The sequence below is a fragment of the Gluconacetobacter aggeris genome (assembly GCF_014174395.1).
Taxonomy (GTDB): Bacteria; Pseudomonadota; Alphaproteobacteria; order Acetobacterales; family Acetobacteraceae; genus Gluconacetobacter; species Gluconacetobacter aggeris.
Window position 1 is genome coordinate 112195 of sequence record NZ_JABEQD010000005.1, and the last position, 55706, is coordinate 167900.

Sequence of the window (55706 nt, forward strand, 5' to 3'; positions counted from 1 at the left end):
CAATGCCGGATGGATTGCCACGGTCGACTGGGGCACCGCGCTGGCGCCGATCTACATGGCCCATGACGGCGGGCTGAAGGTCCATGTCTGGGTGGATGAAACCCGGCCGCGCAACCAGGGCGCCGCGCTGACGGCGTGGGAGCTGGGCAGCCATGGCGTGCCGCATACGGTGGTGGCCGACAATGCCGGCGGGCACCTGATGCAGCACGGATCGGTGGATCTGGTGATCGTGGGCACGGACCGCGTGACGCGCGGCGGGGATGTGGCCAACAAGATCGGCACTTACCTGAAGGCGCTGGCGGCGCATGACAACGGCGTGCCGTTCTGGGTTGCGCTGCCGTCGACCACCATCGACTGGCGCGTGACCGACGGGCTGACCGAAATCCCGATCGAGGAGCGCGCGGGCGCCGAGGTGACGAGCGTGACCGGCCAGACCGAGGACGGGCGGGTCGAGACCGTGCGGGTGACGCCGCCGGGCAGCCGGGCGGCCAATCCGGCGTTCGACGTGACACCCGCGCGGCTGGTGACGGGGCTGATCACCGAGCGCGGGCTGTGCGCGGCCTCGCAACTGGGGCTGGCCGGGCTGTTTCCGGAACACGCCGAGGCGTAATGGCGGGGCGGCGGCTGGCAGGCGCAGGCAACCCTTGACAGGGGCGGCCCGGCCCGGCTTCCTCCGCCTTCGACCGAACGGGGCGCGTCGCGCCCCGTCCCTTGTTTTTTGGTGACACAGGACCGGACCATGCATCCCTACCGTACCCATAGCTGTGCCGCGCTTCGGGCCAGCGACGCCGGGCAGACCGCCCGCCTCTCCGGCTGGGTGCACAGCAAGCGCGATCATGGCGGTCTGCTGTTCATCGACCTGCGCGATCATTTCGGCATCACCCAGATTGTGATTCCCGCCGGCTCGCCGGTGCTGGAGGCGGTCGAGCGCGTGCGCGTGGAAAGCGTGCTGACGGTGACGGGCGAGGTCGTGCTGCGCGACGACGCGACGCGCAACCCGAACCTGCCGACCGGCGATATCGAGCTGCGCGCGCAGGCGGTGGACGTGCAGTCGGCGGCCGAGGTGCTGCCGTTCCAGGTTGCGGGGCACGAGAACTATCCCGAGGATCTGCGCCTGACCTACCGCTATATCGACCTGCGGCGGGACAAGGTGCATCGGAACATCCTGCTGCGCTCGCAGGTGATCGCCAGCCTGCGGCGGCGCATGACGGAGCAGGGGTTCATCGAGTTCCAGACGCCGATCCTGACGGCCTCCTCGCCCGAGGGCGCGCGCGACTTCCTGGTGCCGGCGCGGATGCATCCGGGCAAGTTCTATGCCCTGCCGCAGGCCCCGCAGCAGTTCAAGCAGTTGGCGATGGTCGCCGGGTTCGACCGGTATTTCCAGATCGCGCCCTGTTTCCGCGACGAGGCGGCGCGTGCCGACCGGTCGCCGGGCGAGTTCTACCAGCTCGATTTCGAGATGGCCTTCGCCACCCAGGAAGACGTATTCGCGACCCTGGAGCCGGTGATGGAGGGCGTGTTCCGCGAGTTCGGCGGCGGGCGCACGGTCAGCGCGGCGCCGTTCGAGCGGATTCCCTATGCCACGGCGATGAAGCTGTATGGCAGCGACAAGCCCGACCTGCGCAACCCGCTGCTGATCAGCGACGTGACCGAATCGTTTGCCGATTCGGGATTCGGGCTGTTTGCCCGCATCGTCGCCGCGGGCGGCGAGGTGCGCGCGATTCCCGCGCCGGGGGCGGGCGACCGTCCGCGGGCCTTCTATGACAAGCTGAACGCCTGGGCGCGCGAAGCCGGGGCCGGCGGGCTGGGCTACATCATCTTCGACGAGGAAGGTGGCAAGGGGCCGATCGCCAAGAACCTGGAGCCCGAGCGCGTGGAGGCGATCCGCGCCACGACCGGGCTGAAGGCGGGCGATGCGGTGTTCTTCGCGGCCGGCAAGGGCGACGAGGTGGTGAAATTCTCCGGCCAGGTGCGCACGCGGGTGGCGACCGAGCTGGAGCTGATCGAGCAGAATGCCTTCCGCTTCTGCTGGATCACCGACTTCCCGATGTATGAGCGCAACGAGGAAACGGGACAGATCGATTTCTCGCACAACCCGTTCTCGATGCCGCAGGGCGGGCTGGAGGCGCTGAACAGCCAGGACCCGCTGACGATCACGGCCTATCAGTACGACATCGTCTGCAACGGTATCGAACTGTCGTCGGGTGCGATCCGCAACCATCGTCCGGATGTGATGATCCGGGCGTTCGAACTGGCCGGCTATCCGGCCAGCGAGGTCGAGGCGCGGTTCGGCGGCATGCTGAACGCCTTCCGCTATGGCGCGCCGCCGCATGGCGGCTCGGCGCCGGGCGTGGACCGCATGGTCATGCTGCTGGCCGACGAGCCGAATATCCGCGAGGTGATCCTGTTCCCGCTGAACCAGCAGGGCGAGGACCTGATGATGGGGGCCCCGGCGCCGGTGCCGCCCGAGCGGCTGAAGGAGCTGTCGCTGGCGCTCGACCTGCCGCGGCCCAAACCTTCGGCCAGCAAGGACGCCAAGCCGGCGGAATAGGCCGGAGATGGTGCCTTGCCAGCGGAGCATCATTGCGCGGAAGGGCGCGATGGGCTCTGCTGCGGTCATGAAACCAAGCATCCGATGCGCCGCCATGGCGCGGCCGGGCAGGGCGCTGCTGGCGGCGGTCCTCCTGGCTCTGCCGGGGGTGGAAAGCCCTGCCCGGGCGGAGACGCCTGTCGTACTGGCACCCCACCGCGCGGTGTATGACCTGACGCTGGTGGCCGTGACCGGGGGCGATACGATTTCCGCCAGCGGAACCATGACCTATACGGTCGGCGATGCGTGTTCGGCGTGGTCGACCCAGCAGCAACTGAAGCTGCAGACGGTGTCGCGCTCGGGCGCGGTGACCGAGATGGTGTCGGATTACGCGACGCTGGAAGCCAAGGACGGGCATAACCTGGTGTTCCAGACCGTCCAGACCGCGAATGGCCGTCCGGCCAGTCGGGTGATGGGCGAGGCGACGATGACGCCGACCGGCGGCGAGATCCGCTATACCCAGCCGACCGCGCATACGATCGGCCTTCCGGCCGGGGTGCTGTTCCCGATGGCCCATACCAGGGCGATCATCCGTGCCGGTGAACAGGGAAAGGCCTCTCTGGCGCCGGTGCTGTTCGACGGAACCGGCGAGGACGGGGCGCAGGATACGTATATCATGATCCTGGGGTGGAACCATCCGCCCTCGGCCAGCCCGTTTCCGGCGCTGGCCCGCCTGCCGTCCGGCCGGGTGCATGTGGCGTTCTATACGGCCTCGTCGCACGACATGCGTCCCGATTACGAGATCGGGATGCGGTATTTCGCCAACGGGGTATCCGACGATCTGGACATGGATTTCGGAGATTTCCGCATGCACGGCACGCTGCGCAGTTTCACCCCAGCCCCGGAAGGTCACCGATGCTGAACCCTACGCCGATCGATGACAGCCAGCCGGATGCGGCGCCCGCCAACGGGGGCGGCTTGGCCCATTCGTTGCGGACCCGCCACGTTTCGATGATTGCCATCGGCGGGATGGTCGGGGCCGGGCTGTTCGTGAACACGTCGGTCATGATCCAGGGGGCGGGGCCGCTGGTGCTGCTGTCCTATCTGATGGCCGGGATGATCGTCTTCCTGGTCATGCGGATGCTGGGGGAGATGGCGATCGAGTGCCCGGAGGCGGGGTCGTTCGTCGGGCATGTGCGGCGGGGGCTGGGGCATCGGGCCGCCTTCGTCACCGGCTGGTCGTACTGGCTGTTCTGGGTGGTGGTGGCTTCGGTCGAGGCCAAGGCGGCGGCGCTGATCGTGGCGCCGATGCTGGGCGTTGCCCAGTTGCCGGTGGCGCTGGCGCTGATCGGGCTGATGACGGCCGTGAACATGGGGTCGGTCCGGGGGTATGGCGAGTTCGAATTCTGGTTCTCGCTGATGAAGATCACGGCGATCGGCGTGTTCACGGTCATTGCCGCGCTGGCGCTGTTCGGGGTGATCGGGTCTTCGCTGCATGGCGGGATCGCGCATCTGTGGGACCAGGGCGGGTTCATGCCGCACGGGTTCGGGGCCTCGCTCTCGTTGCTGCCGGCGATCCTGTTCACGTTCGCGGGTGCCGAGATTGCGACCGTCGCGGCGGCGGAGACTGATAATCCGGGCTATAATACCATGCAGGCTATCCGTACCGTCGTGGTGCGGGTCATGCTGTTCTACATGGGCTCGCTGGGTGTGATCCTGTGCCTGATCCCGTGGAACCAGATCCGCTCCGGCCATTCGCCGTTCCTGGACGTGCTGCACCGGATCGGCATTCCGGGCGCCGAGGCCGCGATGACGGTGGTGGTGCTGGTGGCGATCGCGTCGTGCCTGAATTCCACGCTGTATGTGACCTCGCGCATCCTGTTCGAAATGGCGGCGCATGGCGATGCGCCGGCGGTGCTGGTGCGTACTGGCTCCAGCGGGGCGCCGCGCCGCGCAATCGCGATCGGCAGCCTGGTGGCCGTGGTGCTGACGGTGATTGCGGCGACCTTCCCGGGCGAGGTCTTCGGCTTCCTGCTCAACGCTTCGGGAGCGATCATCCTGTTCGATTACCTGATGGTGGTCTTCGCCCAGATCGCGCTGCGGCGGAGGATGCATGGCGAGGGGCGGCAGCCGGCCTTTCCGATGCTGCTGTTTCCGTACCTGTCCTGGCTGACGGTGGGGGCTATCCTGCTGGTGATGGTGACGATGCTGCTGACGCCCGATACGCGGGTGCAGATCGAATTGGGCAGCCTGACATTGATCCTGATCGTGGCGCTGGGCGCGGTCGCGCCGCGCCGGGGCGGCCGTGCGCCGTCGTGATGGCTGGCTGTTTCATACGGTCCTTTGGTTGTCAGTCATCGTGCGGTGCCTTCTTTCGGTTGATTACACCGTCCAGTCTTCGGTCTTCAAATGGGTGATCTTGCAAAAGCCGGCATCATTGGTGACTAGCGTGGCATTCAGGTCCAAGGCATGAGCGGCGATCAGGAGATCGAGGGCGCCGACCACCTTTCCGGATGCCTCCAGCGCGGCGCGGATTCTGCCATATGTATCGGCGGTCGATGACTCCCAGGGCTCGACAGTGACGCGTTGAAGAAACTCGCCCACAATCCGCTGGAGGCGTGTTGCCTGCGGACGCTTGGCGATGCCGAAACGCAGCTCGCCCTCCGTAATGACGGAGATGCACACGTTCGCCATCGGTGCCCGCGATAGGTTCTCCAGCGCGCGCGGGTTCCCCTTGAGAATGTGGCTCACGGTGTTGGTGTCGAGCATCCACGGCGTTGCCGGTCCGACGCTCATTTCGGTCCATCGGCGAACGGATCCCGATCGTCTTGGTCCTGGGCGCGATCAGCAGGGCCGAGGAAGTCATCCGGCACGCCGCCCGCTCTGATGGCCGCAAGCAGGCCGTCCCAGTTCTCCGGCCGGCGCGACAGGATGACATCTCCAGTCGCTTCGTCCCGACGAATGAAGACTTCCGTGCCTTCGAAGCGGAAGGCGGCCGGCAGGCGAACCGCCTGGCTACGGCCATTATTGAAGATTTTTGCGACCTGGGTCATCACGCCCTCTGCGATAGGTGACATGGTATATATCACCATGGAATACGGCATGGTATATATCAAGCGTTACGTTGGTCGGTCGTCTGCTTCTCAGGCATTCGCACTCCCGATGGCCGTCATCATCGCTTCGCAGGCGACGCGGATCTCGAGGCGGTTATTCGATGTCGAGAGAGGCGCTGATCCGGGCGGTCTGGCTTTATGGAAAACGGGAAATCGTCGCCCGATCGGGTTCGATCGTCAGCGAGGTGGAGGTGAGTAAATCGTCACGACCGACGGTTGTCGTGGTGTTACTCTTCGTGCGGTTCGGTCAAGCCATCGGTCTTATTTCGCCATTCCAGCGCCATGATGATCGGACCATACTGGGACTGACGGGACGCGAAGATCCCGTATGCAGACAGGAGTTGGTTCGCAATGAACAGGCAGATTGTCAGGGGTGCCCTTCTGGCGCTGGGCGTCGTTGCCGGGGGCGCGCTGGTGGTGGATGCCGCCCCGGCCCAGGCGCAGGCCTATCGCTATGGTCCGGTGACGCCGGGCTGGGCGCCTCCGCCCATGCCGCCGCCGCGTTTTGAAAGAATGCCCCCGCCGCGTCCCGGCTGGGTGTGGGTCGGTGGCGGCTGGGACTGGGTCAATGGCGGATATGCATGGGTTCCCGGGCGCTATGTGCGCCGTGGCCGGCATGGCGGCTGGGGACCGGGACGCTGGATGCAGCGCGGCCCGCGCTGGGTCTGGGTACGGCCCGGCTGGCGCTGACCGGACGATGCAACGGGCTCCCCGCCAGCGTGACCGCTGGCGGGGACCTCAGTTTCAGGGGCGTGCGTCTTCCAGGGTGACGACCAGCGGCACATGGTCCGAGGGTTGGTTGCGGCCGCGCTCGTCACGGTCGGGGCGGGCGTCGCGCAGGCGTTCCGCCAGGCGCGGGGACAGCAGGGCGTGGTCGATCCGCAGGCCGCAGTCGCGGGGCCAGGCGCCGGCCTGATAATCCCAGAACGTGTAGTATCTTCCGTGCGGATGCAGCGCCCGCACGGCGTCGGTCAGGCCCAGCCAGATCAGGCGGCGGAAGGCCGCGCGCGTTTCCGGGCGCACCAGCGCATCGGTGGGGGGCAGGGCGCCGGGGGCGCAATCCTCGTCGGTGGGGCAGACATTGTAATCGCCCGTCAGGACGAAATCCCGCCCCGCATCCAGCAGCGCGCGCGCATGCAGGGCCAGGGCCTCCATGAAGGCCAGCTTGGCCTCGTATCCCGCCTCGCCGCCGGAATTGCCGTTGGGCAGGTAGAGATTGCCGAAGACCAGGCCGTTCGCCTCGATTTCGAGGTAGCGTGCCTGGGGGGCGTCGTCGTTCAGGAACGGCAGGCATCGGGCCGTGACGGAGAAGGGCAGGCGCGACAGGATGGCGACGCCGTTATAGCTCTTCTGTCCGACCACGACCGATTCGTAACCGGCGGCGCGGAAGGCATCGGCGGGAAAGATGCCTTCCTCGCACTTGATTTCCTGAAGACCGACCAGGTCGGGTTTTTCGCGCTCCAGCCAGTCCAGCACATGGGTCTGGCGCTGGCGGATGGAATTGACGTTCCAGCTTGCGATTTTCATCTTGGTAGGGCGGTCTGCTCAGTCGATCGAGAAGCTGGTGCCGCACCCGCAGGACGAGGTGGCGTTGGGATTGCGCACGGTGAAGTGCGCGCCCATCAGCGAATCGTTGAAATGCAGTTCCGCGCCCGACAGCAGGTCCAGGCTCGCCGGGTCGACCAGCACGCGGGCACTGCCGGCGGGCACGACGATGTCGTCGGGGCGGGCCTCGCCATCCAGGGCGAAACTGTACTGAAAGCCGTTGCAGCCACCGGCCAGGACGCTGACGCGCAGCCCGGTGGAGGCGGTATCGACGCCGGGTTGGGCGGCGATGATCTCCTGCAGGCGGGTGGCGGCCTGGGGCGAGACGCGGAAAGCCGTTTCGGGCGAGGAGGAAGAAGGGGGCGGCATGTCCATCGGGGATCACCATCGTCGCGCGGCCCGGGTCGGCATGCTGGGCCAGCATGCTGGCCTTGCGGCGCCGGGCGGGTTATCGACAGGGGGCGGTCCGGCTCGTCTGACGCCGGGCGGCCGCCACCCATCCGGGATTGGGGTTATATATGAGCGTCGCACCCTATGCTGTCCAGACCGCCACCGCCCGGGGGCGCCTGTATGTCGAGCCGGAATCCCCCAGCCGTTCGCCGTGGCAGCGCGACCGGGACCGGGTGCTGCATTCCGCCGGTTTCCGCACGCTGCAATACAAGACGCAGGTCTTCGTCAACCATCAGGGCGATTTTTTTCGCACCCGGCTGACCCATTCGCTGGAAGTGGCGCAGATCGCGCGATCGATCGCGCGCAGCCTGTCGGTGGACGAGGACCTGACCGAGACCCTGTCGCTGGCCCACGACCTGGGCCACACGCCGTTCGGCCATGCGGGCGAGGATGCGCTGGCCGCCGCCATGAAGGATTGGGGCGGCTTCGACCACAATACCCAGACCCTGCGGCAGGTGACGAAGCTGGAGCGCCGCTATTTCGGCTTCGACGGGCTGAACCTGACCTGGGAGACGCTGGAGGGGCTGATCAAGCATAATGGCCCGGTGGACCGTCCGACCGGCTATGTCGCCCGCTATGCGGAAGGGCTGGGGCTGGATCTTGGAACCTATGCCTCGGTCGAGGCCCAGATCGCCGCCATGGCCGACGATATCGCCTATCACGCCCACGACCTGGATGACGGGATGCGCGCCGGCCTGCTGGACCTGGCGGATCTGGCGGACCTGCCGGTGGTGGGCGGAGCGCTGGCGCAGGTTCGGGACGTGGCGGGAGGGATTGCCATGTCGGGCGATGCCGCCGAGGAGGCGCATGTGCAGGACCGGATGCGCCATGAGACCATCCGCCGGGTCATCAACGCCCTGGCGGTGGACCTGACGGAGCAGACGAGACGCAACCTCGCTGACCTGGCGCCGCAATCGGCCGACGATGTGCGCCGCGCCGCCAGGCCGGTCGTGGCCTACAGCCCGGCCATGGCGCGCGATAACGGGGAGATCCGTACTTTCCTGTATGCGCGGATGTATCGGCACTGGCGGGTGAACCGCATGACGCGCAAGGCGCGGATCGCGGTCGAATCGATCTTCTCGATTCTGGCCAACGATATCTCGCTGCTGCCGGACGGCTGGCGGCAGGAGGCGCGTGCCACCGATGCGATGGGTGCGCGGCGGATCGTGGCCGATTATATAGCCGGGATGACGGATCGATTCGCGATGGAAGAACATCGACGGTTGACGGATCTGTCCGTGCCGGGCTGAAACGCCCGACCAGATCATCATTCTGACGCGCCGGGCGGGGCATCCGCCCGCGCCGGTATTTCAGTGGGAAGCCGCATCGCATGTCCGACAGCCTGTACGTCCGCTATCTCTCGCATGTGCGCGATGCCCTGCGACGGATCGTTCCGGACTTGCCGGAGGAGGTGGCGGCGCGCGTGGAACTGACCCCGACGCGCGACCCGGCCCATGGCGACATGGCCACCAACGCCGCCCTGCTGGCGGCCAAGCCGGCGCGGCGGCGCCCGGCCGAGATCGCGGCCGAGCTGGCGGCGGCGCTGGTCGAGGTGCCGGGCATTGCGAAGGCGGAGCCCGCCGGGCCCGGTTTCGTCAACCTGACACTGGACGAATCGGTGCTGCGCGGGGTGGTGGGCGATGTGCTGCGCGCCGGCGAATCCTACGGCGATGCCACTCTGGGCGCGGGCGTGCGGGTGAATGTCGAATATGTTTCGGCCAACCCGACGGGGCCGATGCATGTCGGGCATTGCCGGGGCGCGGTCGTGGGTGACGCGCTGGCCAACCTGCTGGCCAAGGCCGGCTATGCGGTCACCAAGGAATATTACATCAACGATGCCGGGGCGCAGGTCATCGCCCTGGCCTGGGCGGCCTATTGGCGGTACCTGGAGGCCATCGGCACGACGATGGACCGGGAGGCTTTCGCGGCCCTGGTGCCCGGCGGCATCCAGTATGGCGGCGACTATCTGGTCCCGGTGGGACAGGCGCTGGCCGAGCAGCATGGTACCGGGCTGGCGGAGCCGGACGGGCTGCCGGCGGCGCCCGAGCACTGGATGGGCACGGTCAAGCCCTTCGTGGTGGCGGCGATGATGGCGATGATCCGCGAGGATCTGGACGCGCTGGGCGTGCGGCATGACGTCTTTACCAGCGAGGCGCAGATCCTGGCCGATGGCGTGACCGACCAGGCCATCGCGCGGCTGGATGCGCAGGGCCTGCTGTATGAAGGCGTGCTGGAGCCGCCGAAGGGCAAGCTGCCCGACGATTGGGAGGCCCGACCCCAGACCCTGTTCCGCTCCACCGCCTTCGGCGACGACGTGGACCGGCCGCTGCGCAAGTCGGACGGGTCGAACACCTATTTCGCCAACGATATCGGGTATCATGACGACAAGGTGCGTCGCGGCGCGGACCTGCTGATCGATGTCTGGGGTGCCGACCATGGCGGCTATGTCACCCGGATGAAGGCGGCGGTGCAGGCGCTGGCCGTGGGGGGGGCGAACGTCGGCTTCGACGTGCTGCTGTGCCAGATCGTGCGGATCGTGCGCGATGGGGAGCCGGTGCGCATGTCCAAGCGCGCGGGGACCTTCGTCACGCTGCGCGACCTGATCGACGAGGTGGGGCGCGATGCGGTGCGCTTTACCATGCTGACGCGCAAGGCCGACGCGCAGATGGAATTCGACCTGGACCAGGTGGTGGCGCAGACGCGCGACAATCCGGTCTTTTACGTGCAGTACGCCCATGCGCGCTGCCGCTCCGTGCTGCGGGCGGCGCAGGAGATGCTGGGCGAGGCGGCGATCGCGCCCGTGGCGCTGGCCGAGGCCGGGCTTGACGGAATCGGGTCGGATGCCGAACTGGCGCTGCTGCGGCGGATCGCCCAGTGGCCGCGTACGGTGGAAGGTGCTGCCCAGGCGCATGAACCGCACCGGGTTGCCTTCTACCTGGGTGAACTGGCGGGGGATTTCCATACGCTGTGGAATCGCGGCCGCGATGATGCGACATTGCGGTTCCTGCAGGAAGACGACCCGGCTGCCACCCGTGCGAAGCTGGCGCTGGTCGAGGCGACGGCGACCGTCATCCGTTCCGGTCTGGCGGTGCTGGGTGTCGAGCCGGTTGAGGAAATGCGATGAGCGATACCGATCCGTCCGGCCGCGACCCGTATGAGGATCGCCTGAACCGCGTGCGCGAGCGCATGAGCGCGGATTATGGCGATGACGATCTGCCGCCGCCGCGTTCGCGCCCGGCCCGCCGGGCGGGCGGCATTCTGGACGGATTGCTGGGTGCCGACCCCACCACGCGGCGCCTGGCCTATGGCGCGGCCGGGCTGGGTGGCCTGCTGGTGATCGCCATCGGCGGCTGGGCGCTGCTGGGGCACCAGCAGGCGGGTATTCCCGTTATCGGGCCGCCGCCCGGCCCGGTGCGGGTGCGGCCGGCCGATCCGGGTGGCATGCAGGTTCTGGGGGCCGAAGCGCCGAGCGGCGATGACGGCGCGGTTGCCCGCCTGGCACCGGGGCCGGAGCAGCCGCGCCCCGATCGTCTGGCCCAGAAATATGGTCAGCCGCCGGAAGCGCCGGCCACCGACGCCCCGGCATCCGGAGCATCGGCGGTCCCTGCGGCGCCGCCGGCACCCGCCAGCCCGCCTGTGGCCAAGGCTCCGGCGCCCGCTGCCAGCCCCGTGCCGGCAGGGCCGACTGCTGCCGCACCGGCGCCGGTGGCCGGGGCACCTTCCGCGCCCGTGACAACGCTGCCTGCCGAATCGGCCACGCCTGTGCCGCCGTCCGCGAGCGCCGCGCCAGCGGCGGCGCCGGCTGCGGTGGCGGGGGGGCGCTACGGCGTGCAGCTTGCGGCGCTGGATTCGCAGCAGGCCGCCGAGAAGGAATGGGCGCGCCTGACGCAGCATTATCCGGACCTGTTCGGGAGCCACACGCCGATCATCGAGCGGACCGAGCGCAATGGGGCGGTCTTCTTCCGGCTGCGCACGCGCGGGTTTGCCAGCATCGCTCAGGCCACATCGTTCTGCGAGCATGTGCGGCTGAACGGGCTGGCCTGCACCCTGGCCGGGTTCCAGGACCGGGCCGTTGGTGACGGAGCCCGTTGATCGCATGCCGGGGGAAGGGCAGGAGGGTGGCCTGCCCGATGGGCTGACCGCACCCATGCTGCATCTGGACGGGTTCGAGGGGCCGCTGGACCTGCTGCTGGAGCTAGCCCGGGCGCAGAAGGTCGATCTGGCACGGATTTCGATCCTGCAACTGGTCGAGCAATATCTGGCGATCGTCGAATCCGCCCGCCGCATCCGCCTGGAACTGGCGGCCGACTGGCTGGTGATGGCCGCGTGGCTGGCCTGGCTGAAGTCGCGCCTGCTGCTGCCGGCCGAGGACGGCGAGGATGTGGACGCCGAGGAGGCGGCCGAACTGCTCCAGGCGCGGCTGGTCGAACTGGCGCGGATCGGGCAGGCGGCGGCGTGGCTGGGCGCACGCCCGCAACTGGGCCGCGACGTGTTCGCCCGTGGCGAGCGCGAGGACCTGACGGAAATCGATCGCTCGGGACTGGCGCTGGATCTGTCGCAATTGATGGGCGCCTATATGGCGGCCATGCGGCGGGGGGGGCGCAAGCGCGTCTACCAGCCCCGGCGGATGCATTTCTGGACGGTGCAGGATGCGCTGGCCCGCCTGCACCGGCTGCTGGGGGCGGACAGCATTCCCGGCGGAGGGGAGTGGTGCGAGCTTGGTGCCTTCCTGCCCGAGGGCGGGCCGGCCATGGAGGGCGAGGATGCGGAAGAGCGCATCCAGCAGCGCCGGGCGGCCATGGCCGGCACGCTGATCGCCGGGTTGGAGCTGGCGCGCAACGGGACGATCGAACTGCGTCAGGACGAACAATTCGGCCGGATCATGCTGCGCCCCCATGTGGGGGGCGAAGCAGCCAACGATCCGGACATGGACAGGATGGACGCGGCGGAATGACCGACGACAGCCAGCAGATTCCGGTTCCGGCCGAGCCGGGTTCCGGTGACGAATCGCATGCCGCGATTGCGGGAACGCATGAGGAGGCGGGCGCGGGGGGCGTGGAACTGGCGGTCCGGCTGGTGGAGGCGATGATCTTCGCCAGCCCCGACCCGGTATCGGAACGCGCGATCGCCGACCTGCTGGAGGCGCAGGGGCTGGTGCCGTCCGAGGCGGAGGATCTGGCCGCCTATGTGCGCGGGGTGATCGACGGGGTGGTGACGCGATATGCCGGGCGGGGGGTGGCGCCCGTCCTGGTGGCGGGCGGATGGCAGTTCAGGACGGCGGCCGATCTGGCGCCGCGCCTGACCCGGGTGTTGCAGCGGCCCCGGCGGCTGCCCCGGGCCACGCTGGAGAGCCTGGCGATCATTGCCTATCACCAGCCCTGCACCCGTGCGGAAATCGAGGAAATTCGCGGCGTGTCGCTGAGCCAGCAGGTGCTGGACAATTTGCTGGAGGCGTCGCTGATCGTGCCGCGTGGCCGCAAGGAGGTTCCGGGGCGGCCGATCCTGTGGGGCACGTCGGCCGATTTCCTGCGCCATTTCGGCCTGCGCGACCTGCGCGACCTGCCGCGCCGCGAGGAGCTGCTGGTGGATGTGCCGGACAATCCGGCGCTGCGGGCCGCCGCGCCGGATGAGGCCAAGACGGATGGGGCGAAGGCGGAAGCGGTTTCCGGCCCGCCGGGGGCGTGATAGGTGTCCATCCTTTCCACCTATGTCGGCGTGTGCCGGCGTACGGTTCGCGTCATGCCACGTCTGGGTCCGTTTAATGTCCAAGTCTGAGCCAGGAATCGGTCATGTTTGATTTCGCATGGTCCGAGATGGCGCTGATCGGTGTCGTCGCCCTGCTGCTGATCGGCCCCAAGGACATGCCGGTGGCGATCCGCACCATCACCGGCCTGATCAAGAAGGCCCGCAAGATGGCCTCGGAATTCCAGACCCATGTCGACGAGATGGTGCGCGAGGCGGACCTGACCGAGGCGCGGGACGCGCTGGGTGGCATAAGGCGCTTCAATGTCCGCAACCAGATCATGCGGGCGATCGACGATGACGGCGTGCTTCAGCGCACCTTCAACGAATCGCCGCTGGATGCGCGGCCTTCCGCGCCGCTGGTCCAGCCCCCGGCCGCGACGCCCGGTTTCGATCCGGACGGGCAGCATCGCTATGGCTACGTGCCGCCGGCGCAGCCCTATGAGGACGCCACGTTTCCGCCGGTCGCGGATGCCGGTCCGGCGCCGGCGCTGCTGCCGCCTTCCGTCGCGCGGCGGCTGGCCGCCGACCGGGCGCGGCTGCATCCGCCTGCCTTCCTGCCGCCGGTGCGGGTGATCCATGGGGCGCGACGGGTGCCCGTGGACGGGCCGGCGGTGCCGCCCGCGCCTGCGGGAGGGCCGACATAATGGACCAAGCCAAGCCGGGAGAGACGATCCTGAACGACGATCCGGGCCATGACGATCCGATCCACGACCAGCCGATGCCGCTGCTGGAGCATCTGGTCGAACTGCGCCGCCGCCTGATCTGGTCGGCGGTGGCGTTCGGCCTGTGCTTCCTGCTGTGCTACCATTTCTCGGCGCGGATCTACCTGTTTCTCGCCCAGCCGCTGGGCGACGTGATGCGCGCGCAGGGCGAGCAGCCGCACCTGATCTATACGGCGCTGTACGAGGCATTCTTCACCTACATCAAGGTGGCGATCTTCGGGGCGGCGTTCCTGTCTTTTCCGATGGTGGCCATGCAGGCCTGGATGTTCGTGGCGCCGGGCCTGTATCGCAGCGAGAAGCGGGCCTTCCTGCCGTTTCTGGTCGCGACCCCGATCATGTTCGTGATGGGGGCGGCGCTGGCCTATTATTTCGTCTTTCCCTTTGCCTGGAAGTTCTTCCTTTCGTTCCAGACCGCCGACGGGCAGGACGGGTTGCAGATCCAGCTCCAGGCCAAGGTGTCGGAATATCTGGCGCTGGTCATGAAGCTGATCATGGCCTTCGGCGTGGCGTTCGAGCTGCCGGTGGCGCTGACGCTGCTGGCGCGGGTGGGGATCGTGACCGCCGCCACGCTGAAGCGCTTCCGGCGCTATGCCTATGTCGGTGCCTTCGTGATCGCGGCGATCCTGACGCCGCCGGACATCATCACCCAGACCGGTCTGGCGGTGCCGCTGATCGGGTTGTACGAAATTTCCATCCTCTGCGCGCGTCTGGTCCAGCCCAAGCGCCCCGAGGAACTGGACCAGGAGAATATTCATGCATGATCTTCGCGCGCTTCGCGCCGATCCGGAGGCCTTCGACGTCGCCCTGACGCGCCGGGGGGATGCCCCCGTCGCCGCGCATGTCGTGCGGCTGGACGAGGATCGGCGCGCCGCCGTGACGGCGTTGCAGGACCGTCAGGCCCGGCGCAAGAGCCTGTCGAAGGAGATCGGGACCCTGCGCCGCACGGGTGCCAATAGCGCGGCGCTGGAGGAAGAGGCTGTCGCGCTGCGCGCGGAGATCGAGCAGCTTGAGGCGGTGGTCCGGGACCGGGATGCGGAAATCCGCGACCTGCTGGTGACGCTGCCCAACCGGCTGGATGAGGCCGTGCCCGACGGTGCGGACGAGGCCGCGAACGTGGTGGTGCATCAGGTGGGCGAGCGGCCGAATTTCGCCTTTGCCCCGCGCGAGCATTTCGCGCTGGGCGAGGCGCTGGGCCAGATGGATTTCGAGACCGCGTCCAAGCTGTCGGGCGCGCGCTTCGTGGTGCTGCGCGGGGCGCTGGCGCGGATGGAGCGGGCGCTGGGGCAGTTCATGCTCGACCTGCATGCGCAGGAGCATGGCTATACCGAGACGGCGGTCCCGGTGCTGGTCAATGAGGCCGCGATGTTCGGCACCGACAAGCTGCCGAAATTCGCCGACCAGTCCTTTCGCACCGAGGATGGGCGCTGGCTGGTGCCGACGGCCGAAGTGCCGCTGACCGCCAGCGTGGCGGGGGATATTCTGCCGGCTTCCGCGTTGCCGCGCCGGATGGTGGCGCTGTCTTCCTGTTTTCGCAGCGAGGCCGGGGCTTCGGGGCGCGATACGCGGGGCATGCTGCGCCAGCATCAGTTCCAGAAGGTCGAGATGGTGTCGGTCACGCGGCCGGAAGACAGCGATGCGGAACTGGAGCGCATGACGCGCTGCGCCGAGACGGTGCTGGAGCGGCTGGGCATTCCCTATCGCCGCATGCTGCTGTGCGCCGGGGATACCGGCTTTGGGGCGGCGAAGACGTTCGACCTGGAAGCGTGGCTGCCCGGGCAGGATGCATGGCGGGAGATTTCCTCCTGCTCCACCACGCGCGATTTCCAGGCGCGGCGGATGAATGCGCGCTTCCGCCCCGCCGAGGGCGAGGCACCGGAATTCGTCCACACGCTCAACGGGTCGGGCCTTGCGGTCGGGCGGACGCTGATCGCGGTGATGGAGAATTACCAGAACGAGGACGGCAGCATCACGGTGCCGGAGGTGCTGCGTCCCTATATGGGCGGGCTGGCGGTCATCACCGCCGCGTAACCCGTTTGCCCCCGGACGCGTGCGTCCGGGGGGGGTCAGGCGCGGGCAGCCGATCGGGGCCTGCGCCCATTGCCGCCTGGGCCCTTGCCCGGCTTGTAGGGGCCGGAGCGCTTGTGTGCCGGCTGTTCGGCATTGTCCGCGCGGGCGCGGCTGCTCTGCTGGCGCAGCACGTCTTCGATCCAGTCGTTCAGGCGGGCGGTGGCGTCCTCGGCGTCCTCGCTCGCGCGGTAGGCGTCGGGGAAGCGGAGGGCCAGCCAGCGCCAGGCGACCAGACGCTTGTGGCGTTTTTCCGCGCGTTCCAGTTCGATGCGGTCGGCGCGCTCGGCAGGGGGCAGGCGGCCGGTGCCGGGGGGGATGACCGGACGGCCGGCGGCGTGGTCGGCGGCCCACTGGACCAGGCGCTGGATGCCGTTGTCGCGGTCGTCCACCGGGCACATCGCATAGACCCAGCGCTGGGCCAGCGTGAGGCCGGTGACGCCTTCCAGCGCGGTGGCGATGGCGAAGGCCTGTTCCATGTTGGCCAGGCGGTAGTTCGGGTCGTCATGGCGCAGCACGGCGCGGCGGATGCGCGACAGCACGCCGAACAGGCTTTCCGACCCGATTTCGGCCGCCACCGCCTGGATGATGTCGGCGTCGGGCTGGACCTGCGGGCGCAGGTCGGTGGGGTCGGCGGGCGGGGCGGCCAGCATGGCGCGCACGAAGCTGACGCTGCCCGCGCCGGCCAGGACCGCCACCACGCCCTGTTCGTGCTTGCCGTAGCGGCCGGCGCGGCCGCCGATCTGCTTGACCTCCTGCGCGTTCAGGTCGCGGGTCTGGGTACCGTCGAACTTGCGTAGCGCGGTGAAGATCACGCGCCGGATCGTCAGGTTCAGGCCCATGCCGATGGCGTCGGTCGCGATCAGGATATCGGCCGCGCCGTCGTTGAAGCGCTGGGCTTCGGCGCGGCGGACTTCGGGGCTGAGGGCGCCGTAGACCACGGCGACCTTGCGGCCGCGTGCCAGCAGCAACGCACGCAGGTCCAGCACCTCGCGCCGGGAGAAGGCGATCAAGGCGTCGTGGGGTTTCAGGTCCTTGATCTGGACGGCTTCGCTGGCGGTGACCAGCGGACCCTTGCGTTCCAGTCGTACCTCGTCCAGCGGGTCGCCGCACAGTTCGGCGATGCGGCGGACCATCGGCACGCAGTCCGGGGCGCCCAGCACATAGAGATGTCGCGCCGGGGCGCCCATGATCGCCGCCGTCCAGGCCGCGCCGCGATCGGGGTCGGACAGCATCTGGGCCTCGTCGATGATCGCGACATCGACGGGGTTGTGCAGCGGGCACATCTCGACCGTGGCGGCCAGGTGGCGGCTGCCCGGGACGTCGATCCGCTCTTCGCCCGTGGCCAGGGATGTGGGCACGCCGCGCGCCGTCAGGGCTTCGCGGAATTCGTGGGCCAGCAGGCGCAGCGGTGCCAGGGCCATGCCGCTTTCGGCGCGGGCCAGGGCTTCCAGCGCGGTGTGGGACTTGCCGCTGTTGGTGGGGCCGGTGACCAGCGTGATGCGGCGTTTCAAGGCCCGTGCGGTCTTGAAATGCGCGGCATAGCGATCAAGTGCCGCGACGCGGGCGATGACGGCGTTGCCGACCTTGCGGGTGCCGGCGTCCGGGACCAGGGCAGGGCCGGCGGGGGCGCCGCCGCGCCATTCCGGCAGGTGCTTGCGCAGGGCCACCAGTTCCCTGGGGTCGAATTCCCAGTGTTCGGTGCCATCCGGCTGCGGCACGCGGCGGGCGACGGGCAGGCGGTTCTCGGCGATCCAGCGCAGGGCTTCCTTGCCCGAGCAACGCAGCAGGCGCGGAACCTCGGAGAAGCCGACCAGGCTGGTTTCCCACTCCTGCAGCCGGCGTTCTTCCTCGGTGCGGCGGGTACGGGCGGCCTGTTCGATCGCCTCCTGTTCCTGCCGCCTGATGTCGGCGTCGCGCCGCATGCCTTCGACGAAGCCCGATCGCGGGTCCAGGGCGAAGGCTTCGGCCACCGCGCGCGACAGGGTTTCGGTCTCGGCGGGGGTCAGGACGCGGCCGGTGCCGTCGAACAGGTCGGCGCGGACGGTTTCCACCGCCGCCTCGGGCGTGGGGGCGCTGGCGCGCAGGCGCGCGCGGACGACGACGCCGAGCGCGTCGAGCAACTGGGCGTCGGTGGGTTCGGGCTCGTCGATGGTCGCGGCGGCGGCCTCGGTATCCGCACGGGTCACCCAGACCTGACCCGCGCGGCGGGTGAGGTCCATCAGGCGCGAGCCCCATGGCTTGCGGCGGACGGTGCAGAGGGCCGCGCGGAAGGTGGCGTCGTCGACGCGGTCCTGGCCCGGGACGAGGGCGCGGGCGACCGTGCGTTCCAGCTTGGGCAGTTCGCGGGTTTCGACCGTCAGGCCGGTTTCGGCGATGGCGGCGGCGACGGCGGTGGCGGCGGGAGAGTTGGATGTCATACCCGGTTTGTGCGCCATCGCGCGTCAAGTCTCAACGGTCGTGCGTGGGCAGGCCTGCCGCTGCCTCAACCCTCCGATCGCGGTTTTGTGCTGGCATCGGGGGCGTTGGGTGCTTAAACATCACTCCCTTCTGCACGAACGGGCCCCTGCCGCGGTTCGTGGCGTAGTGAATCCCTGTGATGACGGAGAGTTCTGATCTCATGTCCGAGACGTTGACCATGCCTGTTGGGACCATGCCTGCCGGGACCGTGCCGAGCGGTCTGGAACCCGTTCCGGGTGAGGCGGGCGTGTATCATCTGGCCGAGCCGACCAAGACCTATGGCCACCTGAACGCCGAGACGGTGCTGACCGTTCATCACTGGACCGACCGCCTGTTCAGCTTCACCACCACCCGCGATGCGGCGCTGCGGTTCGAGAACGGACAGTTCGCGATGATCGGCATCGAGGTCGAGGGCAAGCCGCTGCTGCGTGCCTATTCGATCGCCAGCGCAAATTACGAGGAACAGCTCGAATTCCTGTCCATCGCCGTGCCGGACGGGCCGCTGACCTCGCGCCTGCGGCACGTCAAGCCGGGTGACAAGGTGCTGATCGGCCGCAAGCCCACGGGCACGCTGCTGCTGGACAATCTGCGCCCCGGCCGCAACCTGTATTTCCTGTCCACCGGTACCGGGCTGGCGCCGTTCATGAGCCTGATCAAGGACCCGGCGGTCTATGAGCGGTTCGACAAGGTGATCCTGAGCCATACGGTGCGGATCTCGGGCGAGCTGGCCTATGCCAACCATATCCGCCACGAGCTGCCGCAGCATGAATTCCTGGGCGAGGACGTGTCGGGCAAGCTGCTGTACTATCCGGCGGTGACGCGCGAGGCGTTCGCCGTGACCGACCGCATCACCAAGCTGATCGAGTCCGGCAAGATCTTTACCGATCTGAACATTCCGGAGCTGGACCCGGAACATGACCGCGTGATGATCTGCGGTTCGCCCGAGATGCTGGCCGATACCGAGGCGCTGCTGGAAGCCCGTGGCTTCGACGAGGGCAACAATTCCAATCCCGGCGCCTATGTGGTCGAAAAGGCGTTCGCCGAACGCTGAGCGGAAACCGACATGACGTATGATTTCGACCTGTTCGTCATCGGTGCGGGGTCGGGTGGTGTGCGCTGTGCGCGCATTGCCGCCTCGCACGGTGCCCGCGTTGCCGTCGCCGAGAACCGGCATTGGGGCGGCACCTGCGTCAATCTGGGATGTGTGCCCAAGAAGCTGATGGTCCAGGCCGCCGAATATGGCGACCTGGCCCGTGACAGCCACGGGTTCGGCTGGGATTTCGCCCCCGGTCATCATGACTGGGCGGCCCTGATCGCCGCCAAGGACCATGAGATCGCGCGCCTGAACGGCATCTATGTCTCGATGCTGGAAAAGTCCGGGGTGACGCTGTTGACCGGCACTGCCCGGTTCGAGGATGCGCATACGATCGTGATCGGTCCGGGCGAGCTGGCGCCGGAGGCACCGGTGCGACGCGTGACGGCGGCGCGGATCGTGATCGCGACCGGAACGCGGCCCGATCTGCCCGATATTCCGGGGATCGCGCATGCGATCTCCTCGGACCAGGCGTTTCATCTCGAGACGCGGCCGAAGCGGGTCTGCATGATCGGCGGCGGTTATATCGGGGTGGAGTTCGCCGGCATCTTCCAGGGGCTGGGGTCGGAGGTCGATCTGGTCTATCGGCAGCATCTGCCGTTGCGCGGGTTCGACCATGATCTGCGCACGTCCCTGCATGAGGCCATTGCGGGCAGGGGCATCCGGCAGCATGCGGGGCGGTCGCCGGTTTCGATCCGGGCCCGTGGCGACGGCTATATGGTCGTGCTCGATGATGGTGCGGAGATCGAGACCGATTGCGTGTTCTTCGCCACCGGGCGCAACCCGAATGTGGGCGCGCTGGGCCTGAACCATGCGGGCGTGTCGGTGACGGCAGGGGGGCGGATTGTCGTCGATGCCGTGGGCGAGACGAATGTGCCCGGCATCTTCGCCATTGGTGACGTGACGAACCGGCTGAACCTGACGCCGGTGGCCATCGCCGAGGGCCACAGCCTGGCCGACCGTCTGTTTGGCCACGGGCATCCGCGCGAATGGTCGCTGGAGACGACGCCCAAGGCGGTGTTCTTCTCGCCCCCGCTGGCGAGTGTGGGCCTGACCGAGGATGAGGCGGCGCGGGACGGCACGGTCGATATCTATCTGGCGCGCTTCACGCCGATGCGCCACACGCTCAGCGGCCGGACGCGCAAAACGGTGATGAAGCTGGTGGTCGATCAGGCGAGCCAGAAAATCGTCGGTGCGCATATGCTGGGCGACGACGCACCGGAGATGATGCAGGGGCTCGCCATCGCCGTGACGGCGGGACTGACCAAGCAGGATTTCGACCGCACAGTCGGCATCCATCCGACCTCGGCCGAAGAATTCGTGACCATGCGGGCCCGTACCCGCGTGACGGTACGCACCGCGGACTGACGCCACGTGCTGCCCTGGCAGGCATCCGGTTTTTCGCCAGCCAGGGCGGCAATCAATGTTGCCGCACGCGAACGCTTGCGAAGCGTTCCGGCGTCAGCGTGAATGTTACGACCTTTCCCGAAGATCCCCCCGTGCTCCGCAGTCATGCGCGTGAGCGGCGCCGATGCCGGCTGCCTATGGCAAAGCAATGCGCATTCGAATTTCCCATAGGAAAAACCTAATCAGAAGAAAATATTATTATTATTTCTGATGTTGAATATTTTTATTATGAAATGGAAGAGGACATCACGGTGTCATAACAAAATCCGTAAAATCCGACAGCGAGGTACACTATGACGGTTGAGAAGGTCGATACGCTTGTCATCGGGGGCGGGCAGGCCGGCCTGGCCATGAGCGAGCATCTGGGCCGCCGGGGCATGTCGCACCTCGTCGTCGAACGGAGCCGGATTGCGGAACGCTGGCGTTCGGAGCGCTGGGATTCCCTCGTTGCCAACGGCCCCGCGTGGCACGACAGATTTCCCAACATGACGTTTCCCCATACCGATGGGGACGGTTTTGCGCCGCGCGACCAGATCGTCGAATATTTCGAAGCCTATGCCGGACAGATCAAGGCGCCGATCCGCTGCGGGGTCGAGGTGCTTGCGCTGCGCAAGGCGGATGACGGGCAGGGGTTCCGGGCCGAAACGTCGCGGGGCGTGATCGACGCGACCAATGTCGTCGTGGCGACCGGTCCGTTCCAGAAACCTGCCGTTCCGCCCATCATCCCGGAAGATGCCGGAGTGATGCAGATCCATTCGAAGGATTATAGGAATCCCTCCCAATTGCCCGAGGGTGGCGTGCTGGTGATCGGTGCGGGATCTTCCGGCGCGCAGATCGCCGACGAATTGCGGCGCGCCGGCCGTCCGGTCTGGCTGTCGGTCGGCCCGCACGATCGGCCGCCGCGCCGTTATCGCGGCCGCGACTTCGTGTGGTGGCTGGGCGTGCTGGGCATGTGGAACACCGAAGTGCGTGATCCGGCGACGGCGCATGTCACGATCGCGGTCAGTGGTGCGCGTGGCGGGCATACCGTCGATTTTCGCGACCTTGCGGCGTCCGGGATTACCCTGCTGGGCATGTGTGCGTCGTTCCGCAACGGCGTCATGGACATCATGCCCGATCTGGCCAGGAACATCGCCGAGGGCGATGCGAATTACCTGTCGATGCTGGATGCGGCGGATGCCTATTGCCTGAGCGAGGGATTGGATCTGCCGGAGGAGCCGGAAGCGCGCAGGATCGGCCCCGATCCCGCCTGCGTCACCGACCCGGTCCCGCAACTCGACCTGACCGCTTCCGGCATCACCTCGGTCGTCTGGGCAACCGGCTACGCGCTCGATTTCGGGTGGATCAAGTCGGACATTTTCGATGAGCGCGGGGCTCCGCGCCACCGGCGCGGCGTTTCGGAAGAGGAGGGGCTCTATTTCCTCGGCCTTGCGTGGCTGTCGCGCAGGGCGTCTCCCTTCATCTGGGGCGTGTGGCACGATGCGGACTATCTGGCCGGGCAGATAGAGGCCCGGAACGGAGGCTGACTGTCGCTGGGGTATCCAAGCGGGCTTTCCGCTTGATCATTGCCTGGCGATATGATGCACATGGCGGATGCGGGACGGAATGTGGGGCGCGACGCGCTATACGCTGCGGCAATTGGAATATTTCATCGCCGCGGGTGATCTGGGGTCGATCACCCGCGCGTCGGAACGGCTTTCCATCTCGCAGCCATCGATTTCGACCGCGATCAGCCATCTGGAACAGGAGTTGGGCGTTCAGCTCTTCGTTCGCCACCATGCCCAGGGATTGTCGCTGACGCCGGCCGGGCACAGGATTCTGGCCGAAGCCCGGCATGTCATCGAACAGGCCGAAGGGCTGTATGCCGCGGCCTCGGAAGTGTCGGAACAGGTGAGGGGGCAGATTTCCGTCGGGTCGATGGTCACCCTTGCCCCGATGATCATGCCGGAACTGGCGCATCAGTTCACCTCGGCCCATCCGGCGACCGAGATCCGCCAGTTCACGGCGGATCAGGGACAATTGCTGGAAAGGCTGAGGCGGGCGGAAATCGATGTCGCCATCACCTACGACCTGCAGATTCCCGAGGGTATCCTTTTCTCGCCGCTGGCGCGGCTACCGCCCCATGTGCTGGTCAGCGAGACGCATCCGTTCGCGGGGCGGGCATCGGTCAGCCTGGCGGAGCTTGTTGCCGAACCGCTGATCCTGCTCGATCTGCCGCTCAGTTCGGAATATTTTCTGGGCCTGTTCTTCGTCGAGTGCCTGCAACCCAAGATCCATTTGCGCTCGGCGCATCAGGATGTGGTGCGGACCATGGTCGCGAACGGGTATGGCTACACGCTTGCCAATGTGCGGCCGCGTTCGGATCTCGCCCTGGATGGCCGGCGGGTCGTTCGCGTTCCCGTCTCCGGGCAGCATCGGCCGATGGTGATCGGAACTGCGACGCTGGCCAATATTCGTCAGTCCCGGTTGCTGGAGACGTTCGAGGCCCATTGCCGGGCCTGCATCTCGGACGATTACATCCCCGGCATGGACCCGCCGGCGGCCGAATAGCCCGGCCGACACAGCCCGTTCACCAGTTCGGCCAGGAAGCGGTCGCCTTCGGCAAGTTCGGCGCGGGTGACGTATTCGTCCGCCTTATGGGCCCTGCCGATGTCGCCGGGGCCGCAAATGATGCAGGGCAGGCCGAGTTCGTTCCGGAACAGCCCGGCTTCCGTGCCGAAATCGATCACACGCGTGGTGTTGCTGCGCGCGTGACGCAGGCCGAGAGACAGGAATTCGCTTCCGGGGTCATCGGCAAGGCCCGGATAGGCGTTCGTGATGTCGATCTCGATCCGCCCGTGCGATCCGTCACGGGTGAGCCGCTGGCCTGCCTCGTGCAGCCAGGCGATATAGGGCTGGGGCGAAATGCCGGGTAGCAAGCGGATTTCGGCCATGATTTCGCATCGGTCTGGCACGATGTTCAGCGCGGTGCCGCCAGAAATCAAGCCGGTCTGGACCGTCGAGAAGGGGACATCGAAGCGCGGATCATGGGGTTCTGTCGACGCGATGTGCTTCTGGAGGGCCTGCAGCGCGTCGACCATTCCCGCCGCCAGGACGATGGCATTGATCCCGCGCAGCGGATTGGCCGAATGGGCCGCCCGTCCATGGCAGGTGAGGCGCAGTGCCACCTTGCCCTTATGTGCGACGGCGACTTCCATGCCGGTTGGCTCGCCCACCACGCAGCCTTGGGCGCCCATGCCTTCGTGACGCAGGAAATCCAGCAGCGAGCGCACGCCGACGCATCCCAGTTCCTCGTCATGGGAAATGGCCAGATGCAGTGGCCGGGTCAGCGGCTGCGTCGCTGCGCGGGCGGCGGCGGTCAGCATGCAGGCGATGAAGCCCTTCATGTCGCTCGAACCCCGGCCGTATAACCGGCCGTCGCGTTCGGTCAGGGTGAATGGATCGGATGTCCAGGGCTGGCCGGCCACGGGCACCACGTCGGCATGAGCCGACAGCACGATTCCGCCTTCGATGTCCGGCCCCACGGAGGCGAACAGGCTGGAGCGCCCTTCGTCGTAACCCGGCACCCGGTGGATGTGGGCGCCCAGCGCCGCAAGACGCTGCTCGATCCAGTCCATGATCGGCGCGTTCGGGGTTCCGCAGATGCTGGGAAAGGCCACGAGCGACGCCAGAGTGGAAACCGTATCATTCATCGGGCGTGCCCCCGCCGTGCCAGCAGCCAGTAGAGCGGTGCCGTGACCAGCAGGCCGACGATCCACGAGATGTCGGCCCCGTGCAGAATGCGCGCGATGGGGCCGGTGTAGAGATTGCCCGACAGGAAGGGGAACTGCACGAGCAGGCTGAGAAAGAAGCAGCCCATGGCGGCCTTGTTCACCAGGCCGTAGCGGCCCCCGTCGGGGCGGAAAAAGGCGTCGACGTCGTACACGCCGTGGTGGATGAGGTAATAATCGACGAGATTGATCGCCGTCCATGGCACCATGATTGCCATCAGCAGGTCCATGAATTCGAGATAGCTCTGCAGAAAGCCGTCGGCCATGAACAGGGCGGCCCAGACCGCCAGGCCGTACAGCGTCAGCGTGACCGCGATCCGCCATGATGCGCCGAAATGGCGCCGGGGGACGATGGTTTGCAGCACCGACAGCAGAGAGAGCGTGCCGCAATAGACATTCATGGCGACGGGGCCGGCGATGCCCAGGGTGAAGGCGCCGAAAACGGGCCATTTCAGCCAGTCCAGACGCAGGGCCAGCGCCGCGACCGGCGAACTGCCGGCCGTCATTTCCAGCCCGATGCCGAGTCCGACGAGCATCGGCAGCGCGGCGCCGAGGCAGGAACCAGCATAGGTGGCCAGGAAGGCGCTGCGGGCGCCGTGCGCGGTATCGGGCAGATAGCGCGAATAGTCCGAAACATAGGGTGCGAATGCGATCTGCCAGAGTGCGACGATCGAAAACGCGCCCAGAAAGCTGACGAAACCGCCGGAGGGAGCGGGGGGCACCGCCGGAGGACCCGATGGGATGAGCAGAAACGAAAGGCCGCAGAGAGCGAGGGCCACCGCGCCCAGCACGGTGCCGACCTTGCCGGCGAGATGCAGCATGCGATAGCCGGCGATCGCGGGAACGAGGCAGAACAGGGCGATGAGAACCACGGCCACCGCACGCGCCCAGGAGGGGAAGAGCAGGTTCAGTGTCGAACCGCCGAGGACGAGGTTCGAGGCGGTGAAGCCGACATACATCAGGACGACGAGGACGGTGATGAACGCCGCACCCCAGAGGCCGAACTGGCCGCGGGCCTGAACCATCTGCGGTACGCCCAGCACCGGCCCCTGTGCCGCATGCAGCGCCATCAGCAGGCCGCCCGCGATATTGCCCGTCACAACAGCGAGAAGGGCGATCGCGGCGGACAGGTGGAAGACGGTGGACGTCAGCGCGCCGGTCATCACCGTCAGGATCATCAGGTTGCCGCCGAACCAGATGGTGAACAGGTCGCGCGCCGAGCCGTGGCGCCGGTTCCGCGCGATGGGGTAGATAGTTCCCGTTTCGATAAGTTCAGCGGGCATGCCGCGATCATTCCCTCTGGCCGGTGTGTCGTGATGCTGGCGGGGCGATTCAGTCGAGCTGCGCGATGATATCGACTTCGACCAGCCACTCCGGCCGTGCGAGGGCCACGACAACGAGGCCGGTAAAGACCGGGAAAACGCCACGCAGATGCCGGCCGAGCACGCGATAGACGGATTCGCGATGGCGGATATCCGTCAGATAGACGGTCACCTTGCAGATATGGCGCGGTTCGGCCCCGGCTTCGGCCAGCAGAAGCAGGATGTTCCGCGCCACTTGCTCGGCCTGTCCCTCCGGGTCGCCGACGGCGATGTTCTCGCGGGTGTCGAGGTCCTGGGGGACCTGCCCCCGGAGATAGACCATCTTGCCTGCCACGACTGCCTGGCACAGATCGTTGTCGAGATTCTGCTCGGGGTAGGTGTCCTTCGTGTTGAAGGGCCGTATCCGGCGGTGCGTCATGTTCATGGGAAGATCAGCCATATCCAGTTTCATGTCCGAAGCACGATCGTCCGGCCAGCCGGATGCCAGCCTCGGTGGGTTATCCGGAACGATCCTTTTTCGGAATGAAGACAGATACCATCGCGCGTGCCGGGCAAAGAATTAAAAACCGAAGGGGAGCTTCGCGGATTCGGATGCAGCGCGGACGGTGCCGCGCATTGGATCGAAAATTCCGTATCAGTTCCTCCAAATCCAATTATTGCGTGCCGGGTATGATCCGATACGATAACGACATCAGTATCAATATTTCCAGGCTGGCTGGATTAGTATTCAGTTTCCTGTAGATGTATTTTGACATTGTCGCAGAAAATAATTCGCCGGAGTGTAATATCCGTGTCCAGGTCTTCTGATTTTTGTGGCGCAGACATGAAGTGTCGGATCGGTGTTCGCAAGACGATCCGTAGCCGGCGACGGGGTGATCGTCGTGGTCATATCGGTGCCGTCGCTGCGGCCCTGCTCCTGACGTCGGCGCTGACCGGAGTGGCAGCCGCCGCGCCCGTTCCGACCGAACGACCTGCGGCAAAAACGCAGGAAAGGCCGCATGCTGCCGAACGGGTCGCGGCAAGGCATGCCCGGCCGCTTCCGTCCGTCGTAGCGCCGGAGGTGGAGAACATGACCGTTTCCGCCCGCCGTCGCGCCCATGGCACCATGATCACCTTGGGCAGCGCGGACATCCAGCGCGCCGTTGCCGGCACCAATCCGCTGAAGGTACTCGGTGCCCAGCCCGGCATCATGTTCCAGTCCGCCGATCCGCAGGGTGTGGATACGTGGTCGAGCCAGATCTACATGCATGGGTTCATGCAGAACCAGATCAGTACCACGTTGGACGACGTGCCGCTCGGTGAACTCGTCTATCGCAATTACAACGGCCTTAACCCGATCGAGGCGATTTCGTCGGAGAATGTCGGTCGTCTCGACGTCTCGACGGGGGCCGGTGCGGAATCTGTTGCCAGTACCAATAACCTGGGCGGCTCGATCGAATATGTCTCGTCCGATCCGAAGACGAAGGCCGGCGGCCAGGTCAACCAGACCTTCGGCAGCAACAGCATGTTCCATACCTTCGCCCGCGTGGACAGCGGCGCGCTGAACGATACCGGCACGCGTTTCTACGTGTCCTATTCGCGCAATGACATGCATAAATGGAAGGGGGGCGGAAACGACTTCACCCAGCAGGTCAACGCGAAGCTCGTCCAGCCCGTGGGGGCAGACAGCAGCGTGAGCGCGTATTTCGACTGGAGCGACCTGCACGAATATCTCTATCAGGACTATTCGCTGGATATCCTGCATAATGGCGGGTATTTCGTCGATAATTATTACAATGGCCGGTATTCGGGGTATGCGAATGCCTATAACGCGGCGCTTGGAAACTATCCTTCTTCCCTCGACAGGATATCGGACAAGGCCGATGCGGCCTATTATGACGGTGCGTCGAACATCAACGACTATTTCGGCTATCTGAAGGGCGATTTCGCGCTGACCGATCGCCTGCGCTGGAAGACGACAGCCTATGGCCACGGCCAGGACAGCATCCTGACATGGAGCAATCCGTTCTACCCGTCGCCGAATGGTGCGCCGATGTTCGAGCAGGTCAAGCAGCCGAGCATCCAGCGGTTCGGCATTCTGTCGGCGCTGCATTACGACATCGCCCGCAATCATATCGAAACGGGTGTCTGGTACGAAAATAACCGTTTTGTATCGAGCATGTTCGGCTACGAGCAGCCTCTGCCCGGCCAGGGAAGCCCGATCAACTCGGTGGGCGGTTTTGCGAACCTGACGCCGTTCATGCAGCTTTACGGGCAGACGATCAATACCAATACCTTTACCACCTATGCCCAGGATACCTGGAACGTCCTGCCGAACCTGGCCCTGCATTTCGGTTTCAAGTCGCTTCTCAACGTCTCGCGCGCCGGGAATGCCTATTACAACACCGGTTATTATGGAAACGATGCGTCGGTCGGCGGTGTCGGGCTGACGACGTTCCGTGCTTTCCTGCCGCATATCAGCGGGGATTGGCATTTTCTCAAACATCATGAGCTTTATTTCGATATCGCGGAGAACGTGCATGCCTATCCGCAGGCGCAGTTCAAGACGGCAGCGTCGCCTTTCGCCGTGACCCAGTCCGCCTATGACATGGCACGGCCGGGGCTGAAGCCCGAGAGCGACTGGGCCTATGCGGTGGGCTATCGGTACAGCGACAGGCTGATGGATGCGACGATCCATGCCTATCGGGTAAATTTCTTCAACCGGCTACAGATGATTTCGTCGGGTGCGATCATCAACCCGCAGACGATCATCGCCAATGTGGGCGGGATCACGATGAATGGCGTGGATGCCGGCCTGACGCTGCGGCCGCTTCGCGGCCTCTCTTTTACGAACAGCGTCAGCTATAATCACGCGACCTATGACCAGAACATGGAAAGCGGGGGGGTGGTGTACCATACGCGCGGCGTGCAGGTGGTGGCCTATCCGCGTGTGATGTACAAGACGGCGCTGAGCTATCGCTGGCGTGACCTGGAGGCGCATGTCGATGCGGCCTACACCACGCGGCGCAACCTCAGCTATGTCGGTGATGCCAAGGTGCCGGCCTACTGGATCGCGAATTTCGGCATGAATTACCGCCTGACGAATCTGGTGGCCTCGACCGCCGGAGGGCGGTTCCTGAAGGGGCTCGAACTGGGGTTCAACATCTATAACCTGTCCAACGCGCGCTATGTCTCGACGATGGGCGAGAACGGGTTCTCGCTGTCCGGTGATTACCAATCGTTCCTGGTCGGGGCGCCGCGACAGTATTTCGGCTCGATCAAGGCCGAGTTCTGAGGCAGGTCCACCGGACAGGAATTGTACGCATGACGTTTTCCATCGTTGCCCGCTGCGCGCGGACCGGTCAGTTCGGTCTGGCTGTCGCATCGTCATCCCCCGCCGTCGCCAGCCGGTGCGCCTTTGCCCGGGCGGGGGTCGGCGCCGTCGCCACGCAGAACATCACCGACCCCACGCTGGGGCCGCGTGGCCTGGATCTTCTGGAGCGTGGCGCGTCGGCCGGGGAATGTGTGGCGATTCTCACCCGGAGCCGCCTTGCCGCATACCGTCAGCTTTCGGTCATCGACGTGACGGGCGATACGGACGTGTGGTCCGGCGCGCAGACCCTGGGCATCCACGGATCGGCGAAAGGGCACAATGTCGCGTGCGCGGGCAATCTGCTGGCGGTAGCGGATGTACCCGTGGCGATGCGTGAGGCCTTTGCCGGCGGTGACGCCGGGCAGGAACTGGGGCAGCGCCTGCTGGAAGCGATGCAGGCCGGGCTGGCGGCTGGCGGGGAGGCAGGACCGATCCGGTCCGCGGGTCTGCTGGTCGTGGATGCCCATGCCTGGCCGCTGACGGACCTGCGGGTGGATTGGGACGAGCGGCCGATCGACCGCCTACAGGCGCTCTGGTCGCTTTGGGTGCCTCAGGCACGCGATTATACGTTGCGGGCGATCGATCCTGCCACCTCGCCATCCTATGGCGTGCCAGGTGATGAATAGCCTGTAGCGGCAGCAGGTCGCGGGTGAGGGCAAGCCCTCACCCGCCGGAAGAATCCGCGTGTAACCGGGCAGCTCAGCGCGGCGTGACCCAGCCGTTGCCGGTGGCGTCGCCAAGCTGGCCCTGGCCGTAGGGGCTGCTGCTCTGATAGGCGCTGCCGAAGCGCGAGAGGTCGGTGCCGGTGACGGAGTCGCGATGGACGTTGGCCTCGTGGTCCGGGTCGGGCCCGTGGGTCATGTCCATCGACGGGGCGTCCTGATATCCGGGCGGCAGGCTGCGGCGGCCCTGGACGGTCATATCTTCGCCATGCTGGGCTTCGACACCCTCTTCCTGCGCGGGCTGGCGCTTGTTCGGGGCGTCTCCGGGGGCGGCGAGTGCGGGGGCGGCAAGCAGGCAGAAGCCGGCCAGGAGCGGAAGCAGGCGGGTGCGGAACGTGGCCGGCATGGGAAATCCTTCCATCTATATGGAACGCAACATGTCATGTGTGCCGTGGCCCGTTAAGGCCCCCGTACCGCTATCGTGTCGAAGCGTCCCTGTGTCGGCCGGGTCTAGCCGATTGCGATGTATCGTTGCACGCCTGAAAAACATGGCAGGCAGGCATGAAAAGCGATGCCTGCGTGGGATCTGGCGCACGAATATGTCGCGCGACGCCCATGGCAAGACGATCCTCTTTGCGTTGGGGGAGGATTTTCGACATAAAGGCTGCCCCTTGCAAGGCCGGCCATCGGGGCGCGGGCTGGGGAAGATGGCGGCGCGCATCGCTGGGATGTCGCGACCGGACGATCAGAGGAATTTTAGGAAGCGACCATGAGTGCGACGCACAGCCACGACAAATCTTCCCGGCAGGCCTGGACGCCGGAAAGCTGGCGGTCGTTTCCCATCCGTCAGGTTCCGTCCTATCCCGACGCGGCCGCCCTTGGGGCGGTCGAAGAACGGTTGCGCCGATATCCGCCGCTGGTCTTTGCGGGCGAGGCGAGGCGGCTGAAGGCCAGCCTGGCCGCCGCGTCGCAGGGCAAGGCCTTCGTGCTGCAGGGCGGCGCGTGTGCCGAGAGTTTCAGCGAATTCACCGCCGACATCGTCCGCGACACGTTCCGCGTGCTGTTGCAGATGTCGGTGGTGCTGACCTTCGGCGCCAAGGTGCCGGTGGTGAAGATCGGCCGCATGGCCGGCCAGTACGCCAAGCCCCGTTCGTCGGACAGCGAGACGATCGGTGGCGTCAGCCTGCCGTCCTATCGCGGCGACATCATCAACGGTGCGGCGTTCACGCCCGAGGCGCGCATTCCCGACCCGGTGCGCATGGAAACCGGCTATTTCCAGTCGGCCGGCGTGATGAACCTGCTGCGGGCCTTCGCCGGCGGCGGCTATGCCAACCTGCATCAGGTGCATCGCTGGAACCTGGGCTTTGTCGAGCGTTCGCCCCTGGCCCAGCGCTATGGCGTGCTGGCCGAGCGGATCGACGAGACGCTGGCCTTCATGGCGGCGTGCGGCGTGAATGGTGCGACCACCCGCCAACTGGACGAGACCGAGTTCTATACCTCGCACGAGGCGCTGCTGCTGCCCTATGAGCAGGCACTGACGCGCGTCGATTCCACGACGGGCGAGTGGTACGACTGCTCGGCACATTTCGTCTGGATCGGTGATCGCACCCGCCAGCCGGATGGCGCGCATGTCGAGTTCCTGCGCGGGGTGCGCAACCCGATCGGCATCAAGGTGGGGCCGACGACGACGATCGAGGATCTGGAGCGGCTGCTGGAGATCCTGAACCCAACGGACGAGCCGGGCCGGATCTCGCTGATCTCGCGCATGGGGGCCGAGGGCGTGGGGCGGCACCTGCCGGCGCTGCTGCGCAAGGTCGTGGCCTCGGGGCGGACGGTCACGTGGTTGTGTGATCCGATGCATGGCAACACGATCTCGACCGTCAACAAGATCAAGACCCGTTCGTTCGAAGCGATTTTGACTGAGATTCGCGGCTTTTTTGACGTGTTCCAGGCCGAAAATGCCCACCCTGGCGGGGTGCATGTCGAGATGACCGGGCAGAATGTGACGGAGTGCGTCGGTGGTGCCCACCGCTTGACGGAGGCCGATCTTGGTGAACGGTATGAGACCTTCTGCGACCCGAGGCTGAATGCCGAGCAGTCGCTGGAGATGGCATTCCTGCTGGCCGAGGAACTGACGGCACGCCTGCGCGGCGGGTCCGGGACGAAAGGCACGGAGGCCGCGTAACGGAAAGATCCTCGGAGGAACGATGTCGGCAGCCCAGTCCCCTACGGCATTCGGTCCGCACCAGGCGCTGGATGACGCGAGCATCCGCGCCCGGACCGATGCCTATTTCAACCGGACGCGCGACATCGTCACCCGCTTCGGCGACCAGCAGGTGACATATGCCCTGTTCGTCCGCCGCCCGGTCCTGTCCGCGACGCGGCTGATGACCGAGTGGCTGGACAATGTGGCGCGCGCGCGCGGGATAACGCTGACGCACGAGGTGATGTTTCCCGAGGGGGCCTGGGTCGGGGCGGGGGAGCCGCTGGTCTATATCACCGGCTCGTTCGCCGCGCTGGCCGACCTGGAGACGCTGCTGCTGCAGAAGCTGGGGCCGCCCTGCGTGGCGGCGCTGAATGCCTACCAGATGGCGATGGCGTTGCCGAAGGCACGTTTTCTGGCCATGGAGGCCCGGCACTGCGCGGGCTTCGAGATGCAGGAACAGATGGCCTATGCCGCCTCGATCGGCAGCCTGGCGGCCCGGAACGAGGGAGCCCTGGGGTTTGTCGGCGGGGCCAACGATGCCACGGCGGGCTTTTTCGGCCAGTCGGCCGGACTGGGCACCATGCCCCATGCCCTGATCGGCTATGCGGGATCGACCCTGCGTGCGGCCGAGATGTTCCACGAGGCATTTCCCGAATCCGACCTTGTGGTCCTGACGGACTATTTCGGGCGGGAGATCACGGATGGGTTGGCGGTGTGCCGCGCCTTTCCGGAACTGGCGGCGGCGGGACGGCTGGCGGTGCGGCTGGATACCCATGGCGGGCGGTTTCTGGAGGGGCTGGACCCGCAATTGTCCTACGCCGCGCTGGAGCGCAACACGCCCGGCACCATCCGGCGCTACCGGTCCGAGACCGAATTGCGCAATCTGGTGGGCACCGGCGTTTCGGCCGCCGCGATCTGGCGCATGCGCGAGGCGTTGGACGAGGCCGGCTTTCCCCGGGTGCGGATCATCGTCTCGTCGGGCTTCAATGTCGAGAAATGCCTGGCGATGGCCGATGCGCATGCGCCGATCGACGTTGTGGGTACCGGTTCCTTCATTCCCGATCGCTGGTCGGAAACCTATGCCACCGCCGACATCGTGTCGTATGACGGCGAACCGCGCGTGAAGATCGGCCGTGAGTTCCTGCTGCGCCGCGCGGGTGCCCGGGCTGCCGCCGGCACTTGATCCCACTCTCCCGCCGGGCCATGCCCGTGCGGGCATCATCACAGGGAATTCCGCATTTGACTGATACTCCCCCCATTTCCGATTCCACGGCGGACGAGTCGGGCTGGCGCGTCCGGATTCTGGATCTGTCGGGCGGCGCCGAGGATGGAATCGTCGAGGATGTCGGCGGCTTCGTCGATCTGTCCCATGCCAATGCCTTCGCGCGGGCCTATGTCCGCGACAGTATCGAGCGTTGCCGCGTGCCCGGTGCCTCGCCGCGCGAGGTGCTGCAATCCTGGCTGTCGTTCGGCGAGGATGCCGAGATCCTGGACGTGGGCGACGAAGGCTGGCGTTCGGCGAACGAACTGGACGATTTTACCGCCAATCCGGCCACGCCGATGGAGCGGGACTGGCGGGCGCTCGATCCGCGCCGGCTGGTCGAGGATGATGAAGACGTCGACGACGAATAAGGGATAGGGGGCGGCGGCGTTCCGGCTGGTCTTTCCGGCGCGCCCGACGCATATAGGCGGCATGAAACTCCGCTTCGCGCCCAGCCCGACGGGCCTGATCCATGTCGGCAACGCCCGTCAGGCGATTGCCAACGCCCTGTATGCGCGCCGCCATGGCGCCACGTTCCAGTTGCGCATCGACGATACCGACCGCGAGCGTTCGCGCGAGGAGTATGCCGATGCGCTGCGCACCGACCTGGCATGGTTGGGCATCAACTGGGATGAGACGTTTCGCCAGTCGGACCGGCTGGACCGCTATGCGGCGGCGATCGAGACGCTGAAGGATAGCGGCCGCCTGTATCCGTGCTTCGAGAGCGAGCAGGAGCTGGCCGCCAAGCGCGAGGCACGCATTCGCATGCGCAAGCCGCCGGTCTATGACCGTGCGATGCTGCGCATGACGGCCGAGCAGCGTGCCCAGGCCGAGGCGAACGGCAAGGTGCCGTACTGGCGTTTCCGCCTGTCCGACGGGATGGTGGCGTGGGACGATCTGGTCATGGGCCGGTCGCAGGTCAAGCTGCCATCCATTTCCGACCCGGTGCTGGTCCGGGCCGATGGCACGGTGCTGTATACGCTGGCATCGGTGGTGGACGATCTGGAAACCGGCGTGACGCATATCCTGCGCGGCGAGGACCATCTGACCAATACCGGCGTGCAGATCGACATTGCCGAGGCGCTGGGCGCGCGGCCGGGCCGCTTTACGTTCGCCCATCTGCCGCTGCTGCTGGACGAGGCGGGGGGGAAGCTGTCCAAGCGCTTCGACGGGCTGTCGCTGCGTGCCCTGCGGCAGGATGGGATCGATCCCGGCGCCGTCGTGTCCTATCTGGCGCGGCTGGGCAGTTCGGACGATCCGGCGCCGCTGTCCTTCGAGGAACTCGCGGCCAGCTATGACGTGCGGCGCGTCTCGCGCTCGGCCGCGCGGTTCGACATGCGGCAGTTGCTGGCGCTGAACCGCAAGGTCATGCATCAGAAGCCGTTTGCCGACATGCGCGACCTGCTGCCCGAGGGGGCCACCGAGGCCTTCTGGCTGGCCGTGCGTGGCAATGTCGATCTGCTGTCGGAACTGCGCCACTGGTGGGATGTGGTCGCCGGGACGATCGTCCCGCCGGTGCAGGATGGGGAGGGCGACTATCTGCTTCAGGCCCTGTCGCTGCTGCCCGGCGACCCGTGGGATTCCGAGACCTGGAAGACATGGACAGGTGCGATCCGGGCTGCGAGCGGCCGTAGCGGCAAGGCGCTGTTCCATCCGCTGCGTATTGCCCTGACCGGTGAAGAGAAGGGGCCGGAGATGCGCGACCTGTTGCCGCTGATGGGGCATGAACGTGTGGCGGAGCGGCTGCGGATCGCGGCGCGGTAATGGCACTCGGGGGACTGGCGCCGATCCGTTCAATTACGGAATTCTCGGCGCCCCTCGGGGCCGGAACGCGCGACGCAGCGACAGCAGGCTTATCAATGCCTGGATAATGATCGAGACGTTCGAGAGCCGCCACAGGTCGTGGAGCGTTGCCTGCGGCCAACGAGCGAACAGGAGAGTGGGCAGGACGAAGGTGGCGAGGCGACTGGCGCTGGCGGCGAATGCTGGGCCGGTGTTGCCGAAACCCTGAAATATCGCCGAGCAGCTATAGACCAGCCCCATTGCGACGAAATTCCAGGACACGATACGAAGATATTCTGAAGCCACGGCGACGACGGCCGATTTGCGCGTGAAGACCAGAACCGGCAACTCCGGATTGAGCTGGCATAACAGCGTCAGCGCCAGCATGATCCCGCTGCTGATCAGCACAGCGGTGTGGAATGTTGCGCGAACGCGATCCGCTCGGCCCGCACCGTGATTTTGTCCGGCGATCGGAGCTGCGGCGAAAGCCACGGCCATCGCCGGCAGGAAGATCGACTGCATTATGCGCGAACCGATGCCGAATCCCGCTTGCGCGTCGGGTCCGAAGCGACGTAGCGCCCAATAGATCACGCCCGAGATCACGAACATCAGCAGGAACTCACCGGATGAGGGCAGGCCGATCGCCGCAATCCGCCACCATGCCGCGAACCGAGGCGCCGCCACTTTCATCCGAAGCGTCATCTCAAGCCTGCCGAAAAGGACGATCAGGATTATCGTGCCGATGATCGTTGCAATTGAAGTCGCCAAGCCAGCGCCCGCGGTGCCGAGCGGATGATTCGTGCCCCATCCCGCGATCAGGACGGGAGCGAGTGCGATGTTGAGGAATACGGTTGCGGACTGAAGCAGCATCGGTGCCGCGACGATGCCGCTCGCCCTCAACACCGAGCCGAGTGCGGCAGTGGGGAACATCAACGCCAACGAGGGTAGGGAAGCGAGCAGATACGCGTGTGCCGCCATTCTAGTGGCATCGTCGGCCGACAGCACGGCCATGAACCGACCACCCGCAAGATAGCCGATCAGAAGCGTTGCGACGGCGGCGGTAAGCGCCATGCTCATGGCCTGCTCGAACACGGTCTGAGCCTCGGCTGCGTCCTTGCCGCCGATCGCGCGCGAGATCAGAGACAGTGCGCCCACCGACACGGCCTGGCTCAGGGCCATGACGAAGAGCAGCACGCTCCCACCCGTCGCCACTCCCGCAACTGCCTGCCCTCCGAGTTGTGCCACGAAGTAGAGATCCACAACCAGATACATGGTCTGGACGACCAGACCGAAACCGATGAAGCCCGCCATGCCGGCAAGAAGCCGAGGAATGGAGCCTTGTGTCAGATCGCGCATGTCGACAAACCTGCGTCCTGCAAGGCCCATCCCCGTGCCGACAGCCAATTGTCAGCCTGGGGATGAAAGAGGGGGGCGAGACGCATCGGATGAACGTCCATCGGGAAAGGTTCGCTGCGCAGATTGCCGTTTGATCTGCCAAACTCATATGCGCATAGCCTGGAGCTGGTCCCGCCATCGTTCTTGACGTTTCTTGAGCGCGACATTTCGGACATAGCCGGGATCGTCATCCTCAAGTCGTTCGACGATCTCGAAGGTAAAGGCGTCACCGCCGTGGATGGTCCACGCCTCCTGAAGCGTTCGATGCGTGTTGCACCCCTGCCTGAGAGTGAACCAGAGCCGGTTCTGAATAGTGGAAAGATCGGGCGCGCTGCCCACCCACACCTGATCGGTCACAGTGCAGCGGACGGCGTAGATGCCAGCCTCGACCTTTCGTTCCTTGTACGCGGCTATTGCCGCCTTTCGCTCTTTTCCCTTCATCCGCGCCAACCTCGCTTTCAAAGAGCTGTTAGCGCGGCGTGAAGATGGAAACAATATCACCCGGGCATATTGACTTATTTTTACCCATTATTAAAAAGCAGGATATGTCTGAATATCTCTCAATCCCCTGTACCGCCTTCGATGGTACCCGGCAGCTCGCCAGTGGAGCGCTGATCGACGTGGCACTTGCGGTCAGGGTCGCCGCTATGGCCGGGACGCATGGTCCCATCCTGACGTTTGACGATGCATCGGGAGCGGTCATCGATTTTGATCTTCGGGGGAGCACTGCGGAGATTGTCGCACGGCTGACCCGCCGGGGCGGAGGTGGATCGCCTGAATCCGGAACGCACGATCTGCCTGACGGCGCGACGTCCACGAGGTCGCGCGGGCGCCCGAAATTGGGCGTGGTCGCCCGCGAGGTGACGCTTCTTCCGCGCCATTGGGAATGGCTTGGAACACAGGCCGGAGGGGCCTCTCAGGCGCTGCGCCGTCTCATCGATGATGCGCGCCGCGCCGATGGCGGACGAAGCCGGGCTAGGCTTGCCCGCGAACGGGCGTATCGTTTCTTGTCGGCGTTGGCCGGCGACCTTCCCGGATTCGAAGACGTGATACGCGCCTTGTTTTCAGGAGACGGCGATATCTTCGCCGACCGTATGGGCGCATGGCCAGCCGACGTGAGGGCTTATGCCTTGAAGCTCGCGCAGGCGAGCCTCGGCGGAACCGATCTTCCGGAAGAGGACAAAACATAAGCAGGGAGGCAGGAGGCGTCGAAGCCGGCCCTTGTCCCGCCCCATCCTGTCCTATCCCCCGCCGGCCGTCCGGGCCCGGCGGCCCCGGGACAATTCCGTCACCACGCCGTGCAGGGTGCGGAGTTCCTGCTCCGTGACTTCGCCGCGGGTGAAGAAATGGCGCAGGTTGCGGACCATGCCGGGGCGTTTCTGCTCGTTGCGCAGGAAGCCGCATTCGTCCAGTTGGCCGACCAGGTTGCGCATGAAATTGTCCAGTTCGCCCTTGGTGGCGACGTGGGTTTCATTGGTCATCAGCGTGCGCGGCGGGGTGGCGTCTTCGGCCATCCACCATTCATAGGCCATGATCATGACCGCCTGCGCCAGGTTCAGCGACATGAAGGCGGGGTTCAGCGGGTAGCGGATCAGGGCGTCGGCGCGGGCCATGTCCTCGTTGTCCAGCCCCGCGCGTTCGGGGCCGAACATCAGGCCGGTGCGCAGGCCGCGGCTGGTCATCTGCCGCAGTTCGGCAGCGCCGCCACGGGCGGTCAGGACCGTCTTGACGATATGGCGCGGGCGGGGGCAGGTGGCGAAGACATGGTGCAGGTCGGCCACCGCATCATCGACGGTTTCATGCACCGTCGCGGCTTCCAGAATCCGGTCGGCGCCGGAGGCGGCGCGCCAAGCGCGTTCCAGTGGCCAGCCGTCGCGCGGGGCGACCAGGCGCAGGTGGAACAGGCCGCCATTGGCCATGGCGCGCGCCGTGGTGCCGATATTCTCGGCCATCTGCGGGCGCACCAGGATCACGACCGGGCTGTTGCCGATCGGGCCGATATCGGCCCCGCCGTCACGGCCGGTCATGCGCGCCTCCAGATGGTGCCGGTAGGGCCGTCTTCCAGCAGGATGCCGCGTGCCGCGAGATCGTCGCGGATGGCGTCGGCGCGGGCGAAATCGCGGGATTTGCGGGCGGCGAGACGTTCGGCAATCAGCGTGTCGATCTCGGCCTCGTCGACGCCGGCGCCGGCGCGGAACCAGTCATCGGACGACTGGCCCAGCAGGCCCAGAAGGCGGCCGGCCGCGCGCAGGCCGCGTGCGGCGGCGTGGTCGCCGGCCAGGGCGCGGTCGGCCAGGGCATGCATCTCGGCCAGGGCGCGCGGCGTGTTGAGGTCGTCGCACATTGCGGCCAGAATCTCGGCCGGAACCGGATCGGCTGCGTCGGGCGGCAGGTCGCCGATGGCGCGGTAGAAGCGGTTCAGCGTCTGTTTCGCCTCGTCCAGGCCGGTGCGGGTGAAGTTCAGCACCGACCGGTATTGGGCGTGCAGCAGCAGCAGGCGCAGGGCTTCGGCGGGGGTGTCGGACAGCACGTCGCGGATGGTCAGGAAGTTGCCCAGGGACTTGGACATCTTCTCGCTATTCACCAGCAGCATCGCGTTATGCACCCAGTGGTTGGCGAAGCGGCTGTGGGGGAAGCAGCACTGGCTCTGTGCTCGCTCGTTCTCATGGTGGGGGAACAGCAGGTCGCTGCCGCCGCCATGGATGTCGAAGCTCTCGCCCAGATAACGGTGCGACATGGCCGAGCATTCGATATGCCAGCCCGGCCGGCCCCGGCCCCAGGGGCTTTCCCAGCCCGGCAGGCCGGGCTCCGACGGCTTCCAGAGCACGAAATCGCCGGCGTCGCGCTTGTAGGGCGCGACCTCGACCCGGGCGCCGGCCAGCAGATCGTCGGGCGAGCGGCCGGACAGCTTGCCGTAATCCGGGAAGTGCGCGACGGCGAACAGGACGTGGCCCTGGGCCTCGTAGGCGTGGCCGCTGGCGATCAGGCGCTCGATCAGCGTGATCATTTCGCCGATATGATGGGTGGCGCGCGGCTCGACATCCGGCGGCAGGACGCCGACGGCGGCGAGATCGTCGTGGAAATCGCGGATCGTGCGCGTGGTCAGGCTGTCGATCGTCTCGCCGTTCGCGTGGGCGCGGGCGTTGATCTTGTCGTCGACGTCCGTGATGTTGCGGACATAGGTGACGCGCGGATACAGGTGCCGCAGCAGCCGCACCAGGATGTCGGCCGTGATCATGGCCCGCAGATTGCCGATATGCGCCAGGTCATAGACCGTGGGGCCACAGTAATAGACCCGTACATTTCCCGGATCGAGGGGCGCGAAGGGAACCGTCGTGCGGCGGCTGCTGTCGTGCAGGGTCAGTTGCGGCATGGAATCGGGCATGATGGCGCCTAGATGCGACAGGGACGGGGCAGACGCAACACCCTTATGTGTGGCGCCGGTCGAATAGAGGGATGCGCGTGTGGCATCTGGCCTTTCCGGAGCCGATCTGCTCTGGATGCGGCCATGTCGGACCCAGCCCTGCCCCAATCGGAACTTCGTCTCCTGCTGCGTGTCGCGGCCCCCATTGCCCTGGCGCAGATCGCACAGATGGCCATGGGCGTGACCGACAGCGTGCTGCTGGGCGGGCTGGGGGCGGATGCGCTGGCGATCGGCGGCCTGTCCACGACGCTGTTCTTTACCGTCCTTGCGGTGTTGCAGGCGCTGCTGGGGGCGGGCGGGGTGCTGATTGCCCAGGCACGCGGACGGAAGGAACCGGAACGCATTGCCCCGATCCATGCCATGCTGCTGGTGATGGCGCTGCTGCTGTGCCTGCCATGCCTGGCGATCCTGGATCAGGCGGGGGCCCTGCTGCGGCTGATGCACCAGCCCGAAGCCTTTGTCGGGCCGGTTTCGTCCTTTACCCATATCCTGATGTGGGGCGTTCCGCCGGCATTGATCGGGACCGGGGTCGTGGAAGTCGTGCTGCCGGCGCTGGATGCGCAGATCATCCTGCTGCGGGTGATGCCGGTGGTGGCGGTGGTGAACGGCGTGCTGAACGCGGCGCTGATCCATGGATGGTTCGGCCTGCCGGCAATGGGGCTGCGCGGCTCGGCGCTGGCGACCGCGCTGACCATGTGGGGCAGTGCGCTGGTGCTGCTGGCGATGGTGCATTCCCGGCCGCATCTGCGCCTGCTGCTGTGGCCGTTGCTGCCGCGCGTGGCCGACATGGCGGCGCTGTTGCGCCTGGGGTTGCCGATGTTCGCGGCGGCGGGGGCCGAAATCATGCTGTTCGAGGTCACGGGATTGCAGGCGGCGACGCTGGGGCCGCATGCGCTGGCGGCGTTCCAGATCGTGCTGAGCGTGACCGCGACCACCTATATGGTGACCATGGCGCTGGGGCAGGCCGCCAACGTGCGGGTGGCCTACTGGACCGGGGCTGGACGGCCCGAGCGGGTGCGCCGCGCGGCGCGGGTGGCGGTGGGGACCGCGATCACCGGCATGGGGGTGGTGGGTTGCCTGATCTATCTGTTCCGTGGGCGGATCGTGGGCTTCTATCTGGACCCGTCGGTGCCGGGCAATGCGGACAGTGCGGGGATCGCGACAGCGGCGCTGCTGCTGGCGGCGATCTTTCAGGTGGCCGATGGGGCGCAGGCGGTGCTGGTGGGTGTGCTGCGCGGGCGGGGGGATGCCATGGTGCCGATGATGCTGGCGATCGCCGGCTATTGGGGTGTCGGCTTCCCGCTGGCCAACTGGCTGGCCTTCCGCTGCGGGTTTGGCGTGATGGGGCTATGGGGCGGCATTGCGACGGCACTGGTGGTCGTGGCACTGCTGCTGGCGGCGCGGGTCGTCTACGCGTTGGGGAAGGGCCGGGCGGCAGGGGTGCCGCCCAAGAGCGGGATCAGCGGGATTCCACACCGATCTGCTTGATGTCGTGGAAGGTCAGGTCCGGGTTCATCTCGGCTGTGCGGCGCATCATGAAGGCCGAGCCGGCGAGGAAGACCGGGTCGCCGTCCAGATCGTCCGCCATTGCGGAGCGGTTGGCCATGGAGAACAGTTCCAGCTTCGCCTTGTCGCCCACCACCCAGCGCGCGAGATTGTAGGGGGTGGATTCGAAGCCGATGCTCACCCCGTATTCCCCGGCCAGACGCGCCTGCAGCACGTCGAGCTGGAGCGTGCCGACCACGCCGACGATGGGCGGGGCACCGTCCTGCGGGCGGAAGAGCTGGACCACGCCTTCCTCGGCCAGTTCGGTCAGGGCCTGACGCAGTTTCTTGGCCTTCATCGCGTCGTCCAGTCGGACGCGGCGCAGGATTTCCGGCGCGAAATGGGGCACGCCGGTGAAGCGCAGGTCCTCGCCCTCGGTCAGTGTGTCGCCGATGCGCAGCGTGCCGTGATTGGGGATACCGACCACGTCGCCGGCGAAGGCTTCCTCGGCCAGTTGGCGGTCGCGGGCGAAAAAGAATTGCGGCGTGTGCAGGGCGAACTGCTTGCCGGTGCGGGTGTGCTTGAGCCGCATGCCGCGTTCCAGCCGGCCGGAGCAGATCCGCGCGAAGGCCATGCGGTCGCGATGGTTGGGGTCCATGTTGGCCTGGATCTTGAAGACCAGGGCGGTCAGGCCGGTCTCGTCAGCGCGGACCGTGCGGTTTTCGGTCGCCTGGTCGCGCGGTGGCGGGCCGAAGGCGACCAGCGCGTCCAGCAGGTCGGTCACGCCGATTTCCTTCATCGCGCTGCCGAAGAAGACGGGCGTGAGGTGCCCGGCATTGAAGCTCTCGCGGTCGAAAATCGGCAGGGCGGCCTCGGCCAGTTCCAGCTCTTCGGCCAGTTGCACCATGCGCGGGTCCGACTGCTCCAGCGGGGGCGACACATGAAGCTGGCGCGTGCGCAGATCGTAGGTGCCGGCGAACTGCGCGGCGCGGCCGACGGGCCAGGTGGCCGGTGCGGTGTCGAGCGCCAGCGCGGACGAGATTTCGTCGAGCAGCGTGAACGGGTCCTGCGCCTCGCGGTCCATCTTGTTGATGAAGGTGACGATCGGGATATCGCGCAGGCGGCAGATCTCGAACAGCTTGCGGGTCCGGTCCTCGATGCCCTTGGCGGCGTCGATCACCATCACCGCCGAGTCCACCGCCGTCAGCGTGCGGTAGGTGTCTTCAGAGAAATCCTCGTGGCCCGGCGTGTCGAGCAGGTTGAAGATGCAGCCGCCATATTCGAACGTCATGACCGAGGTGACGACCGAGATGCCGCGATCGCGCTCGATGCCCATCCAGTCCGACCGGGTGCGGCGGCGTTCGCCCTTGGCCCGCACATTGCCCGCCATCTGGATCGCGCCGCCCGCCCGCAGGATGCGTTCGGTCAGCGTGGTCTTGCCCGCGTCGGGATGCGAGATGATGGCGAAGGTGCGCCGCCGGGCGATTTCGCGGGCGATGGTCGGGGCGAGGTCGGTGGAGGGCTCGGCGTTCACGGCAGAATCCATGCGGGCTTATGGTTCGGGCGGCAGGTCCCAAAAGCACAGACGCCGGGCGTAGGGGATGTCCCCACGCCCGGCGCCGCGGTCGTTGGTCTGGAAGACCGGATCAGCGCGAGTAGAACTCGATGACCAGGTTCGGTTCCATCTGCACCGGGTAGGGAACGTCCGACAGCTTCGGCGCGCGCACGAAGCGGCCCTTCATCTGGCGGTGATCGACTTCCACATATTCCGGCACGTCACGCTCGCCGCTCTGCGCCGCGTCGAGGACGATGGCGAGTTGCTTGGACTTCTCGCGGACCTCGATCACGTCGCCATCGCGCACCAGGAAGGACGGGATGTTGACCTTGCGGCCGTTGACCGTGATGTGGCCATGGCTGACGAACTGGCGGGCGGCGAACGGCGTCATCGCGAACTTCAGGCGATAGACGACCGCATCCAGCCGGCGCTCCAGCAGGTCGATCAGGTTCTCGGAGGTGTCGCCCTTGCGGCGCACGGCCTCGTCGTAATACTTGCGGAACTGCTTCTCGCTGATGTTGCCGTAATAGCCCTTCAGCTTCTGCTTCGCCATCAGCTGGACCGAGAAGTCCGACGGCTTCTGCTTGCGGCGCTGGCCATGCTGGCCGGGGCCGTATTCCCGCTTGTTGACCGGCGACTTCGCGCGGCCCCACAGGTTGACGCCAAGGCGGCGGTTGATTTTGTACTTGCTCTCAAGGCGCTTGCTCATCGCGCGCGGTCTTTCATAGTCGGTGGGCGGCATCATGGCCCGAAGGCCGGCCACCGCCCTGTATTGCACCGGTAGGTCCTGTTCCGCATGAACAGGGCGGGCGCGAACCGCATTACCGGCGCCGGGGAGCAATCACCCGATCAGGCACCGGCCGGTCCGTCCACGTTCCCGGCAGTGGGGCTGGCCTATAGGCGGTCCGGCCCCGGCCTGTCAACCGGACGGGCGGCGGCGCGGATGCCGGCCATGCGCGGACCGGGCGGGCGAAAAAAAGCCGGTGCCGCGGGGCGGGAAATCCGTATACTCCGGAATATCTTCTGTTTCTGGCATCGAGGAGAGGTCATGGCCACCCCGTTCACGCAGCGCTGGGGACTGTTTGTCCTGCTGGGTCTGCTGTCCATCGCGCTGGGCATCGTCGCCTGGATCGATGCGATTTCCGTCACCCTGGCCAGCACCGTCATTATCGGCATCGTGCTGGTGATCGCGGGTGGGGCGCAACTGTTCCATGCCTTCGCGGTGCGCGACTGGGGCGGCTTCATCCTGTCGCTGCTGGGCGGCGCGCTCTATGTCCTCGGCGGCTTTGCGCTGATGTACGAACCCGTCACCGGTTCGATCGTGCTGACCCTGTTCATCGCCGCCTGCCTGATCGTGTCGGGGACGATGCGCATGCTGATCGCGGCGCGTCATCGCGAGCTGAATGGCTGGTGGATCATCCTGGGCGCCGGGCTGATCAGCCTGCTGGTCGGCGTGTGCCTGTATCTGACGCTGCCCTGGTCTGGATTGTGGCTGATCGGCACCTTCATTGCGGTGGAGTTGATCGCCGCCGGCGTGGGCTGGATCCAGTTCGGCCTCGGGCTGCGTCAGGCGAACGCGCTGACCGGTCCCTGAAAGGAACCGGTCCACAAGACGGAAACGGGGGGCCTGGCCCCCCGTTTTCATGTACGGGGCAGGCCGAGGCGGGCGCGCAGTTCCGGTGCCGTCAGATCGGCCTCGAACCCTGATGAGCCGGGCTGGAACAGGCGCGCGGTGGCCAGCGGGCCGACCGCGACCGGGTCGAACCCGGCCTCGGCGATCAGGCCGCCCACGGTGCGCATGGCAGCCGGATCGTCACCGGCATAGGGAATGGCGAGCAGCGGCGGCCTGCGATGGGCCTCGGCCTGGATGGTCGACATGTCCTCGGAATTGAAGGCGCGGACGATGTGGGCGCCGGGAAAGAGGGATTGGGTGAGGATACCCGCGCCCTGCTGCCTTGCGGTGCGGGCGATGTCGCCGTCGCGCCAGGGATAGGGGTTGCAGGCGTCGATCACGATCTTGCCCGCCAGTAATCCATGCAGGCTGGCCCCGAGACCGGGCAGGGCGCCGTAGGGGACGGCCAGCAGGACGACATCGCCGAACCGGGCGGCATCCTGCGGCGTGCCGGCCTGGGCGTTTGTGCCCAGCGCCTCGGCCGCCGAGCGGGCCGAGCCGATATCGCTGGCCGAGAGCATGACGGGGTGGCCGGCGCGCAGCCACAGGCCGGCCAGGGTGCTGCCGACATGGCCGGCGCCGATGGTGCCGATCCGCAAGGATTGCGCCGCCACGGCAAGGCGGGCGGGGAGCAGGGCGCAGAGGCCGGCGAGGAGCGTGCGGCGGTGCATGGGGCGATTCATGCCTGGTGCCACAGGGCGGTCAGTGGGCCGCCGGCGCCTTTTGCCGGGTCGCTGGCGGGGAAGGGGACGTGGTTCATCCGTGCAAGCTCCTCGGCTGACAGGGCACTGCGACGCAGGTCGAAATGCTGGTCGGGCGGATAGGCGCCGACCACCAGGAAATCGTCATCCGACCCCAGGTTGCGATGGCCGGTGCCGGCCGGCAGCAGCACGACGTCACCGGCCCGGACATCGACGACCCGGCCGCCGGGGCCGCCCAGCATCAGGCGCGCGGAGCCCGAGGCGATGCCCAGCACCTCGTGCGCCGTGGAATGGAAATGGTGGAAATCATAGACGCCCCAGCGCCATTGGGGTGGCCAGCCATTGGCCGTGAACAGGTCCTCGAACGCCGAAGCCGGGTCGTGGGCCGGCAGTGCCAGCGCGTTGCGGTAATAGAGTACCGGCAGATGGTCGTTGTTGGGCACCCAGTCGTTGGGCTGCAGCATGAAGGACTCGACGTCATGATCTGCGGCGCCGGCGGCGCACATGTCGGTCCCGGCCAGCGACAGGCCGATTCCGGCGAGGAAGGTCTGGAAAGCGCGTCGCGAGACGGTCATGTCCGGTATCCTCCAGCGGCGGTTGGAGGCACCAATATGTCCCGTCCGCGAAACGGGCGAACAGTGAAAAGCAGTTTATGAACCGCTCGCGGCCGGTTTCGCCGTGTTCAGCCCGTGTTCAGCGCAGGGGCAGCGGGATGTGGTTGACGGTCAGGATGCCGCCCGCCCATTCGACGTCCCACGACGTATCGGCGGCATCGGCATGGTGCCCGACCAGATTGGCCATGATCAGGGCGGCGGCCGGGCGGGTCTGGCCGGCGGCGCGCAGGGTTTCGATCAGTTCGGGCAGGTTGCGCATGCTCATGTGCCCGCTGGCCGAAGCCGCGTCGGGGCTGCCGGTCAGTTCCGCCGAACCGCTGCCTTCGAGCTGCATGTCGCCACGGCGGGCGCGCAATGTCCGGATTGTGACCGGTACCGCCACGCTGCGGGCCGGCCGGCCGGCGGTGGCGGCCAGCAGGGGACCGAGCGCCTGTGCCGGGATGGAGAAATCCGACCGTGCGTCCTGGGGCAGCAGCGATGCCAGCACGGTGTCGCCGGTCATGCCGGCGCCGCCCAGGTCCAGCGAAACCATGATGGGCTGGGCCCCGCTGCCGCCCGCCAGGTGCAGGTGCAGGACGCCGAAGCGGATCTGTTTCGCACCGGTCTGGGCGACCGGCGACGACCAGGAAATATCGTAAGTTTGCCCGGTTTGCAGGCCCGCCAGGATCGGCTGGAGCGTTGCGAGGAAATAATCCGCCGTGCAACCGGCGCCATGGTGATTGACCAATGCGCCCAGCAGCACCACCGATGCCGCGTCGAGAATGTCGCGCATGTCGCGCGCACTGCCGCCGGCCCCGCTGACCGTGACCGATGCGGCATGCAGCGACGGGGTGCCCGCGCCGGGCGCGAAACGCAGGACATAATTGCGGGCCGTGGCCTCGGTCGGTGAGGCCGACAGGCTGCCGGCCCCGCCGACGGCACAGGCCGGCGGCAGGGGGGCGGCATGAGCGCCGGAACAGTTCATGGCCAGAACGGCGCCGAAGAGAGCCGGCAGAACGGGAATACGCATGGTCATCGACTTGCCCCGGGAATTGCGATCTTATACCGCCCTTCCTTGGCACGGGATCGTGACCGAGGCGAGGCAGGCTGCGATGTTTCGGCAGACATCGCGCCGGTTCATGGTGCGCGCCAGTGCGTCTTCACTCCACCGCCAGCGGAATGTTTCCGATGCTCAAGCCCGATCCGTTTCTGATCAGCCTTATCTGTACCGTCATCATCGCCACCATCCTGCCCTGTCACGGCGCCGCCGTGCCGGTCTTCCAGGATCTGGCGATCGCGGTCATTGCCGTGATGTTCTTCATGCAGGGTGCGCGCCTGTCGCGCCAGGCCGTGATGGGCGGCATCGTGAACTGGCGGCTGCACCTGGCCATCCTGCTGTGCACCTTCGCGCTGTTTCCGCTGCTGGGCCTGGGCCTGCATGCGCTGTTTCCCGGCCTGCTGCATCCGTCGGTCTGGCTGGGCATCCTGTTCCTGTGCTGCCTGCCCTCGACCGTGCAGTCCTCGATCGCCTTTACCTCGATCGCGCGCGGCAATGTGCCGGCTGCCGTCTGTGCGGCGACCACGTCCAATATCCTGGGCATCTTCATCACGCCGATCCTGACCGGGCTGGTGCTGGAGCGCCATGGCACGGCATCGGGCTCGGGCGGTGTCGTGGCCATCATGCTGCAATTGCTGCTGCCCTTCGTGCTGGGGCAGGTGCTGCAGCCATGGTTGGGCAAATGGGCGCATCGCAACAAGCGCCTGCTGTCCATGACCGACCGGGGGTCGATCCTGATCGTGGTCTATACCGCCTTCAGCGAGGCCGTGGTCCAGGGGCTGTGGCACAAGATGCCGCTATCGCAGATCGGGTTGATCCTGCTGGCGGACAGTATCCTGCTGGCCAGCGTGCTGCTGATCACCACGCTGGGCAGCCGCGTCCTGGGCTTTCCGCGGGAAGATGAGATTGCGATCGTGTTCTGCGGTTCGAAGAAGACGCTGGCCTCCGGCGTGCCGATGGCGAACGTGCTGTTTCCGCCCGCCACCGTCGGGCTGGTGGTACTGCCGCTGATGATCTTCCACCAGGTCCAGCTCTTCGTCTGCGCGGTGCTGGCCCGGCGCTATGCCGCCGCGTGGAACCGCCGGCAAGACGAGCCCGAGGCGCTGCCGAAGGCGTCCTGACGCGTCAGGACGCCAGAAACGCGGTCAGCGCGTCCAGAAGCGCCTGGGGCTGTTCCTCGGGGATATAATAGCCGCACGCGATTTCGGCCTGGTTGAGCGGGCCGGTCGCGTAGGGGCGCCACAGATCGGCGGGGTTGTACCAGCCGCCCAGCCGCCCGTCGCGCGACCACACCACCAGCAGCGGGCAGGCAATGCGCAAATCCCCGGGATAGGGGGGGATGCGATGATGGCCGTTCGCCCCCGGGGTCTCGCCCGCCGGCATGGTTTCCAGATAGTCGGCCACCGCCGAGCGGCTGAACGGTGCCACGGAATGCGGTGCTGGGCGGGTCCATTCCTCGGGCATCGCCATCGTGGCCGATTCGGGCTTGGGATGAAGCTGGGCGAACCAGCAGCTGCTGTAGCGCGACAGTTCGAAGGCCAGATCGGCGCGCCCCTGATGGCCCGGCGAGGGGATGCATTCGATCTCGGCCAGATGGGTCACCCGCTCCGGCGCCAGCCAGGCGGCATAGGCGGCGATGTGGCCGCCGGTGCCATGCCCCGCCACGGCCAGGTGCTCGTACCCCAGATCCGATGCCAGGCGCAGCAGTTCCTCTGCCTGGCGCCGGAAATCCAGGTCGCGCGGGAGGTCCGGACACAACACGGTGTGGGTGCGGGCCAGGTCGGGCGCGATGGCATGCCAGGCCACGTGGCTTTGCATCTGGCCGTGCAGCAGGACCAGCAGCTTGCCTTGTCCCCCAAGCCTGGCCCGGCGCGGGCTGTCGCCCCACGCCACTTCCGTCAATTCGAGTTTGCCGAAGAACATACAGGTTCCATTGAAGACTTGATGCGCCCGATGGCACACATATAGGCACGCATCAAATTATTGGACAGAACCGTGCGACTGGCCAGCCTGCCGATCGCCGATAAAGGAAACGGACGCGCCCATGACCGGTCTGGACCCCGACAATTGGGACGATCTGCGTCGTCTCGGCCACCGGATGATCGACGACATGGTCGACCGGCTGGCGACCCTGCGGGATGGACCGGTCTGGCGCCCGATGCCCGATGGGGTGCGCACGGCGTTGCATGATGCCCTGCCGTCGGGCCCGACGTCGCCTGATATTCTCTACGAGCGGTTTCGCGCGCTGATCGCGCCCTATGCCACCGGCAATACGCATCCGGGCTTCATGGGCTGGGTCCATGGGGGTGGTACCGGGGTCGGCATGCTGGCCGAATTGCTGGCCGGCGGCCTGAATGCCAATTGCGGCGGCCGCGACCACGCGCCGGTCGAGATCGAGCGCGCGGTGATCGGCTGGGCGGCGCGGATCATGGGCTTTCCCGACGATGCCACCGGGCTGCTGGTCACCGGATCGTCGATGGCGAACATGATCGCGGTCGTGACCGCCAGCCGGGCGGCGCCCGACGGGCTGGCGCTGCGCCGGCAGGGTGTGGGGGGACGAAAGCTGGTCGGTTATGCCGCGGCGACCGCCCATGGCTGTATTGCCCGCGCGTTCGACCTGACGGGACTGGGGACGGATGCGTTGCGCGTGCTGCCGGTGGATTCGGAACATCGCATGGATCTGGCGGCGTTGCGGGCGGCCATTGCGGCCGACCGCGCGGCGGGGCTGGAGCCGTTTATCGTCATCGGCACCGCCGGTACCGTCGATACGGGCGCGATCGACGACCTGGGCACGATCGCGGAGATCGCGGCGGCAGACGGGCTCTGGTTCCATGTCGATGGGGCGTTCGGCGCGTTGGCCATGCTGTCGCCGACGCGCCGTGTGGCCCTGCGGGGGCTGGAGCGGGCGGACAGTGTGGCGTTCGATTTCCATAAATGGGCGCAGGTTCCCTATGATGCCGGATGCATCCTGGTCCGCACGCCGGGGCGGCAGGCGGCGGCATTCGCGCAGTCCCTGGCCTATCTGTCGCGCGAGGATCGGGGGCTGGCCGGCAATGCGCCCTGGTTCTGCGATCTGGGGCCGGACCTCTCACGCGGTTTTCGCGCGCTCAAGGTGTGGATGACGCTGGGCACCTACGGCACCGACCGGATGGGCCTGATGGTCGATGAATGCTGTACCGTGGCGCAGCATCTGGCGCGGCGGGTGGATGCCGAGCCGCTGCTGGAACGTCTGGCGCCGGTGGGGCTGAACATCGTCTGTTTCCGCGTCCGCGTGCCGGGCGTGGATCTGGACTGGCTGAACGGCGAACTGGTGAAGGACCTGCACGAATCGGGTGTCGCCGCGCCGTCGACGACCATGGTGGACGGCGTGCGCGCGATTCGGGCCGCTATCGTCAACCACCGCACGGTGGCGGCGGATGTCGATGCAATGGTTGACGCGCTGCTGCGGCTGCTGGCGGAGCGGCTGGAAATCGTGGCGGATTGACGGGAGGCCGCCGCGCCCATTTAGGCGCGGCGGCGGATGGGGGTGGCGGCCCGTTCGTCGAACAGGTCGGAGAGTTCCTGCATCATCGTGCCGCCCAGTTCCTCGGCGTCCGAGATCGTGACCGCGCGGCGGTAATAGCGCGTGACGTCATGGCCGATGCCGATGGCCACCAGTTCGACGCCGCTGCGACTTTCGATCTGGCCGATGACCTGGCGCAGATGCGTTTCCAGGTACGAGCCGGGATTGACCGAGAGGGTGCTGTCATCGACCGGGGCGCCGTCGGAAATCACCATCAGGATCTTCCGGCTTTCGTGGCGGCCCCGAAGGCGGCGCCATGCCCAGAGCAGGGCCTCACCGTCGATATTTTCCTTCAGCAGGCCTTCGCGCAGCATCAGGCCCAGATTCTTGCGCGCCCGGCGCCACGGCATGTCGGCCGATTTGTAGATGATATGCCGCAAATCGTTCAGGCGGCCGGGATTGGGAGGCTTGCCCTGCGCGACCCAGCGCTCGCGGCTCTGTCCGCCTTTCCAGGCCCGGGTGGTGAAGCCCAGCACCTCGACCTTCACCGCGCAGCGCTCCAGCGTGCGGGCCAGGATGTCGCCGCACATCGCGGCTACCGAGATGGGACGGCCGCGCATCGAGCCCGAATTGTCGATCAGCAGCGTCACCACCGTATCGCGGAAATCCGTGTCGCGTTCGTGCTTGTAGGACAAAGAGAGGGTGGGATTGACCACGATCCGCGACAGGCGGCCGGCATCGAGGATGCCTTCCTCCAGGTCGAATTCCCAGGCGCGGGTCTGCTGGGCCAGCAGGCGGCGCTGCATGCGGTTGGCCAGGCGCGACACCACGCCCTGGAGGCTGAGCAATTGCTGGTCGAGCTGCTGGCGCAGCCGGCTCAGTTCCTCGGGGTCGCACAGATCTTCGGCCGCGATCTCTTCGTCGAACTGCGTCGTAAAGGCGTGGTAGACGTTCGCGGGATCTTCTGCCGTCTGGTTGTCGGCGCCACGCGGGCCGCCGGCTTCCTCCGACCCGGCGGCCTCGCCGGGCTCGGCATCGTCGGCATCCTCGTCGCCCATGCCGGTGCCTTGCGCCAACTGGGGCTGCAGGCCGGATTCGTCCTCTTGCAGTCCGGACGCGTCTTCCTGCTTCTGCGGCTGCTGGTCTTCGGGCGATTCGGAGGGCTGGTCTTCGGATTCGTCGGACGAGGCGCTGTCGCTGCCCTCCGCGTCTTCCTCGATTTCGGCTTCGCCCTCGATCAGTTCGCAGGCCACCAGCAGGCGGCGCGCCGCCCGGGCGAAGGCCCGCTGGTCCTCCTGGGTCGCGGCCATGTCCTTCAATGCGCGCTGGGCAGCGGGGCCAAGATGGTCGCGCCATTTGTCGGCGATCGCGCGCATGGAATCGGGTACCGGTTCGCCGGTCAGCGTCTCGCGCGCCAGCAGCGACAGGGCGACGGGCAGCGGGATCTGCTCGCGCCGTTCGGCACGGTCATAGCCGGAATCGTGATATTCGCGCTCGATCTTATGTTTCAGGTTGGCGGCGACGCCGGACATATAGCGGGCGCCCACGCTTTCCACGCGGGCCTGTTCCAGCGCTTCGTAGGCTGCGCGGGCATCGGCCGGTTCGGGCCGGGTGGCGGCGTGCAGCGCGGCATCGTGATGGCGCAGCCGCAGGGCCGCCGCGTCGGCGGCGCCACGGACGCGATCGATATCGGCTTCCTGCAGGTTCGCGCCCGGCTGGGGCAGGCGTACATGCTCGCCGCTGACGGCGGCGGCGGCGGGAATCGGGCCGCTCTGGAAGATCACGTCGGCGTTCGCGCGGCCGCCCAGCGCGCGCAGCACGCCGACGGTCGCGCGCTTGAACGCGTCCGCCCGTTCGGCGGCGGCCTGGCGGGCGGACAGGATGTCGTTCTTACGTTCGCGCATGGCGGCGCCGGCCGATCAGCGCGCGCGCGGCGCGGTGCCGGTGGGGTCGACGTTGAAGCAGCGCTGGTAATATTCCGCCACCGTCTGCCGCTCCGCCTCGTCGCACTTGTTGAGGAAGGTGACCCGGAACGCGAATTCCAGGTCCTGGAAGATCCGATAATTCTCCGCCCAGCTGATCACCGTGCGCGGTGACATGACGGTGGAGATATCTCCGGCGATGAAGCCCGCGCGCGTCAGGTCGGCCAGGGCCACCATGCTCTCGATCCGCTTGCGGGCCGGCGCGTCGCTGGGATCGACGCCCATCTTGGCCATCACGATGGCCGTTTCCTGGGCGTGGGGCAGGTAGTTGAGGGTGGTTACGATATTCCAGCGATCCATCTGGCCCTGATTGATCTGCTGGGTGCCGTGATACAGGCCCGTCGTATCGCCCAGCCCGACCGTGTTGGCGGTGGCGAACAGGCGGAAGAACGGATGGGGGCGGATGACGCGGTTCTGGTCCAGCAGCGTCAGGTGGCCTTCGACTTCCAGCACGCGCTGGATGACGAACATCACGTCGGGGCGGCCGGCATCATATTCGTCGAACACCAGGGCGCACGGGCGTTGCAGCGCCCACGGCAGCAGGCCCTCGCGGAATTCCGTCACCTGCTTGCCGTCGCGCAGCACGATCGCATCCTTGCCGATCAGGTCGATGCGCGAGATGTGGCTGTCGAGATTGATGCGGATGCAGGGCCAGTTGAGGCGCGAGGCCACCTGTTCGACATGCGACGACTTGCCGGTGCCGTGATAGCCCTGGATCATGACCCGGCGGTTGAACGCGAAGCCCGCCAGGATCGCCAGCGTGGTATCGTGGTCGAAACGGTAGGTCGGGTCGGCATCGGGCACATGATCGGTGCGGATCGAGAAGGCGGGAACCTGCAGATCGCTGTCGATGCCGAAGATTTCGCGGGCCGAAACCGTCAGGTCGGGCGCGCCGGACAGGGCCGAGATCGGCGGCAGGGCCTCTCCGTTCTCGTCTACGGCTCCGGCTGTCAGGGTGGCGAGGTCATTCATAGGGGTTGCATCCGTCACGGCTGGTAGGTCCGGACACGCCATGATGTGGCGTTGTCCCGCATCCTGTTCTGGTCTCTGGCTTCCTGTCTTCGGCGCCCGGTTGGTGCCTGCGGCGTTCTCTCGACGTTTCCGGTGTCACTATAGACGCTATCGCCGGCAAGGCCATGCCTACGCGGTACGTTCCAGGTCGGCTTCCCGCGCCGAGGCAAGGTGGGCGCGCAGCGTGGTGTAGGCGACGTTGATGCTCTTCAGCAGTTCCTCCGACTGGCGGTCGCCGCCATTGGCGTCGGGATGATGCCGCCGTGCCAGGTCCTTGTAGCGCATTTTCAGCTCGTCCATCGACAGCGGCCAGTCCAGGCCGAGCATGTCCAGCGGCTGGCGCAGCGCCTCGGGCATGTCGGGGCGGGCCGGGGTGCCGGCGCGTGGCCCGGTGCGGCGCGCGCCGTCCATCAAATCCATCGGGTCGATGAAATCGTCCGGCCCGAGGCGGGCGGCGCGCTGGCCCAGCCGCCAGGAGGGGCGGTTCCAGGACACGTCATCGCGGATATGTGCCTCGATCTGGCCGGGGGACATGCCTTTATAATAATCCCACCGTGCATTGTACTCGCGCACATGGGGCAGACAGAACCAGAAATACTCGTTCAGCGCATCGCGTGACTTCGGTGCGCGGTAGCCGGCATTCTCGTCGCATCCGGCCATGTCGCAGCACCGGGCCGGCGCATCCGGATCGGGGTCGAAAGCCCGGTGACGTGTGTTCTTTCGGGTCATCATCTGGCGTTATGTGCGTTCGAACCGTATTCGTGCAAGAGCCAAGAGAGACAGTCAGTAGAGGGAACGGGAACAGTGAACAGCACGGAACATGCGCATGCGGCACCGCCTCTGGCCGAGGACAGGAGAGTGGGCCGGATCGGCCGGGCGCTCCGCGCGCAACTGGCTCCGAGCCTGATCGAAATCGAGGATGACAGCGGCCGTCATGCCGGGCATGCGGGGATGCGCGGGGCCCCCGCAGGGGGCGAGACCCATTTCAATGTGCTGGTGGTCAGCGCCGCGTTCGACGGGTTGGCGCGCGTGCAGCGGTCGCGGCTGGTGCATGAGCTGCTGGCGCCGGAATTTGCCTCCGGCCTGCATGCGCTGTCGCTGACATTGCGCACGCCTGCCGAGCAGGCCCGGATCGCGGGCGCATGAGCCGTCGCGTCATCCTGTCGCGCCGGCTTTTCCTGGCCGCGCCCCTGGCCGTGGCGGCCTGCCAGGCATCGCCCGGCGCGGTGGACGTGCATGACGTCGCGCGGGTCGAACGCTACCTGAACACCACGCACGGTCTGACCGCCCAGGTTGTTCAGACCTGGCCCGATGGCGGGGTCGGAGAGGGGACGCTGTCCTACGAACCGGGCAATCTGCGTCTGGATTACCGGACGCCGCACCCGATGCGGCTGGTGGCGGCGGGCGGGCACCTGGTGTTTCGTGACGCGCAGCGCCAGTCGGTGACGCGGATGAACCTGTCGCACCAGCCGCTGGGGCTGTTGCTGGCCACGCCCGTGCATCTGGGGGGCGCGGTGGTCGTTACCGCGATCCGGCACGGTGCCAATGTGCTGCAGATCTCGATGGCGCGCAGCGACAATCCGTCGCAGGGCCTGTTGACGCTGGGATTCTCCGATTTCGCCGGGCAATTGTCGCTGGTCGCGATCGACCTGATGGATGCGCGGCGCAACAGCACGCGCCTGCATCTGACCGGTGTGCGGACCGGGACGGACTTCCCGCCCGATTTCTTTTCACTGAGCGCGCCGCTGTAACCCGGCGCGCTTTTTGCCGTCAGGCATCCCCGATCGGCGTCGGGGTGCTGCCGAACAGATCCTGCCAGTTGGCGCGCAGCGCCTCGTCCACGGT

53 protein-coding genes (2 of these 53 only partly in view) are annotated in these 55706 nt (G+C 66.8%); 30 read left to right on the forward strand and 23 right to left on the reverse strand.

What is annotated here, in order from left to right; all coding sequences use genetic code 11:
• The 4 genes from mtnA to HLH36_RS09425 form a co-directional block, all read left to right on the forward strand.
• Positions 1–610: the 3' portion of an S-methyl-5-thioribose-1-phosphate isomerase gene (gene mtnA, locus HLH36_RS09410; protein ID WP_182986139.1), read on the forward strand. It extends 494 nt beyond the left edge of the window; only the last 610 of its 1104 coding nucleotides appear in the window; the start codon falls outside the window, past its left edge; its stop codon occupies positions 608–610.
• Between the two features lie 129 nt (positions 611–739).
• The gene (gene aspS, locus HLH36_RS09415) at positions 740–2551 is read left to right on the forward strand and encodes an aspartate--tRNA ligase (protein ID WP_182986140.1); all 1812 of its coding nucleotides are present in this window, start codon (positions 740–742) and stop codon (positions 2549–2551) included.
• A gap of 49 nt (positions 2552–2600) precedes the next feature.
• Entirely contained in the window at positions 2601–3452 is an 852-nt protein-coding gene (locus HLH36_RS09420) for a cell envelope integrity EipB family protein (RefSeq protein WP_246376654.1), read from the forward strand.
• On the forward strand, positions 3446–4849 hold the full coding sequence (locus HLH36_RS09425) for an amino acid permease (RefSeq protein WP_182986141.1): 1404 nt from the start codon (positions 3446–3448) through the stop codon (positions 4847–4849). Before HLH36_RS09420 ends, HLH36_RS09425 begins: the two co-directional genes overlap by 7 nt.
• 63 nt (positions 4850–4912) lie before the next feature.
• Here the strand turns inward: HLH36_RS09425 and HLH36_RS09430 are convergent, their stop codons facing one another.
• The gene (locus tag HLH36_RS09430) at positions 4913–5326 is read right to left on the reverse strand and encodes a type II toxin-antitoxin system VapC family toxin (protein WP_220792780.1); all 414 of its coding nucleotides are present in this window, start codon (positions 5324–5326) and stop codon (positions 4913–4915) included.
• Complete coding sequence (locus HLH36_RS09435; protein ID WP_182986142.1) at positions 5323–5583, reverse strand: antitoxin; 261 nt, start codon at positions 5581–5583, stop codon at positions 5323–5325. Before HLH36_RS09435 ends, HLH36_RS09430 begins: the two co-directional genes overlap by 4 nt.
• Positions 5584–5994: 411 nt before the next feature.
• On the opposite strand from HLH36_RS09435, the gene HLH36_RS09440 reads away from it, so the two are divergent.
• Positions 5995–6333, forward strand: coding sequence for a YXWGXW repeat-containing protein (locus HLH36_RS09440; RefSeq protein WP_182986143.1), 339 nt, complete (start codon positions 5995–5997; stop codon positions 6331–6333).
• 54 nt (positions 6334–6387) lie between these two features.
• Here the strand turns inward: HLH36_RS09440 and HLH36_RS09445 are convergent, their stop codons facing one another.
• Complete coding sequence (locus HLH36_RS09445) at positions 6388–7170, reverse strand: exodeoxyribonuclease III (RefSeq protein ID WP_182964571.1); 783 nt, start codon at positions 7168–7170, stop codon at positions 6388–6390.
• 18 nt (positions 7171–7188) lie between these two features.
• Positions 7189–7563 carry a HesB/IscA family protein gene (locus HLH36_RS09450; protein WP_408871870.1) on the reverse strand — a complete coding sequence of 125 codons (375 nt, stop codon included), beginning with the start codon at positions 7561–7563 and terminating at the stop codon, positions 7189–7191.
• A gap of 143 nt (positions 7564–7706) precedes the next feature.
• Between HLH36_RS09450 and HLH36_RS09455 the strand changes: the two genes are divergently transcribed.
• The 8 genes from HLH36_RS09455 to serS all read left to right on the forward strand — a co-directional run bounded on the left by HLH36_RS09455 (position 7707) and on the right by serS (position 16133).
• The gene (locus HLH36_RS09455) at positions 7707–8888 is read left to right on the forward strand and encodes a deoxyguanosinetriphosphate triphosphohydrolase (protein WP_182986144.1); all 1182 of its coding nucleotides are present in this window, start codon (positions 7707–7709) and stop codon (positions 8886–8888) included.
• A gap of 80 nt (positions 8889–8968) precedes the next feature.
• Positions 8969–10762, forward strand: a complete 1794-nt coding sequence (gene argS, locus HLH36_RS09460; RefSeq protein ID WP_182986145.1) for an arginine--tRNA ligase — start codon at positions 8969–8971, stop codon at positions 10760–10762.
• Entirely contained in the window at positions 10759–11730 is a 972-nt protein-coding gene (locus HLH36_RS09465) for an SPOR domain-containing protein (protein ID WP_182986146.1), read from the forward strand. The genes argS and HLH36_RS09465 overlap by 4 nt, the downstream gene beginning before the upstream one ends.
• Before the next feature lie 4 nt (positions 11731–11734).
• A complete protein-coding gene (locus tag HLH36_RS09470) occupies positions 11735–12592 on the forward strand; it encodes a segregation and condensation protein A (RefSeq protein ID WP_182986263.1) in 858 nt (285 codons plus the stop codon).
• The gene (scpB, locus tag HLH36_RS09475) at positions 12589–13323 is read left to right on the forward strand and encodes an SMC-Scp complex subunit ScpB (RefSeq protein ID WP_182986147.1); all 735 of its coding nucleotides are present in this window, start codon (positions 12589–12591) and stop codon (positions 13321–13323) included. Before HLH36_RS09470 ends, scpB begins: the two co-directional genes overlap by 4 nt.
• A gap of 104 nt (positions 13324–13427) precedes the next feature.
• A complete protein-coding gene (tatB, locus tag HLH36_RS09480) occupies positions 13428–14027 on the forward strand; it encodes a Sec-independent protein translocase protein TatB (RefSeq protein ID WP_182986148.1) in 600 nt (199 codons plus the stop codon).
• The gene (gene tatC, locus HLH36_RS09485; RefSeq protein ID WP_182986149.1) at positions 14027–14866 is read left to right on the forward strand and encodes a twin-arginine translocase subunit TatC; all 840 of its coding nucleotides are present in this window, start codon (positions 14027–14029) and stop codon (positions 14864–14866) included. Before tatB ends, tatC begins: the two co-directional genes overlap by 1 nt.
• Positions 14859–16133, forward strand: a complete 1275-nt coding sequence (gene serS, locus HLH36_RS09490) for a serine--tRNA ligase (RefSeq protein WP_182986150.1) — start codon at positions 14859–14861, stop codon at positions 16131–16133. The genes tatC and serS overlap by 8 nt, the downstream gene beginning before the upstream one ends.
• A gap of 35 nt (positions 16134–16168) precedes the next feature.
• Here the strand turns inward: serS and HLH36_RS09495 are convergent, their stop codons facing one another.
• The gene (locus tag HLH36_RS09495) at positions 16169–18589 is read right to left on the reverse strand and encodes a helicase-related protein (RefSeq protein WP_182986151.1); all 2421 of its coding nucleotides are present in this window, start codon (positions 18587–18589) and stop codon (positions 16169–16171) included.
• A 200-nt stretch (positions 18590–18789) separates the two neighbouring features.
• On the opposite strand from HLH36_RS09495, the gene HLH36_RS09500 reads away from it, so the two are divergent.
• The 4 genes from HLH36_RS09500 (at position 18790) to HLH36_RS09515 (ending at position 23679) form a co-directional block, all read left to right on the forward strand.
• The gene (locus HLH36_RS09500; protein WP_182986152.1) at positions 18790–19680 is read left to right on the forward strand and encodes a ferredoxin--NADP reductase; all 891 of its coding nucleotides are present in this window, start codon (positions 18790–18792) and stop codon (positions 19678–19680) included.
• A 12-nt stretch (positions 19681–19692) separates the two neighbouring features.
• Entirely contained in the window at positions 19693–21090 is a 1398-nt protein-coding gene (gene gorA, locus HLH36_RS09505; RefSeq protein WP_182986153.1) for a glutathione-disulfide reductase, read from the forward strand.
• Positions 21091–21422: 332 nt separating this feature from the next.
• Positions 21423–22655, forward strand: a complete 1233-nt coding sequence (locus HLH36_RS09510) for a flavin-containing monooxygenase (protein WP_182986154.1) — start codon at positions 21423–21425, stop codon at positions 22653–22655.
• Positions 22656–22722: 67 nt separating this feature from the next.
• Positions 22723–23679 (forward strand): LysR family transcriptional regulator, encoded by a 957-nt coding sequence (locus HLH36_RS09515; RefSeq protein WP_246376656.1) that lies wholly within the window; start codon positions 22723–22725, stop codon positions 23677–23679.
• Here the strand turns inward: HLH36_RS09515 and argE are convergent.
• From argE to HLH36_RS09530, 3 genes are read right to left on the reverse strand one after another with little or no spacing between them, the layout of a single operon-like run.
• Positions 23643–24821, reverse strand: a complete 1179-nt coding sequence (gene argE / locus HLH36_RS09520) for an acetylornithine deacetylase (RefSeq protein WP_182986155.1) — start codon at positions 24819–24821, stop codon at positions 23643–23645. The two genes, HLH36_RS09515 and argE, sit on opposite strands and share 37 nt — an antisense overlap.
• Complete coding sequence (locus HLH36_RS09525) at positions 24818–26182, reverse strand: purine-cytosine permease family protein (RefSeq protein ID WP_182986156.1); 1365 nt, start codon at positions 26180–26182, stop codon at positions 24818–24820. The genes argE and HLH36_RS09525 overlap by 4 nt, the downstream gene beginning before the upstream one ends.
• Positions 26183–26231: 49 nt before the next feature.
• Complete coding sequence (locus HLH36_RS09530) at positions 26232–26639, reverse strand: RidA family protein (RefSeq protein WP_182986265.1); 408 nt, start codon at positions 26637–26639, stop codon at positions 26232–26234.
• A gap of 651 nt (positions 26640–27290) precedes the next feature.
• Between HLH36_RS09530 and HLH36_RS09535 the strand changes: the two genes are divergently transcribed.
• Entirely contained in the window at positions 27291–29495 is a 2205-nt protein-coding gene (locus HLH36_RS09535) for a TonB-dependent receptor (RefSeq protein WP_246376658.1), read from the forward strand.
• A gap of 29 nt (positions 29496–29524) precedes the next feature.
• Complete coding sequence (locus HLH36_RS09540; RefSeq protein WP_182986158.1) at positions 29525–30199, forward strand: DUF1028 domain-containing protein; 675 nt, start codon at positions 29525–29527, stop codon at positions 30197–30199.
• A 73-nt stretch (positions 30200–30272) separates the two neighbouring features.
• Here the strand turns inward: HLH36_RS09540 and HLH36_RS09545 are convergent, their stop codons facing one another.
• Complete coding sequence (locus HLH36_RS09545; RefSeq protein WP_182986159.1) at positions 30273–30641, reverse strand: hypothetical protein; 369 nt, start codon at positions 30639–30641, stop codon at positions 30273–30275.
• 363 nt (positions 30642–31004) lie between these two features.
• On the opposite strand from HLH36_RS09545, the gene HLH36_RS09550 reads away from it, so the two are divergent.
• The 4 genes from HLH36_RS09550 (at position 31005) to gltX (ending at position 35466) form a co-directional block, all read left to right on the forward strand.
• On the forward strand, positions 31005–32420 hold the full coding sequence (locus HLH36_RS09550; RefSeq protein ID WP_182986160.1) for a class II 3-deoxy-7-phosphoheptulonate synthase: 1416 nt from the start codon (positions 31005–31007) through the stop codon (positions 32418–32420).
• Positions 32421–32442: 22 nt separating this feature from the next.
• On the forward strand, positions 32443–33624 hold the full coding sequence (locus tag HLH36_RS09555) for a nicotinate phosphoribosyltransferase (protein WP_182986161.1): 1182 nt from the start codon (positions 32443–32445) through the stop codon (positions 33622–33624).
• Between the two features lie 56 nt (positions 33625–33680).
• Positions 33681–34073, forward strand: coding sequence for a hypothetical protein (locus HLH36_RS09560; RefSeq protein ID WP_408871871.1), 393 nt, complete (start codon positions 33681–33683; stop codon positions 34071–34073).
• 61 nt (positions 34074–34134) lie between these two features.
• A complete protein-coding gene (gene gltX, locus HLH36_RS09565; RefSeq protein ID WP_182986162.1) occupies positions 34135–35466 on the forward strand; it encodes a glutamate--tRNA ligase in 1332 nt (443 codons plus the stop codon).
• A gap of 33 nt (positions 35467–35499) precedes the next feature.
• On the opposite strand, the gene HLH36_RS09570 is transcribed toward gltX, so the two are convergent.
• Both HLH36_RS09570 and HLH36_RS09575 read right to left on the reverse strand, forming a co-directional pair.
• Positions 35500–36840: an MATE family efflux transporter gene (locus HLH36_RS09570; protein WP_182986163.1), complete on the reverse strand. Its 1341-nt coding sequence runs from the start codon at positions 36838–36840 to the stop codon at positions 35500–35502.
• Positions 36841–36984: 144 nt separating this feature from the next.
• Entirely contained in the window at positions 36985–37320 is a 336-nt protein-coding gene (locus HLH36_RS09575; protein WP_182986164.1) for a GIY-YIG nuclease family protein, read from the reverse strand.
• A gap of 44 nt (positions 37321–37364) precedes the next feature.
• On the opposite strand from HLH36_RS09575, the gene HLH36_RS09580 reads away from it, so the two are divergent.
• A complete protein-coding gene (locus HLH36_RS09580) occupies positions 37365–38069 on the forward strand; it encodes a DUF2239 family protein (protein ID WP_246376681.1) in 705 nt (234 codons plus the stop codon).
• A gap of 51 nt (positions 38070–38120) precedes the next feature.
• Here HLH36_RS09580 and HLH36_RS09585 read toward each other — a convergent pair whose 3' ends face one another.
• Positions 38121–38906 (reverse strand): RNA methyltransferase, encoded by a 786-nt coding sequence (locus HLH36_RS09585; protein ID WP_182986165.1) that lies wholly within the window; start codon positions 38904–38906, stop codon positions 38121–38123.
• Positions 38903–40264 carry a cysteine--tRNA ligase gene (cysS, locus tag HLH36_RS09590; RefSeq protein WP_182986166.1) on the reverse strand — a complete coding sequence of 454 codons (1362 nt, stop codon included), beginning with the start codon at positions 40262–40264 and terminating at the stop codon, positions 38903–38905. The genes HLH36_RS09585 and cysS overlap by 4 nt, the downstream gene beginning before the upstream one ends.
• 123 nt (positions 40265–40387) lie before the next feature.
• Between cysS and HLH36_RS09595 the strand changes: the two genes are divergently transcribed.
• Entirely contained in the window at positions 40388–41791 is a 1404-nt protein-coding gene (locus HLH36_RS09595) for an MATE family efflux transporter (RefSeq protein ID WP_182986167.1), read from the forward strand.
• Here the strand turns inward: HLH36_RS09595 and HLH36_RS09600 are convergent.
• Both HLH36_RS09600 and rpsD read right to left on the reverse strand, forming a co-directional pair.
• On the reverse strand, positions 41763–43334 hold the full coding sequence (locus tag HLH36_RS09600) for a peptide chain release factor 3 (RefSeq protein ID WP_182986168.1): 1572 nt from the start codon (positions 43332–43334) through the stop codon (positions 41763–41765). The two genes, HLH36_RS09595 and HLH36_RS09600, sit on opposite strands and share 29 nt — an antisense overlap.
• 100 nt (positions 43335–43434) lie before the next feature.
• Entirely contained in the window at positions 43435–44052 is a 618-nt protein-coding gene (rpsD, locus tag HLH36_RS09605) for a 30S ribosomal protein S4 (protein WP_114726960.1), read from the reverse strand.
• 339 nt (positions 44053–44391) lie between these two features.
• On the opposite strand from rpsD, the gene HLH36_RS09610 reads away from it, so the two are divergent.
• A complete protein-coding gene (locus HLH36_RS09610; protein WP_182986169.1) occupies positions 44392–44937 on the forward strand; it encodes an HdeD family acid-resistance protein in 546 nt (181 codons plus the stop codon).
• Positions 44938–44984: 47 nt separating this feature from the next.
• On the opposite strand, the gene HLH36_RS09615 is transcribed toward HLH36_RS09610, so the two are convergent.
• The 3 genes from HLH36_RS09615 to HLH36_RS09625 form a co-directional block, all read right to left on the reverse strand.
• Positions 44985–45698 carry an NADPH-dependent F420 reductase gene (locus tag HLH36_RS09615; RefSeq protein ID WP_182986170.1) on the reverse strand — a complete coding sequence of 238 codons (714 nt, stop codon included), beginning with the start codon at positions 45696–45698 and terminating at the stop codon, positions 44985–44987.
• A complete protein-coding gene (locus HLH36_RS09620; protein WP_182986171.1) occupies positions 45695–46291 on the reverse strand; it encodes a cupin in 597 nt (198 codons plus the stop codon). Before HLH36_RS09620 ends, HLH36_RS09615 begins: the two co-directional genes overlap by 4 nt.
• A 118-nt stretch (positions 46292–46409) precedes the next feature.
• Complete coding sequence (locus HLH36_RS09625; RefSeq protein WP_182986172.1) at positions 46410–47339, reverse strand: hypothetical protein; 930 nt, start codon at positions 47337–47339, stop codon at positions 46410–46412.
• A gap of 158 nt (positions 47340–47497) precedes the next feature.
• Between HLH36_RS09625 and HLH36_RS09630 the strand changes: the two genes are divergently transcribed.
• On the forward strand, positions 47498–48487 hold the full coding sequence (locus HLH36_RS09630) for a bile acid:sodium symporter family protein (protein WP_182986173.1): 990 nt from the start codon (positions 47498–47500) through the stop codon (positions 48485–48487).
• A 4-nt stretch (positions 48488–48491) separates the two neighbouring features.
• On the opposite strand, the gene HLH36_RS09635 is transcribed toward HLH36_RS09630, so the two are convergent.
• The gene (locus tag HLH36_RS09635; protein WP_182986174.1) at positions 48492–49289 is read right to left on the reverse strand and encodes an alpha/beta fold hydrolase; all 798 of its coding nucleotides are present in this window, start codon (positions 49287–49289) and stop codon (positions 48492–48494) included.
• Between the two features lie 121 nt (positions 49290–49410).
• On the opposite strand from HLH36_RS09635, the gene HLH36_RS09640 reads away from it, so the two are divergent.
• Entirely contained in the window at positions 49411–50850 is a 1440-nt protein-coding gene (locus HLH36_RS09640) for a pyridoxal phosphate-dependent decarboxylase family protein (RefSeq protein ID WP_182986175.1), read from the forward strand.
• 20 nt (positions 50851–50870) lie between these two features.
• Here the strand turns inward: HLH36_RS09640 and cobT are convergent, their stop codons facing one another.
• The 3 genes from cobT to HLH36_RS09655 form a co-directional block, all read right to left on the reverse strand.
• Positions 50871–52772, reverse strand: coding sequence for a cobaltochelatase subunit CobT (gene cobT, locus HLH36_RS09645; RefSeq protein WP_182986176.1), 1902 nt, complete (start codon positions 52770–52772; stop codon positions 50871–50873).
• A 15-nt stretch (positions 52773–52787) separates the two neighbouring features.
• Complete coding sequence (gene cobS, locus HLH36_RS09650) at positions 52788–53822, reverse strand: cobaltochelatase subunit CobS (protein WP_182986177.1); 1035 nt, start codon at positions 53820–53822, stop codon at positions 52788–52790.
• A 168-nt stretch (positions 53823–53990) separates the two neighbouring features.
• The gene (locus HLH36_RS09655) at positions 53991–54593 is read right to left on the reverse strand and encodes a J domain-containing protein (protein ID WP_182986178.1); all 603 of its coding nucleotides are present in this window, start codon (positions 54591–54593) and stop codon (positions 53991–53993) included.
• A 72-nt stretch (positions 54594–54665) separates the two neighbouring features.
• Here HLH36_RS09655 and HLH36_RS09660 point away from each other — a divergent pair, with 72 nt between their 5' ends.
• The gene (locus HLH36_RS09660; RefSeq protein ID WP_408871872.1) at positions 54666–55007 is read left to right on the forward strand and encodes a BolA family protein; all 342 of its coding nucleotides are present in this window, start codon (positions 54666–54668) and stop codon (positions 55005–55007) included.
• On the forward strand, positions 55004–55612 hold the full coding sequence (locus tag HLH36_RS09665; protein ID WP_182986179.1) for a LolA family protein: 609 nt from the start codon (positions 55004–55006) through the stop codon (positions 55610–55612). Before HLH36_RS09660 ends, HLH36_RS09665 begins: the two co-directional genes overlap by 4 nt.
• 19 nt (positions 55613–55631) lie before the next feature.
• Here HLH36_RS09665 and lipB read toward each other — a convergent pair whose 3' ends face one another.
• On the reverse strand, positions 55632–55706 hold the 3' portion of the coding sequence (gene lipB / locus HLH36_RS09670; protein WP_182986180.1) for a lipoyl(octanoyl) transferase LipB. 624 nt of this gene lie beyond the right edge of the window; the window shows 75 of its 699 coding nt (coding positions 625–699); its start codon lies beyond the right edge, outside the window — the gene reads right to left on this strand; it ends in the stop codon at positions 55632–55634.

Bases quoted from the DNA above. Each gene is read 5' to 3' on its own strand.
- cobS (WP_182986177.1), bottom strand. From the start codon at position 53,822: ATGAATGACCTCGCCACCCTGACAGCCGGAGCCGTAGACGAGAACGGA.
- cysS (WP_182986166.1), bottom strand. From the start codon at position 40,264: ATGCCCGATTCCATGCCGCAACTGACCCTGCACGACAGCAGCCGCCGC.
- HLH36_RS09535 (WP_246376658.1), top strand. From the start codon at position 27,291: ATGACCGTTTCCGCCCGCCGTCGCGCCCATGGCACCATGATCACCTTG.
- HLH36_RS09425 (WP_182986141.1), top strand. From the start codon at position 3,446: ATGCTGAACCCTACGCCGATCGATGACAGCCAGCCGGATGCGGCGCCC.
- HLH36_RS09610 (WP_182986169.1), top strand. From the start codon at position 44,392: ATGGCCACCCCGTTCACGCAGCGCTGGGGACTGTTTGTCCTGCTGGGT.
- HLH36_RS09440 (WP_182986143.1), top strand. From the start codon at position 5,995: ATGAACAGGCAGATTGTCAGGGGTGCCCTTCTGGCGCTGGGCGTCGTT.
- HLH36_RS09540 (WP_182986158.1), top strand. From the start codon at position 29,525: ATGACGTTTTCCATCGTTGCCCGCTGCGCGCGGACCGGTCAGTTCGGT.
- HLH36_RS09515 (WP_246376656.1), top strand. From the start codon at position 22,723: ATGCGGGACGGAATGTGGGGCGCGACGCGCTATACGCTGCGGCAATTG.
- HLH36_RS09420 (WP_246376654.1), top strand. From the start codon at position 2,601: ATGGGCTCTGCTGCGGTCATGAAACCAAGCATCCGATGCGCCGCCATG.
- HLH36_RS09635 (WP_182986174.1), bottom strand. From the start codon at position 49,289: ATGTTCTTCGGCAAACTCGAATTGACGGAAGTGGCGTGGGGCGACAGC.
- rpsD (WP_114726960.1), bottom strand. From the start codon at position 44,052: ATGAGCAAGCGCCTTGAGAGCAAGTACAAAATCAACCGCCGCCTTGGC.
- gorA (WP_182986153.1), top strand. From the start codon at position 19,693: ATGACGTATGATTTCGACCTGTTCGTCATCGGTGCGGGGTCGGGTGGT.
- HLH36_RS09545 (WP_182986159.1), bottom strand. From the start codon at position 30,641: ATGCCGGCCACGTTCCGCACCCGCCTGCTTCCGCTCCTGGCCGGCTTC.
- HLH36_RS09500 (WP_182986152.1), top strand. From the start codon at position 18,790: ATGTCCGAGACGTTGACCATGCCTGTTGGGACCATGCCTGCCGGGACC.
- HLH36_RS09555 (WP_182986161.1), top strand. From the start codon at position 32,443: ATGTCGGCAGCCCAGTCCCCTACGGCATTCGGTCCGCACCAGGCGCTG.
- HLH36_RS09580 (WP_246376681.1), top strand. From the start codon at position 37,365: ATGGAAACAATATCACCCGGGCATATTGACTTATTTTTACCCATTATT.
- HLH36_RS09495 (WP_182986151.1), bottom strand. From the start codon at position 18,589: ATGACATCCAACTCTCCCGCCGCCACCGCCGTCGCCGCCGCCATCGCC.
- HLH36_RS09615 (WP_182986170.1), bottom strand. From the start codon at position 45,698: ATGAATCGCCCCATGCACCGCCGCACGCTCCTCGCCGGCCTCTGCGCC.
- HLH36_RS09430 (WP_220792780.1), bottom strand. From the start codon at position 5,326: ATGAGCGTCGGACCGGCAACGCCGTGGATGCTCGACACCAACACCGTG.
- tatC (WP_182986149.1), top strand. From the start codon at position 14,027: ATGGACCAAGCCAAGCCGGGAGAGACGATCCTGAACGACGATCCGGGC.
- HLH36_RS09625 (WP_182986172.1), bottom strand. From the start codon at position 47,339: ATGCGTATTCCCGTTCTGCCGGCTCTCTTCGGCGCCGTTCTGGCCATG.
- gltX (WP_182986162.1), top strand. From the start codon at position 34,135: ATGAAACTCCGCTTCGCGCCCAGCCCGACGGGCCTGATCCATGTCGGC.
- HLH36_RS09525 (WP_182986156.1), bottom strand. From the start codon at position 26,182: ATGCCCGCTGAACTTATCGAAACGGGAACTATCTACCCCATCGCGCGG.
- HLH36_RS09450 (WP_408871870.1), bottom strand. From the start codon at position 7,563: ATGGACATGCCGCCCCCTTCTTCCTCCTCGCCCGAAACGGCTTTCCGC.
- HLH36_RS09530 (WP_182986265.1), bottom strand. From the start codon at position 26,639: ATGACGCACCGCCGGATACGGCCCTTCAACACGAAGGACACCTACCCC.
- argE (WP_182986155.1), bottom strand. From the start codon at position 24,821: ATGAATGATACGGTTTCCACTCTGGCGTCGCTCGTGGCCTTTCCCAGC.
- HLH36_RS09465 (WP_182986146.1), top strand. From the start codon at position 10,759: ATGAGCGATACCGATCCGTCCGGCCGCGACCCGTATGAGGATCGCCTG.
- aspS (WP_182986140.1), top strand. From the start codon at position 740: ATGCATCCCTACCGTACCCATAGCTGTGCCGCGCTTCGGGCCAGCGAC.
- argS (WP_182986145.1), top strand. From the start codon at position 8,969: ATGTCCGACAGCCTGTACGTCCGCTATCTCTCGCATGTGCGCGATGCC.
- HLH36_RS09640 (WP_182986175.1), top strand. From the start codon at position 49,411: ATGACCGGTCTGGACCCCGACAATTGGGACGATCTGCGTCGTCTCGGC.
- serS (WP_182986150.1), top strand. From the start codon at position 14,859: ATGCATGATCTTCGCGCGCTTCGCGCCGATCCGGAGGCCTTCGACGTC.
- HLH36_RS09600 (WP_182986168.1), bottom strand. From the start codon at position 43,334: ATGGATTCTGCCGTGAACGCCGAGCCCTCCACCGACCTCGCCCCGACC.
- tatB (WP_182986148.1), top strand. From the start codon at position 13,428: ATGTTTGATTTCGCATGGTCCGAGATGGCGCTGATCGGTGTCGTCGCC.
- HLH36_RS09570 (WP_182986163.1), bottom strand. From the start codon at position 36,840: ATGCGCGATCTGACACAAGGCTCCATTCCTCGGCTTCTTGCCGGCATG.
- HLH36_RS09575 (WP_182986164.1), bottom strand. From the start codon at position 37,320: ATGAAGGGAAAAGAGCGAAAGGCGGCAATAGCCGCGTACAAGGAACGA.
- HLH36_RS09595 (WP_182986167.1), top strand. From the start codon at position 40,388: ATGTCGGACCCAGCCCTGCCCCAATCGGAACTTCGTCTCCTGCTGCGT.
- HLH36_RS09470 (WP_182986263.1), top strand. From the start codon at position 11,735: ATGCCGGGGGAAGGGCAGGAGGGTGGCCTGCCCGATGGGCTGACCGCA.
- HLH36_RS09620 (WP_182986171.1), bottom strand. From the start codon at position 46,291: ATGACCGTCTCGCGACGCGCTTTCCAGACCTTCCTCGCCGGAATCGGC.
- HLH36_RS09550 (WP_182986160.1), top strand. From the start codon at position 31,005: ATGAGTGCGACGCACAGCCACGACAAATCTTCCCGGCAGGCCTGGACG.
- HLH36_RS09435 (WP_182986142.1), bottom strand. From the start codon at position 5,583: ATGACCCAGGTCGCAAAAATCTTCAATAATGGCCGTAGCCAGGCGGTT.
- HLH36_RS09455 (WP_182986144.1), top strand. From the start codon at position 7,707: ATGAGCGTCGCACCCTATGCTGTCCAGACCGCCACCGCCCGGGGGCGC.
- cobT (WP_182986176.1), bottom strand. From the start codon at position 52,772: ATGCGCGAACGTAAGAACGACATCCTGTCCGCCCGCCAGGCCGCCGCC.
- HLH36_RS09655 (WP_182986178.1), bottom strand. From the start codon at position 54,593: ATGATGACCCGAAAGAACACACGTCACCGGGCTTTCGACCCCGATCCG.
- scpB (WP_182986147.1), top strand. From the start codon at position 12,589: ATGACCGACGACAGCCAGCAGATTCCGGTTCCGGCCGAGCCGGGTTCC.
- HLH36_RS09665 (WP_182986179.1), top strand. From the start codon at position 55,004: ATGAGCCGTCGCGTCATCCTGTCGCGCCGGCTTTTCCTGGCCGCGCCC.
- HLH36_RS09445 (WP_182964571.1), bottom strand. From the start codon at position 7,170: ATGAAAATCGCAAGCTGGAACGTCAATTCCATCCGCCAGCGCCAGACC.
- HLH36_RS09630 (WP_182986173.1), top strand. From the start codon at position 47,498: ATGCTCAAGCCCGATCCGTTTCTGATCAGCCTTATCTGTACCGTCATC.
- HLH36_RS09510 (WP_182986154.1), top strand. From the start codon at position 21,423: ATGACGGTTGAGAAGGTCGATACGCTTGTCATCGGGGGCGGGCAGGCC.
- HLH36_RS09585 (WP_182986165.1), bottom strand. From the start codon at position 38,906: ATGACCGGCCGTGACGGCGGGGCCGATATCGGCCCGATCGGCAACAGC.